Raw genomic sequence first — 57671 nt, forward strand, 5'->3', positions numbered from 1 at the left:
ATCACCGCTGGTAACGCTGTGCGTCCCCGGCAGCGGATGCGTACTTTACGGATTCGCTGCCGTCTTGGCAAGTGGTTTTTTGAGAAAGTTATCGAAAACGTTAGGTAAGCGTCACACGAGCATAACGTTTCTTACCTGCCTGGATAACGTAGGCGCTACCCGTCGCCAGCATCGTGTCTTGGGCAACAACATCCCCATCTACTTTCACACTACCGTTTTTCAACATATCTTTGGCTTGGGCACTGTTCTTGGTAAGGCCAGAGCGGTTGAGTACTGCCGCGATAGGCGCCTGCTCATTGCCTTCAAAATCCACCTCTACTTCAGGCAGGTCTTCCGGCAACTCGCCTTCCGCTAACTGATTACCCGCTGACTTGTGCGCATTAGCGGCCGCTTCCTCTCCGTGATAACGAGCGATAAGCTCACGGGCTAGCTCCATTTTCACGTCACGCGGGTTAGCCCCTTGTTCTACGCCTTGCTTGAGTGCCTCAATCTCTTCGTTGGATTTCAAAGAAAGCAGCTCAAAGTAGCGCCACATTAAACTATCGGGCATCGATACTAATTTATTGAACATAGAGCCAGGCGCTTCATCGACACCTACATAGTTACCCAACGACTTGGACATCTTCTGTACGCCGTCCAACCCTTCGAGCAACGGCATGGTAATCACAACCTGAGGCTCTTGCCCGAAGTGCTTTTGAATTTCCCGGCCCATCAGCAGGTTAAATTTCTGATCGGTGCCGCCAAGCTCAACATCTGCTTCAAGCGCGACAGAGTCGTAGCCTTGGACGAGCGGGTAGAGAAACTCGTGAATCGCGATTGATTGATTCGCCTTATAGCGTTTTTCAAAGTCATCACGTTCCAACATCCGTGCCACCGTGCTTTGCGCCGCTAGCTCAATCATTTTGGCGGCGCTTAGCTCACCAAACCATTCAGCGTTAAAGCGCACCTCAGTCTTTTCGGGATCAAGGATTTTAAATACCTGCTCTTTATAGGTCTCGGCATTAGCCTTTACATCAGCTTCGGTGAGCGGTTTGCGCGTGACGTTCTTTCCCGTGGGGTCACCTATACGTCCGGTGAAATCGCCGATCAGAAAAATAACCGTGTGGCCGAGATCCTGGAACTGACGCATTTTTGTCAGTAGTACACTGTGGCCCAGGTGCAAATCAGGGGCTGTCGGATCAAACCCTGCTTTAATACGTAGCTTACGGCCAGACGCCAGCTTTTTCTTTAGCTCATCCTCTACCAGGATTTCATGCGTACCTCGCGACAGTAGCGCTAACGCCTGATCCACCTCACTCATTGCCTCTCTCCATGTAATATATAGCCGTTATAGGCGTCAGTTATTGAGTAATAGGCGATGTTACCATGACCTATCGCGCTGGTTGAGCCTTCACTACGTTTTGGATGAACCGCTTTATGAAAATGCCCCCCACTGCACTGCCGTCGTACTATATTGGCTTAATGTCGGGCACTAGCCTGGATGGTGTCGATGCCGCACTGGTTGCGATAGGGCCTGATTCACCTCCTGTGCTTATTGCTACACATGCGGCACCAATGCCACCGCCGCTCCATCACCTATTATTAACCCTGTGCCATGCTGAGCGGGTGAGCTTTGCAGAGCTTGCACAAGCTGAAAGCGCATTTTGCAGGCTACAAGCTGACGCCGTAAAAGCACTGTTGGACCGAGAGGGCATCACCGCTGAACACATTCACGCCATCGGTAGCCACGGTCAGACTATCGAACATGCTCCAAGTGGCCATCATGGTGGCCCCGCCTATACGCTGCAGCTTGATAACCCTAGCCTGCTGGCCGAGTTAACCGGCTGCACCGTGGTGGCTGACTTTCGCCGACGAGACTTAGCCGCAGGCGGACAAGCCGCACCGTTAGCACCAGCCTTCCATCAAGCTCTGTTTGGTCGCCAAGAAGGTGAGCAGCTTGTTTTAAACCTAGGGGGCTTTGCCAATCTGACGTGGCTACCCAGCGACATCCACATTTCTGTGATTGGTTTTGATACAGGGCCTGCCAATGTGCTGCTGGATACCTGGTTTGCAAAGCATCACAACGGACGTTTTGATCACGATGGCGCATGGGCGGCTAGCGGACAGGTTGACCAAGCGCTATTAAATCGCCTGCTTAGCGAGCCATTTTTTCAACAATTGCCACCGCGCAGTACCGGGAGGGAGCTTTTCCACTTGGCGTGGCTAGAAAAACAGTTAACGGGCCATGAAATGGCTAACGACGTACAAGCAACGTTGGCAGAGCTAACCGCGATAAGCGTTACCCAGGGAATCCAGCAACTGCCGTTAAGCCACAATGACATCACATTAATGGCTTGCGGCGGCGGTGCTCACAACACGTATTTAATGGCAAGACTTGCAACTCAGCTGCCTAACGCGGTGTTTAAGTCTTCTGCCGACTTTGGATGGCCCGAAGACTGGATCGAGGCAGGTGCTTTTGCCTGGCTAGCCCATCAACGTTTACACGGCCTGCCCGGCAATTTACCTTCCGTCACCGGCGCCAACGGTCCGCGGGTTTTGGGTGGCATTTACGCCTCTTAACCTGGGTCAGCATTACCCAACATGGCACACGCATGTTAGTCATCGCTTAACGCGAGTGTGCCTTTGGCCTGCGCTTGCGCATCTTCCATACTCACCACACCCTCTTTAACAAGCTTCGCAAGCGATGCATTTAACGTTTGCATGCCAAGATTGCCTCCGGTCTGAATAGCAGAGTAAATTTGAGCCACTTTATCTTCACGGATTAAGTTTCGTACTGCAGCAGTGGCAATTAATATTTCATGCGCAGCGATACGCCCGCCACCCTGGCGTTTTAATAATGTCTGGGAGATTACCGCCTGCAGCGACTCAGACAACATTGAGCGCACCATCGATTTCTCTTCGCCGGGAAACACATCGACAATGCGGTCAATCGTTTTCGCCGCAGATGTTGTATGCAGCGTACCAAACACCAAGTGGCCGGTTTCAGCAGCCGTCAGCGCCAGACGAATAGTTTCTAGATCCCTTAGTTCGCCAACCAAAATAACATCCGGATCTTCACGCAACGCACCGCGCAATGCAGCAGTGAAGCTGCGCGTATCCCGATGCACTTCACGCTGATTGATTAAACAGCGCTTGCTGGTATGCACAAACTCGACAGGGTCTTCGATGGTTAAAATATGCTCAAACCGGTGGTCGTTAATATAATCAATCATGGCCGCCAGTGTGGTGCTTTTGCCTGAGCCCGTCGGCCCAGTCACCAACACTAACCCCCTTGGCAGCATGGCCAGTCGCTCGAACACGTCTCCCATTCCCAAAGTGCGCATTGAAAGCACGTCATTAGGAATAGTACGAAACACCGCGCCAGCCCCCCTAGCTTGATGAAATGCATTAACACGGAACCGAGCAACCCCGGATACTTCAAATGAAAAATCGGCTTCTAAATGCTCTTCATAGTCTCGACGCTGCTGCTCATTCATAATGTCAAAAATCAGGCGGCAAACGTCACTATTGTCCATCGCGGGTACATTAAGCCGACGAATATCGCCATCAACACGTATCATAGGAGGAAGACCGGCAGAAAGGTGCAGGTCAGATGCATTCTGCTTTGCCGAGAATGCTAGCAGTTCGGTAATATCCATCTCTCTTTTCCCAGCAGCGGTAAGGTGCTTGAGTATGACAGACAATGCGCTTCCCACGTCACTCGACCAGGCACGCGAACGCCTGAATAACGCATTAAAAATGGCTGAACGCCCCCTCAATAGTGCAACGCTGCTAGCCGTTAGTAAAACAAAGCCCGCCGCCATGATTCGCCAAGCCTGGCAGCATGGGCAACGTGAATTCGGCGAAAACTATTTACAAGAAGCACTTGAAAAACAAGCTGAGCTGGCTGATTTAGAGGCTATTGTGTGGCATTTTATTGGTCCACTACAGTCCAACAAAACACGCGCAGTGGCAGAGAACTTCGCCTGGGTGCATAGCGTTGACCGCTTAAAAATCGCCAAACGGCTTAGTGAACAACGCCCGAAGCATTTACCTCCGCTCAATATTTGCTTGCAAGTCAATATTAGCCGCGAGGACTCGAAATCGGGTGTAATGCCTGATGAAGTCATGTCTCTTGCAAACGAAGTAGCCACCCTGCCACATATTAAACTGCGTGGGCTCATGGCAATTCCTGCTCCAGCCAACAGCCTTGAAGAGCAGCGGGTACCACTTGCAGCATTGCGCCAACTTTTGAAAGACCTTCAGGCAGCACTACCTAACGCCCCCTTGGATACGCTATCAATGGGGATGAGCGACGACCTAGAAGCCGCTGTTTTAGAAGGCGCAACGCTGGTACGTTTGGGAACCGCGATCTTTGGCGCACGTAGCACACAGCGTATTGCTCAGTAGCGTGCTTGAAAGAGCGTTACCACGACTGACACCCCATGCTGCCCAATGCAGCTTTTTTGCGAAAAAAGGATACCCACATGGCGAGCAAGATTACCTTCATTGGCGCAGGCAACATGGCCAGCGCCATTATCGGCGGCCTCATCGATAGTGGTGTGTCTCCTAGCGACATCACGGCCACCGCCCCTAGCGAAAGTGAGTTAGCGCCCCTTAAAGCGCGTTTAGGAATTAACACTAATACCGATAACAACGCAGCCATTGCAAACGCTGACGTGGTAGTACTTGCGGTAAAACCACAGATTATGCGCGGTGTATGTGAAGCAATGCGCGATAGTGTGCAACAACAAGCGCCACTGATTATTTCCATTGCCGCAGGTTTAGATGCAGCCACCATTGATCAGTGGCTAGGCGGCCAGAACGCGCTGGTTCGCTGCATGCCCAACACCCCCTCATTAGTCGGCATCGGTGCTAGCGGCTTATATGCTAATAGCGCGGTGAGTGAGGAACAGCGCGCGCTAGCAACACAGCTTATGGAAGCCGTTGGCATTGTTGAGTGGGTCGAAGAAGAGCGCCTGCTTGACGCCGTTACGGCCGTTTCAGGCAGCGCGCCGGCTTATTTCTTTTTAATGTTTGAGGCGATGGAAGAAGCCGCTGTCAAACTTGGCCTGCCTGCTGCCACGGCGCGACGTCTAGCTATTCAAACGGCGCTAGGCGCCGCTACCATGGCCCAGCGCAGCGATAAAGACCCAGCCACACTTAAACAAAATGTTATGTCGCCCGGTGGCACAACAGAACGAGCAATTCAGCATATGGAAGATGCACAGCTACGCGCTACCATCGCCGACGCTATGCAAGCCTGTGCCCAACGCGCAGACGCCATGTCCAAGGAACTGAGCGCCAACTAAATACGCAACTTTGCAACGGAGAGGCAGCAATGGGTAGTCAAGTGGGCAGTGCCGGGTTAATGCTCGTTAACTCGTTAATTAATATTTACTTATTCTTACTGATGCTGCGCTTTTTGCTGCAGGCATCGCGGGCCGATTATTACAACCCGCTTAGCCAATCAGTGGTTAAAATCACCCAGCCTGTCGTGGGGCTGTTTCAAGGCTTCTTGGGTCCTGTGGCTGGTCGCTTTGACCTTGCCACGCTAGCCGCTGGCTTTGTGCTGAAAGTGGTTAGTATGGTGGCCATTTTTATGGTGATTGGCGTTGGTATGCCGCCTATTCCTGGCTTGCTGATCGCGGGCATTGCTGCGCTAGCCAATGCCATATTAAAGATCTATTTCTTTGCCATGATTGTGATGATCATTTTGAGCTGGGTAGCGCCGAATGCTAGTCACCCAGGTGCACTGTTGGTGATGCAGTTAGTCGAACCCATTATGGCACCTGTTCGGAAAGTTATTCCGCCATTGGGCATGATCGACTTATCACCCATCGTGGTGTTTATTGCGATTAACTTAGTGGATGGCTTAGTGGTGGGGGCATTGATACGCGCTGCCGGCATCTCTGGCGCGTTGGTTGGACTTTAACCGCGCACCCTCCCCCTTGGGTTCCTTTTAGCAGGATTTATTTTTTGCAGGACTAGCGCTTTCGATGCCTGATTCAGACACTCTCGCTTTTGCAGACCGGCCGACGGACTCCGTCGGTCTCGTCACACCCCATGTAGCGAAATTTGATACGCCGCTTCCGCTTGCCTGTGGCAAAGTGCTGCCTGAGTACGAACTTATCTACGAAACCTACGGCACACTTAACGCAGCGCGCAGTAACGCTGTATTGATTTGCCATGCGTTATCAGGGCACCACCATGCAGCGGGTTACCATGGAGCCGAAGACCGCAAGCCAGGCTGGTGGGATGCCCATATCGGCCCCGGAAAATCGATCGATACCAATCGTTTCTTTGTTGTGTCGTTAAACAACCTGGGGGGCTGCCATGGCAGCACAGGTCCCGTTAGCCACAACCCTGAAACAGGGCGCCAGTGGGGACCAGATTTCCCTATGGTCACCGTCAGTGACTGGGTAGCCAGCCAAGCTCGCTTAGCCGACCGTTTGGGTATTGAGCGCTGGGCTGCAGCAGTGGGCGGTAGCCTGGGGGGCATGCAGGTGCTTCAGTGGACAATGACTTATCCTGAGCGTGTGGCCAATGCAGTAGTGATTGCCGCCACCCCCCGGCTTTCCGCGCAAAATATTGCCTTTAATGAAGTGGCTCGTCAGGCAATTCGTTCTGACCCAGAGTTCTTCGACGGTTGGTATGCAGAGCACGACACGGTTCCCAAACGCGGCTTGAAACTAGCCCGTATGGTGGGCCACATTACCTATCTCTCTGAAGATGCCATGGGCAGTAAATTTGGCCGAGACTTACGCAGCAACGATCTAAACTTTGGGTTTGATGTCGAGTTTCAGGTGGAGTCGTACTTACGCTATCAGGGCGATACGTTCTCTACCGCCTTTGACGCAAACACCTATCTGTTGATGACGAAAGCCCTTGACTACTTTGACCCCGCAGCTACTCAGGCAGGCGACTTAGCCAACGCGCTAGCACCGGCGCAGTGTCCCTTTCTGGTGGTTAGCTTCACCACTGACTGGCGTTTCCCGCCTTCTCGCTCTCGAGAACTCGTCGATGCACTTACCCGCGCAGGCAAGCCCGTTAGCTATGCCAATATTGACTCACCTCACGGACATGATGCGTTCTTACTACCCGAACCGCGCTACCACGCCCTGTTCAGCGCTTTTATGAGTCGCGTAGCCCGAGAGCTGAATATCGTCGAAACAGCTGGGGAGGAGAGAGTGTAATGCGCGCAGATCTTGAACTGATTTACGACTGGGTGCCACAGGGCGCACACGTGCTGGATCTAGCCTGCGGCGATGGTGCCCTACTTGAACGTTTAGCTCAGGAAAAAAGTGTTACTGGCTACGGTTTAGAGATCGACCCCGACGGCATTACACAGTGTGTCGCCAGGGGCGTGAACGTTATTGAGCATAACCTCGATGATGGCCTGGGTAGTTTCTGCGACAACAGCTATGATCAAGTCATTATGACGCAAGCGCTTCAGGCGCTACGTCGTCCGGATAAAATGCTCGATGAAATGCTGCGCGTTGCAGAAGAAGGCATTATCACTTTTCCTAATTTTGCTTATTGGCGCCACCGCATTCATCTTGGCCTACGTGGCTATATGCCGGTCTCTAAATCTCTGCCTCATGCTTGGTATGACACGCCCAACATCCACCTCTCCACCTTTAACGATTTCGAGCATCTGTGCCGTGAAAAAGGATTAGTGATTGTTGACCGCGCGGTAGGGGTTGGTGATCACAAAGGGCACTGGACATCAAAGTGGTGGCCTAACCTGTTCGGTGAGATTGCCATTTTTAGGGTGCGCCGCCGCTAATTTAGCCTACGTCGTCCCGCTAACGCTATCTAACAGAGGAAGCCTGCCATGGTTTATCAAGTGTTACGCAGCACTACCTTACTTGTCACAATGCTTTTCTCGCTGCTCCTCGCCGCCCATACGGCAGCCGAGCAGCTAACACGGATAGGTGACTACGAAATCCATTACAGCGCCGTGGCCACTAGTTTTCTTACCCCAGAAGTTGCCCAAGCGCACGGCATTCAGCGCAGCGCAGGACACGGGCTGGTTAATGTGAGCGTACGCGAGCGCCAAGAGGATGGTGGCACCCGCGCCGTTAATGCCAGCGTGCAAGGGCATGTGACAGGTCTTGCCGATGCCCAAGAATCGCTAAGCTTTCGCACGGTACACGACGGCGATGCCACGTATCATTTAGCCACTTTTGCTCTTCGTCACGATGAACCCATGCGATTTAACTTGGACGTTCGCTACGACCGCAATGCCAGCCCTGAACGGGTCAGCTTTATTCAGCGTTTTTATATTGAGCGTTAAATTCGCATCGGTAGCGGCCGCGCTAGGCGCACCGCTACCGGCACTCCTGCTTTCCAATCCAGCGTAACACCGTAAGCTAGCACCTCCACCCCAGCGTCTACCGCTTCAGCTAGCGCTACCGCATAGATGGGATCAATATGGGCCGCTGGAGCTACATCGTGAATGCCTTCATGGGCAACACAAAATAGCAGAACGGCCCTTTTACCCTGCTCGGCAAGCGCAGTTAATGTATGCAAATGCTTAGTGCCCCTCACGCTGACCGAGTCAGGGAAATAACCATGACCATCGGCTTCTTTAAGGGTGACCTGCTTAACTTCAATAAAAGCCTCGCCCTTATCAGGATCGCTCAGCCGGAAATCAAGCCGTGCATCACTAACCTTCACTTCCCGTTTAAGCGTTTGATAGCCTGCCAAGGGGGTAATGTCACCGACTAAAATTGCTTCTTCCACGATGCGGTTGGCGCGACCGGTGTGAACAGAAGCCAGGGCTAGGGAGCCATCTGGCTGCGGCAACTCAATCCATTCCCAGGTCCAAACCAGCTTGCGTTTGGGGTTATCACTCGGCGACAGCCACACTCGACAACCAGGCACATTCACCGCCTTCATCGATCCGGTATTGGGGCAGTGGGCAACCACTTCCTCTCCACTCTCCAGCTGCACATCGGCTAGAAAGCGCTTGTAACGACGCAACAGCACTCCTGGCACCAACTCAGGATAAGTCGTCATAGTCGGCTCACGAAACGACCTATGCGTTCTACGGCTTCTTGCAAGCGTTCAACGCTGTTAGTAAAGGCGATGCGTACATGGTGCTCACCACCCTCTACCGCAAAATCAATGCCTGGGGTAATCGCCACGTTCTCCTCTACCAGCAGTCGTTCACAGAACGCTTGGCTGTCACGGCTATAATGGGAAATATCCAACCACAGATAAAATGCCCCTTGGGGCGGCATATCTGGCGCAAGCCCCAGCCGCGCTAGCCCATCCAACAAAACTTGGCGTCGCTGCTTGAGCGTTGCTCTGCGCGCTTCAAGAATGTCTCGACACAGGGGAGTAAAGGCAGCTAACGCCGCATGCTGGGAAGGCGTAGGCGCGGCAAGAAAGACGTTTTGCGCCAGTCTGGTAAGCGGCTCGACAGCATGTTCAGGTGCCACCAACCACCCCAAGCGCCAGCCCGTCATACCGAAATATTTTGAGAAGCTGTTAACCACAAAGGCTTGGTCAGACAGTGATGTCGCCGATAGCGGCGCATCATCATAATTTAGGCCTTGATAAATCTCATCAACAATCACCTCACCGCCTTTCGCAGCAACGGTGTTAAATACTGCGGTTAAGGCCTCAGCGCCTAACGTGTGTCCCGTCGGATTAGACGGAGAGGCCAGCATGGCTAAGCACGTTTTAGCTTGCCAGTGCTGTTCAATCAGCGGCGCCGTTAACTGCCAACCACTTTGGCGTCCCACGGGAATAGCATCAATATCTGCGCCGGCTAGGGCCATAAAGTGACGATTGCACGGATAGTTAGGGTCAGCCATCAACACGCGGTCACCTGTTTCGACCAGTAATTGACTAGCCAGCAGCAGCGCACCAGAGGCCCCTGGAGTTACCAGAATACGTGCGGGATCAACATGGGCATTAAAATGCTCGGCGTAATGGCCTGCAATGGCTTCCCGCAGCGACGCTAGCCCTGCCGCTGGTGTATAACGGGTTTTCCCAGAGGCCAACGCTTGTTGGCCCGCCTCGACAATCGGTGCTGGCGTCGAAAAATCAGGCTCACCAACCTCCAGGTGAATTACATCGTGGCCTTCAGCCTCTCGGGCCTGGGCCATTTCTAATAAATGCATCACACGAAAAGGCGCAACGTGATTCACACGTGAATTCCAACCCATAACGGTTCCTTCACTTAACAGTAGAAAAAACATGACGCAGGCCGCACAAGAGGCGAGACCATGGTCGAAAATGCACTATTATGCTTGCATCGCGCGCAGTTTTCAGCTAAACAAGCATCCCTTTGGCGTGCGATCGTGGCACACGCTCATGGTCGATCAGCAGTCACATACGTAAGGGGCACTCCCATGCCAGTAGCGGAAAAGAAACCGGAAGCGTCCAAGTCCTTCACCCCGTATGAGCCAGCACCGGGCGAAGAGTATATGAACGAGAAGCAGCTCGCGCACTTCCGCCAGCTCCTTCTAGACTGGAAACAGGATCTCATGGAAGAGGTGGATCGTACCGTACGCCACCTGCAAGAAGACGCTAACAACTACGCCGACCCCGCTGACCGCGCGACTCAAGAAGAGGGCTTCAGCCTGGAGCTGCGTACTCGGGATCGCGAACGCAAGTTGTTAAAAAAGATCAACGAAACCATCGAAAAAATCGATGAAGACGACTACGGTTTCTGTGAAGCCTGTGGCGTTGAAATCGGTATTCGCCGTCTTGAAGCCCGGCCCACAGCAACGCTATGCGTTGACTGCAAAACGTTGGCAGAGCTAAAAGAAAAACAGCTCGGTGGCTAACCATCGACGCTAATACGCTACAAGCTGCTAGTTTATTACAAGCTAGTTTGTTGCAAGCTAAAGCGTCCAACGGGCACCCTTGAGGTGTCCGTTTTTGTTTGTCATCTTGCCTTTATCTCTATACCTATCATCATTGTTAACTGCTAGCGCTAATTGAACAACCAATTCGGGCTGTCATGACCCATACCTCGTACTACCGGGGCCGCTTTGCTCCCACACCGTCAGGGCCGCTTCATCTTGGCTCGCTCGTTGCCGCTCTAGGCAGCTACTTAGATGCCCGCGCTGTAGGCGGCCAGTGGCTGGTTCGTATCGAGGATAGTGATCCTCCACGCTGCCCCCCTGGCGCTGGCGATACAATTCTACGTCAGCTTAATGCCTTTGGGCTTCATTGGGATGAAGAAATTCGCTGGCAACATAACCGTTATGAGGCTTACCAGCAGGCGCTTGATGAACTGGTGGCCAAAGGCTTAGCTTACCCATGCAGCTGTTCACGCAAACAGTGGCAGGCATTTTCCGTTTATCCTGGGTGGTGCCGTGAGGGGTTAAGCGATCCTACCAAGCCGGTTGCTTGGCGACTGCGCAGCGATCTGGCAAAGCGCCCAATTACTTGGCAGGATCGGCTTTTTGGTTTCCAACAGTTCGACCCTAACGCTTTGGGTGATGTTGTACTCAAACGAAAAGATCAGCTGTGGGCTTATCAGCTTGCTGTCGTCGTGGATGACGCAGATCAAGGCATTACCGACATAGTACGCGGCTATGACCTGCTTGATAACACACCATGGCAAGGCCAGTTACAAGAAGCGCTTGGCTTACCAATACCTCGCTACCTGCATTTACCGCTCGTGGTTACGCACGATGGCCAAAAGCTCTCTAAACAAAATCTGGCTCCTGCATTAGCCGAAGATCCTGCCGGTATTCGCCAACAGCTGTTTAAAGCACTGCAACTACTCGATCAAGCGCCACCTGACACACTGGCTCAAGAGTCGCCAGAAACGCAGCTACGCTGGGCAATGGCACATTGGTCTGTTGAACGGCTCGTTGCCAACGCCCATCGCCGTTATTAATTAGAGCCTTAATATGTACGTTTATCGGATTATGCTGTTTTTAGTTTTTGGCGGATATTTGCTTTCGCCGTTGTTGATGGACGGCTGGGGAGATCCAAGCGTTGCCTGGTATCGCCCGTTTGCTATTTGGGGCGGTCTGATTGCGCTAACGCTATGGCTTGAGCAAAAAAGGAAGTTAGATGAGCGTTGAGCTGTTGGGGGTTGTGCTACTGGGCTTAGGGTATCTGTCCTTACTATTTGCCTGCGGCATGGCCGTTGAGCGTGGCTGGGTGCCCGTACGCATTACCCGCCACCCTATTGTGTATACCCTAGCACTAGGCGTATACGCCAGCGCGTGGGCAATTTATGGCAGTGTGGAACTTGCGGCAAAAGCAGGGTTTGGTTATTTAGCGTATTACCTAGGCGCAGCCGGAGCTTTTTTGCTAGCCCCTGTTCTACTGGTACCCATACAACGCATCACCCGCACCTACCAACTCTCTTCGCTTGCGGATCTATTTGCATTTCGCTACCGGTCCCGCTGGGCGGGCACCCTGGTAACCTTGATCAGCCTGTTAGCGGTGATGCCGCTGCTGGGAATACAGGTGCAGACCTTAAGCGATGCCGTCTTCTTACTCACCGGTAGCCGCTACAGCGCGGCGGTCACTCTGTTATTCTGCGGCGTGATTGCAGGTTGCGCGGTGCTATTTGGAGCGCGACATAGCCACCGTCATCGTCACGACACACTCCTCAGCGTGATTGCGTTTGAATCAATCATCAAACTACTGGCGATGCTAGGGCTAGGTGCCATTGCTCTCTGGTGGGTGTTTGACGGGCCAAGCGGTTTACAGCAGTGGTTAGAAGGACCAGGAGCCGCTGTTCAAGCCGCAACGCCCCAACTCGAAGCCCCGCAGTGGCGCACGCTGTTACTACTATTCTTTGCCGCCGCGTTCATGATGCCGCACTTGTTTCAGATTACCTTTGCAGAAAGTCTGTCTCGCCACACCCTACTTCAAGCCAGCTGGACACTACCGCTGTTTCTCATGCTGATGGCGCTTCCAGTACCCTTAATCTGGTGGGCCGCCCAATCAGTAAACGAGACAATTCCCGTCGCGGCCTACGCTGCCTTTTTGATGTCAGAACACTGGTGGGTGGGCGCCTTAGCCTTTATCGGTGGCCTAGCCGCCGCCAGCGGCACCATGATGATGATTGCACTGGCTCTTTCGGGCATGGTGCTCAACCATGTGGTACTTGTGGCGCGCCCACCGGAAGCACGCAGCGACTTATATGGCTGGCTATTATGGCTACGTCGCGGATTAGTCGTTGCTGTGATTGCAGGCGGATGGCTATTTGCAGAAAGCGTCGGCCGGTACCACTCGCTGACAAACCTGGGGCTTGCTGCGTTTGTCGGCATGGCACAGTGCCTACCCGGCATGCTGGCATTGCTGTACTGGCCCGGCGCGAACCGTAAGGGCATGATTGCTGGGCTAATGGGAGGCATCATCATTTGGCTGTGGGGTCTATGGCTGCCGCTACTATTTGATATCCCCACGTTCTCACTATCTCTAACCCCGCTGATGTCCGTGAACGCGCCACTTTGGTACAACGTTACGCTGGTTTCTCTGGCAGTTAATATTTTACTGCTGATCATTGTGTCGCTATTTACCCGCATTTCAGAAGGCGAGCGCTCTGCGGCGGAAGCGTGCTCCGTCGATGCCGTCATTCGTTCAAAACGCCTACCACTGGAAGCAGCAACAGCGGGAGATTTTTCCACGTATCTTGCCCAAGCGCTGGGTGATGAGGCTGCCAGCCGCGAAGTTGACCGCGCACTCACAGCGCTAAACCTAACACCCCAAGAGCGCCGCCCCTATGCCCTACGCCGCCTGCGCGATCGGATTCAGGCGAACTTATCTGGTTTAATGGGGCCTTCTGTCGCAAGGGATATTGTTGATCGCTACTTGCCCTATCGCCATGACGATGCGCCCGTCACTGACGATATTCATTTTGTTGAAAGCCGCCTTGAAGCCTATCGTTCGCGGCTCACTGGACTGGCTCGGGAGTTGGATGGCTTGCGCCGTCATCACCGGCAAACGCTTGCCTATCTGCCCGTAGGTTTGTGCGTGCTAGGCGACGATGATGAACTATTAATGTGGAATCAGGCGCTATCGCTACTTTCCGGAATTAGCGGCGATAGCGTGATTGGCTCACGCCGCGACAGCCTGCCTTCACCCTGGCCTAATTTGCTGGGAAGCGTGCTTAATGCCAGTCAAACACCGCTGTATAAACAAGCGGTATCGCTGCATGGCAAGGATTACTTCCTCACCCTGCATAAAGCGGTGTTAAGCGGCCACGACAGCCGTGGCGGCAGCGTGATTCTGGTGGAAGACCATACGGAAATGAAGTGGCTAGAAGAGGAGCTTGTACACGCAGCGCGCTTGGCATCTATAGGACAACTTGCAGCGGGCGTGGCGCATGAAATCGGCAACCCCATTACCGGAATTTCATCGCTGGCGCAAAATCTACGTTATGACACGGATGATCCTGCACTGCTGGAAACGGCCGACCAAATTCAACAGTTAACCCAGCGGGTTACCAAAATCGTGAACTCACTGGTTGGATTTGCCCATGGTGGCCGACAGACCTTGCCACTGCCAACCTCTCCTGCCTCGCTTTCCACCATTAGTGCAGATGCGCTGCACTTGATCCATTTAGCGCGCTCGGGAGAGGATGTAAGCTTTACCAACGCTTGCCCGGATGACATCGTGGTACGTGGCGATGCCCAGCGTTTAACCCAGGTCATGGTCAACTTACTGAGCAACGCCAAAGACGCTTGCGACGCTCAGGGCACGGTGCATATTGAAGCAGGCAAACAGGCAAGCCATGCGTGGTGGCGGGTTACCGATAGTGGCCACGGGATTGACCCTAGCGTGAAACATCGCCTTTTTGAGCCGTTCACCACGACCAAGCCTGCAGGCCAAGGAACTGGGCTTGGGCTCTCGTTGGCTTATCAAATTATCAATGAGCACCAAGGCAAAATAGAGGTGGCGTCACCGCCTCCAGGAAAGCCTCGCGGCACTGCCATTACGCTTTGGCTACCGCTTTACCAACAGGATGATCACCTACCTCATGCCCAGGATACTGATTGTTGAAGATGAAGCGATTATTCGCAGCGCGTTAAAGCGTCTACTCGAACGTCACCGCTATATCGTCAGCGAAGCGGCCAGCGCAGAAGAGGCACGTGAGCTGGCTCCTAGCGAATTTGATCTAGTGATTAGCGATTTGCGACTGCCCGGTGATCCTGGCACCGCACTAATTGAGGCCGCTGCACCCGCGCCAGTACTCATTATGACAAGCTATGCCAGCATGCGCTCAGCAGTCGATGCGCTTAAGCAAGGGGCTGTGGACTATGTTGCTAAGCCGTTTGATCACACCGAGCTGTTAGAAACCGTCGAACGCATTCTACACAAACAGTCGATGCAACAAGGCACGCCGCCAGACATCACCGATGAAGGGGGTGGTCGCCAAACCATGATTGGCGATTGCACCGCTATGCAGCAGGTTTATACCCGCATTCGTAAGACCGCCCCCGCAGACGTTACCGTACTAATTCAAGGAGAGTCTGGCACAGGTAAAGAACTTGTTGCTCGTGCCATCCATCAGCAAAGCAAGCGCGCAAAAGCACCGCTAATTTGTGTCAACTGCGCGGCAATACCTGAGACGCTAATTGAGTCAGAACTGTTTGGGCATGAGAAGGGAGCGTTTACCGGCGCTAGCGCTGCCCGAACGGGGCTAGTCGAAGCTGCCGACGGTGGCACGCTGTTTTTAGATGAAATTGGTGAATTACCGCTAGATGCCCAGGCGCGGCTACTGCGAGTGCTGCAAGAGGGCGAAATCCGTAAAATTGGCTCCGTAGAAACACGCCATGTAGATGTGCGATTGATTGCCGCCACTCACAGGGATTTGCGCGCACTGTCAAAAAGCGGAGAATTTCGGCTTGATCTCTACTACCGTCTCAATGTTATGCAGATAGAACTGCCACCACTGCGTGACCGTGAAGAAGACGTGTTGAAGATAGCCGATATCCTACTAGATAAAGCCTGCAAGCGTCATGACCGCCAAGGTCTTCGCTTGTCACGAGCCTCCCGACAAGATCTACGCGATTACCCTTGGCCAGGTAACGTTCGCGAGCTTGAAAATGCGTTAGAAAGAGGCGTGATTCTCGCTGAAGGCCATTTAATTCACCCAGATGACCTAGGCCTTGGTCCTGTTACCAACCGACCTCACTCCTCTACAGGTAACGGCTCCACATTAGCCAATGAATCGTCAGCGCCAAACGGTGACGACGACGACCTCTCCCTTGAGGACTATTTTCAGCATTTTGTGCTAGAGCATCAGGATCAAATGAGTGAAACCGAATTAGCCCAAAAATTAGGGATCAGTCGTAAAAATTTATGGGAGAGGCGCCAGCGCCTAGGCATTCCACGTAAAAAAACCGCGCGCCGCCCCACTTAGGCGGCGGCACAGCTTGCTGATAAACCACTCTACCAACTCTCTCTACGACTAACGTCCAATAGATTGATTTGCATAAGAAATATCCAGAATTCTCACGTTAGACACTGTTACCTTCCCACACAACACGCACTCAGAATCGGTTAAAAATGGGTAACACTATCGGCTGTGATTAGTTCCTTGTCATGGGCAATAAATTTCAAGTCTATGAAAATAAAAGAATAAACAATGAGTGGCACAGCAAGTGCAATATTACTGGGTAAGAAGAACAAAATGGGCAGCGCGGACGTCACTAACAAAAACAATACGACACCGCCCCAACCTGAGCCAAAACAAAAACAACAGGGCCAGGTAGAGATAACAGCACAAACAAAAACAATAGGCTTGAGTCTCATACCTTGCTAGCGCTAAGAAGAATAAGCGCAGCGAACAATAATAACAGCCAGCAAGTGCCCAAAAAGGACGCGACGTACACAAAGAATCTGCTTTCAAACAAAAATAATAGCAGCATGTGTGTACACCCCGGAACCAATAACAATTCGCCGGGAGAAAAAGTTCGCGGTTGGATTATTGTTTTGAATACGAGGCGGTCGGAATCAGACTGGTTCTTACGCCTACCGACTGCGGTGCGTATTCAGGGCGATGTGCCATCATGAAGAAAAACAGCAGCATGGACGCTGATTGTCTGCTTTATAGGGGAGGCTCTTGTAGCCTCCCCTTTCCGCGTTTAAAGCAGTCGTCTTTTACAAACCCTATTCGAGTGCTTTGCAAGCCTCAAGGGGTCGGCTACACTCAGCAACTTACCGCGAACCATGCGGTCATTTTTTCGCTACGTTTCTCGATACCGTTTATCGATACTGTTTTCGATACCTTGCGAGTCGATATCGCCGCATGTTTAAAGGATTTACCCGTTTACTACATAGCCCGGGAGAGCACTTGAAATCCCTGCTCGATTCCCCAGAGAGCGCCGCTGATGCGCTCAGTCCCCGTATTATTCCGCGCTCCGAGCACCCAGTTTCTCGTCAGCAAATCAGTGAGGCCGCGTTAAAGGTACTCTACCGCCTCAATGGCGCTGGTTTTGATGCCTATCTGGTCGGTGGCTGTATTCGTGACGCATTGCTGGGCAAAATGCCGAAAGATTTCGATGTTGCCACAAATGCAACGCCGGAGCAGGTGCGCGATCTGTTCCGCAATTCGCGGCTGATTGGTAGGCGCTTTCGCATTGTGCATGTGCGCTTTGGCCGCGAAGTCATTGAAGTCACGACCTTTCGGGGTAAACCACAGGACGAGCACGGCGATCATATCGCCCAGCAGTCTGATGACGGTCTGCTGTTGCGAGACAATGTATGGGGCAGCATCGAAGAAGACGCTCTACGCCGCGACTTCACCGTAAATGCGCTGTACTACAATATCGCTGATTTCACGATTCATGACTTTGCTAACGGCGCGCGTGATATTGAGTCGCGTACCCTGCGTCTGATTGGCGACCCCGTTACCCGTTACCGAGAAGACCCAGTGCGCATGCTGCGCGCAGTGCGCTTTGCAGCCAAGCTTGATTTCACCATTGAGCCTTCTACCGAAGAGCCGATGTATGATTTGGCACCGTTGTTACTGCAAATTCCGCCCGCCCGTTTGTTTGATGAAGTGCTTAAGTTATTCATGTCGGGACATGGCCTAATTACCTTCCGCTTATTAAGCCATTACAACTTGTTTGGCATGCTGTTTCCCGAAGCGGAAGAAGCCATGGCGGATGCGGCCTGGGCTGAAGATCTGATAGAACAAGCGCTCACCAACACCGACAAGCGGATTGCAGAAGGACGGCCAGTCACGCCCGCCTTCCTGCTAGCCGCTTTTTTGTGGGCACCAGTGGCGCACCGCCAAGCAGAGCTTGAGCGAGAAGGCATGCCCTCGATTCCAGCGTTGCAAACCGCTGCGCAGCAGGTAGTTACACGTCAGTTACAGCATATTTCGATACCCAAGCGCTTTGGCATGCCTATGCGCGATATTTGGGAGTTACAAGCACGCCTTCCTCTTCGACGTGGCAAGCGGGCATTTCAAACTCGCGAACATCCACGCTTCCGAGCTGCCTATGACCTGCTGCTATTACGTGAACAAGCGGGCGAAATACCGCGTGGTTTAGGTGATTGGTGGAACGCCTTCCAACAAGGCGATGAACACGAACAGCTTCGGCTTCTACAAAAAGTGGGTAGTGATCCGGCAAGCCAAGGCGACCGTCGCCGTAAAAAACGCCGTAAACCGCGTAAAACAGAGCAGTGAGAACGCAATGTCGCTTGCTTATATTGGTCTAGGCAGCAATCTGGATAATCCTGTTGCTCATGTTTGCCAAGCCTTGCGAGAGCTTAACGAACTGCCGCTTTGCCAGCTTGTGACTCAATCGTCCTTGTACGCAACGCGGCCAATAGGGCCACAAGATCAGCCCGACTTTATTAATGCCGTGGCAGCCCTTGAAACCTCGCTTTCGCCACTAGCACTGCTTGACCAGCTGCAAGGACTAGAACAGCGACACCGCCGTCGGCGGCTGCGTCACTGGGGGCCGCGCACGCTGGATTTGGACCTGCTGCTTTACGGTCAAAGTACGATCTTGCACCCTAGGCTCCAAGTTCCTCATCCTCATATGCATGAACGCGCCTTTGTACTAGCGCCTCTTGAAGAACTGGTGTCAGCTACGCACTCTGAGCCAATACTGCTTTACCAACAGCCGCTTACCGAGTGGCTAAAACATCTTGAGCAATGCGATATACAACGGTTGAGCGAGGCAGATGTCACCGCTACTGCTACCGTCTGACACAAATCTCGACACCAAGCCCCCATTCAGGTAACAATTGCCAGCTACGCCACTTCACGCTTGCAAGGATGCAACGTTAATAATGGTCGGCTGCCCACGTCGCATCGGCCCACTTAGACACTACGAGAGCACGCCATGAAAACCGTCACCCTGAGCACTCTGCAGGCGTTTAAGCGCGCCGGCGAAACGTTCAGTTGCCTGACCGCTTACGATGCTTCTTTTGCTCATGCCGCCAGCGCTGCAGGAATCGATGTTCTGCTAGTCGGCGATTCCTTGGGCATGGTCTTACAAGGGCACAGCAGTACGCTTCCCGTGACCATTGAGGATATCTGCTACCACACGCGCTGTGCAGCGCGTGGTAAAGGCCATAGCCTGCTAATGGTGGATTTGCCGTTTATGAGCAACGCTACCACGGAACGCATGTTAGAAGATTCTGCTGCATTAATGCGTGCAGGCGCTGAACTGGTAAAAGTTGAAGGCGAAGCATGGATGGCCGACGGTATCCGTGAAATGACCCGCCGCGGTGTTCCAGTATGCGCCCACTTGGGGCTAACCCCACAAACGGTCTACCAGTTAGGCGGTTATAAAGTGCAAGGCCGCGAAGCGGCCCATGCGGAACAGATCATCAACGATGCCAAAGTACTCGTTGAGGCAGGCGCTTCCGTGATTCTACTGGAGTGTGTGCCAGCCAGCCTCGGTAAAGCGGTAACAGACGCGCTGGACGTACCCGTTATCGGCATTGGTGCCGGCCCGGATACCGATGGTCAGATTCTAGTGATGCACGACGTATTAGGCGTCACTCATGGCCGTACACCGCGCTTCGTCAAAAACTTTATGGTCGACGCCGACAGCATTCAAGAGGCGTTCAAACACTACCATGAAGCGGTTAAGACACGTGCTTTTCCAGCAGCTGAGCACTGTTTTTAAGTGCCACCCGGAACAACAGCGATCCCTTTATGCGCACGTTAAGAGATATCAATGAATTACGCAGCACGCTCCGCGAGCATCGTCAGCAGGGGCGACGTATTGCTTTAGTGCCCACGATGGGCAATCTCCACCAAGGCCATCTGGCACTTGTGACCACGGCCCGCCAACACGCGGATATCGTTGTTTCAAGCCTGTTCGTGAACCCGATGCAATTTGGCCCAGGTGAAGACTTAGATGCCTACCCACGTACGTTTGAAGCAGATCAGGCACAGTTAACAGAAACAGGCTGCGATATTCTTTTCGCTCCTACGGTCAGTGCGCTTTACCCTAATGGCTTAGCCGCTCAGACCCGTGTACATGTGCCTGAGGTAGGTGAAGGACTCTGCGGTGGCTCACGCCCAGGACACTTTGATGGCGTTTCTACCGTAGTCAGCATGCTGTTTAACTTGGTGCAGCCAGATGTCGCCTGTTTCGGCGAAAAAGATTATCAGCAACTAGCGGTCATTCGAAAGTTAGTGAGTGACCTACACATGCCGATCGACATTATCGGTGTACCGATTGTGCGCGCCGATGACGGTCTAGCACTCTCCTCTCGTAATGGTTATTTAAGCGAGTATGAGCGTGTGAAGGCCCCCCTGCTATATCGCACCTTATGCGAGCTACGCGATGCATTAGAGCATGGAACCCCTGTCGAACAAGTACTACAACAGGGTAGAACAGCCCTGTATGATGCTGGCTTTACGCCTGATTACCTTGAGCTGCGTGATGCAACACTTGCTGCAGTCAGCAGTTCAACTCGCAGTGCCATGCTGCTAGCGGCAGCGAAACTCGGCTCTGCCCGACTTATTGACAATCTCAGCGTGCAGCTGCCAAGCGCTGCCACTGATGCTAGCCAGTAGGCTAGTTACGTTATTTAGGAGTTTCTATGCACACGATTATGCTTAAAGCCAAGCTGCATATGGCTCGCGTTACCCACGCGGTACTCAATTACGAAGGTTCCTGTGCCATCGACGGCGACCTATTGGATATGGCCGGTATTCGCGAAAACGAGCAGATCCAAATCTATAATGTAGAAAACGGCGAACGCTTCACCACCTACGCGATTCGTGGCGAGGAAGGCTCTCGACTAATTTCTATTAATGGCGCAGCCGCACATTTAGCTGCGCCAGGACATCGAATCATTATTTGCAGTTACGCCCACTACTCCGAAGCAGAGCTTGAAAACCATCAGCCGGCGCTTGTTTATCTGCAAGAAGGCAACCACGTTAGCCACACCAGCAACGCGATTCCTGTTCAGTTAGCGTAACTTAAACAGTTGAGTAAGCACCTATTTATAAGCACCTATTTAACGGGCCGTTGATCGGCCCGTTTTTTTTGCCTAAAAAGCGTATTGCCGCAACGCACAACCTTCCCCTATGCTGATAGATAAGTTTGACACAACATGCTAATAACAATGGGTAGGCAGCGCCTCATTGGCCTTTCTATCCTCACTCAGAACGTTGCGTTACTTACCCAAGGAGTCATCATATGCAAGACGTGGTTATTGTCGCCGCTCGCCGCACCGCCGTAGGAAGCTTTGGTGGATCACTCGCCGGTATTCCAGCAAGCGATTTAGGTGCACTGGTTATTAAAGACATTCTCGCCTCTACCGGTGTTGCCCCAGAGCAAATTGATGAAGTACTGCTAGGCCAAGTGCTAACCGCTGGCGTCGGCCAAAACCCGGCCCGCCAAGCAGCTATCAAAGCTGGCCTGCCTGATGCCGTTCCAGCCATGACGATCAACAAAGTATGTGGTTCAGGCCTCAAGGCCCTACACTTGGCTACCCAGGCAATCCGTTGCGGTGACGCCAGCGTTATTCTCGCAGGTGGACAGGAAAACATGTCTGCGTCCCCCCACATCCTGCCCAACTCGCGTAACGGCCAACGTATGGGCGACTGGAAAGCGATTGATTCCATGGTTCACGATGGCCTGTGGGATGCGTTCAACAACTATCACATGGGGATTACCGCGGAAAACCTAGCGGAAAAATACAGCATCACTCGCGAAGCGATGGACGAGTTCGCAGCGGCCTCTCAGCAAAAAGCCGCTCAAGCTATTCGCGACGGTAAATTCAAAGGCCAGATCGTTCCTGTGGAAATTCCGCAGCGCAAAGGCGATCCAGTGGTGTTTGATACTGACGAAAACCCACGGGAAGTAACCGCAGAAAAACTCGGCGGTATGCGCCCCGCGTTCAAGAAAGACGGTACCGTTACCGCCGGTAACGCCTCATCTTTAAACGATGGCGCCGCTGTCGTTATGCTCTGCTCAGCAGAAAAGGCCAAAGAACTTGGCTTAGAGCCACTGGCGCGTATTGCTGCTTACTCTAACGCTGGAGTTGATCCCGCGATCATGGGCATTGGCCCGGCACCGGCCACTCGCCGCTGCCTCGAAAAAGCGGGCTGGAGCTTAGATGACCTAGACCTAGTAGAAGCTAACGAAGCTTTTGCCGCCCAGGCACTTTCCGTTAATAAAGAGCTAGGCTGGGATGTCAGCAAGGTGAATGTTAACGGCGGTGCGATTGCCCTCGGTCACCCGATTGGGGCCTCTGGCTGCCGCATCTTGGTCAGCCTGCTGCATGAAATGATTGCGCGTGATGCCAAAAAAGGTCTTGCCACCCTGTGTATTGGCGGTGGCCAAGGTGTTGCACTAGCGATTGAACGTCCCTAAGCCCCACGTTTAGTGCGCTTAAACGTCATGCCCCCGCTACTTAGCGGGGGCATTTTTAATAGCTTATTTTTTACGGCTTTTTTTAAGGGCTAGCGACGTTTCTCTCCTACAATGCTCGAAGGCGTTCGCCATACCAGTATAGCCCCAAGCAAAAACAGTACCGATGCCGCCCACATAGCAATTGGCAAGCTGGTGCCATCGACGATACGCCCACCAAACATTGCCCCTAAACCAATCGACATATTAAAGGTAAATGCCATCAGCGCGGTAGCAGCCTCGGTATTAGGTGCCGTACGTATAATCCAGGTTTGAATACTGACTGACACGCTGCCAAAAACAGCCCCCCATATCATTAGCAGCAGTACGCCGCTGGTAGGTTGAACACCCAGTAGCGGGAAAATAGCCACAACTAACAATAAAAGGCTAGGAATGGCCAATACCGCCCGATAAGGGTGACGCCCAGCAAAGATACCTGCCGCGACATTACCCAGGATGCCGGCCGCCCCGTATAGCAACAGTAAACTGCCAACATGACGCTGAGCTACGCCGCTAATCTCCTGAAGAATGGGGCTGATAAAGGTATAAGCAGCAAAGTGCCCCACCACCACAAACCCCGTGGTTAACACCGCGACTCGCACACCTCGGTTGCTAAACTGCTGCGCTAACATACGCAATCGTACTGGCTCTCTTGGCGGCAGTGGTGGTAGCCAACACCATAGTGCAATGGCGGTTAACAGGCTTAGCCCACCCAACGCCCCAAAGGCTACTCGCCAGTTGCTCAGGTCCCCTAGCAATGTGCCTAACGGCACCCCCAATACTGACGCGGCGGCTACACCACCGAAAATAATCGTCATGGCCTTGGCAACCTGATCGCTGGGCACTAGCCTTGGGGCAATGCTTCCCGCTATGGCCCAAAAACCACCGATACTAATACCCACCAACACACGAGCTGCCAGTAGTAACCCAAAATTGCTGGCCACAGCTGAAAGTGCGCTGCCAATCACCATCACAATCATCATCAAGGTGAGCATGATGCGTCTATCTAACCGGCCCACCGCTACCGGCAACAGCGGTGCTGAGAAAGCAGCCACCACACCAGGAACGGTCACCATCAGGCCCGCCATACCTGGCGTGACGCCCATCGAGGAAGCTACCTGTGACAATAGCCCGATAGGCAATTGCTCAGCCGTCACCAATAAAAAAATGCCGATCATTACGGCCACCACCGCCCACCAGCGCGGCGCTTGCTCCTGCTCCATGGCTCTCTTCTCTTTTCCTATACTGCCTATAAAACGACACCGCCCCCGCAACTGGAAGCTGCGGGGGCGGTCGTTACGTCTATATCGCTTTAGTTAGCGACGTCCGCCTCGGCAGCGGCGAACGCTGCTTTCTCTTCCTCAGTGATCTCTTTAATTGAGAGCTTCACTCGGTTGCGGTTGTCGATATCCAACACTTTCACAATCACATCATCGCCTTCATTTAAGAAATCGCGCACGTTGTTAACGCGCTCAGCAACAATTTGCGAGATGTGAACCAGGCCGTCAGTGCCCGGCATGATGTTGACGAAAGCGCCAAAGTCCGCAATACGAACTACTTTGCCATTGTAAAGCTTGCCAATTTCCGCTTCTGCGGTAATTGCCAGCACAGTATCAATGGCTTTTTTGGCTGCCGCTTTGTCTTCTGCGTAGATGCGTACAGTGCCGTCATCATCCAGATCAATAGAGGCACCGGTATCTTCGCAAATTTTGCGGATTGTTGCGCCGCCTTTACCGATCACGTCACGAATCTTGTCCGGAGCGATTTTGATCGTCGCCATGGACGGCGCGTTTTCTGACACATCGGTACGGCTTTGGCTAATAACGTCATTCATCTGAGCAAGGATACTAATGCGGGCGTCATAGGCCTGCTGTAGCGCCTTTTCCATGATCTCTTCATTGATGCCTTCAATCTTAATGTCCATCTGCAGAGCAGTAACGCCCTCTTCAGAACCAGCAACTTTGAAGTCCATATCGCCCAGGTGATCTTCGTCACCCAAGATGTCGGTCAATACCGCATAGCCGTCTTCATCTTTCACTAAGCCCATGGCAATACCTGCCACCGGTGCTTTTAACGGCACACCAGCATCCATCAGCGCGAGTGAGGAACCGCACACTGACGCCATGGAGCTAGAACCGTTAGATTCAGTGATTTCCGATACCACACGGATGGTATAGGGGAAGACGTCTTCTGATGGCAGCATCGCCTGAACGCCGCGGCGTGCTAAGCGACCATGGCCAATTTCACGACGCTTTGGCCCGCCAAAGAAGCCAGCTTCACCAACGCAGTAGGGAGGGAAGTTGTAGTGCAGCATAAAGCGGTCTTTACGCTCGCCTTCCAGAGACTCGATTAGCTGTGAGTCACGCAGGGTGCCCAAGGTAGCAATCGCGATTGCCTGGGTCTCGCCACGGGTAAATACTGCTGAACCATGGGTCTTAGGTAGTACGCCGACTTCGATTGCCAGCGGGCGTACTGTGGTGTTGTCGCGGCCATCAATACGTGGCTCGCCTTTTACGACGCGAGAACGCACAACGCGCTTCTCAAGGGCAGAAAACGCACCTTTCACGTCATCTTTACTGAACTTGCCTTCTGTCTCTTCTTCACCTTCAGCAGCTACTAGCTGCGCGACAGCGTCATCTTTCAGCGCTGACAGCGCATCTTGACGCGCCATTTTGTCAGTAATGCGATAAGCATCACCCACTTTGGCTTCAAAAGCGTCGGCAATGGCCGTTTTCAGCGCGACATTTTCTGCAGCTGGCTGCCAGTCCCAGCGCGGCTTGCCCGCTTCCGCGACCAGCTCTTTAATCGCGCTAACGGCAACCTGCATTTCCTGGTGACCAAACAGCACGGCACCGAGCATTTCGTCTTCAAGCAGTTCTTGGGCTTCCGATTCCACCATCAATACGGCGTTTTCGGTACCGGCAACCACCATATCCAGCTCAGAGGTGGTCAGCTCTTCAACGGTGGGGTTGAGGAAGTAACCCTGCTCTTCATTAAAGCCAACGCGCGCTGCGCCAATTGGGCCGTTAAACGGCACACCTGCAATCCCCAACGCTGCCGAGGTGCCCAGTAGTGCCGCAATATCTGGGTCATGATTACGATCCGTCGATAGCACAGTACAGATTATCTGTACTTCATTCATAAACCCTTTAGGAAACAGCGGACGAATCGGGCGATCAATCAGACGCGAGGTAAGGGTCTCTTTCTCAGTAGGACGCCCTTCACGCTTAAAGAAGCCGCCGGGAATTTTACCCACTGCATAGGTTTTCTCTTGGTAGTGTACCGAGAGCGGGAAGAAGGGCTGATTAGGATTCGCTTCTTTCTTGGCCACAACCGTACACAGTACGACAGTTTCATCCATGGTCACCATAACGGCGCCAGTGGCTTGGCGAGCGATACGCCCAGTTTCTAGGGTGACGGTGCTACGACCGTATTGAAACGTTTTTTTTACCGGATTCACGGCGACTTCCTTTAACATTAATATCTACTTGTCTTTTCGCTTGGGTCGTTTTGACTCGTCACCATTCTAGGCGCTGTAGCGCCATACGGCTACCAGAAACAAAAAAACGGGCAGCCCACAAGGGGCTGCCCGTTTTGATCGCTGTCGTTAATGATTAACGACGTAGACCTAAACGCTGAATCAGAGACTGATAGCGTTCAAAATCTTTACGCTTTAGGTAATCCAACAGCTTACGACGCTGGTTTACCATGCGGATCAGACCACGACGAGAGTGGTGATCCTGTTTGTTGGTTTTGAAGTGGTCCTGCAGGCCATTAATGTTGGCGCTCAGCAGTGCAACCTGAACTTCAGGGGAACCGGTATCGTTATCGCCGCGGCCGTATTCGTTGACGATCTCGGCCTTCTTCTCAGCGGTTAATGCCATCTGTCTCTCCAGTAAGCAATATGCCTAAAAAATGAATGGTTGAGACCACGCATATTTGCAGTCTCAGGCGACTATCTTCACGTACAATTTTCGCGCAAATTGCTACATCCTTGCAACGCTTTACGAGATAGCGACGGTACTTAACAGCCGCTTGGGAGCTACTTCCTGAGCCCCTTTTACAACGCCAAGGCCGATAAACGTCTCAGCGTAATAAAGTCTTGCTAGCGCATCAGGCTCGAGCGCATCAATCGCTAAACTAGCCGACTGACCGTGTGCAAGACGCCCAAAAGCCGTTTCATCTACCGTCAGCGACGGCAAATGATCAACCAGCACATCCGCAGGCATTAGTTCAGCCTCGCGGGTGGCCTGGTCTGCCAAGGCCTCAAGGCCTTCCAGCGTCCACATCGCATCGCCGGTAAAAGGCCCTGTTTTGAGCCTTCTCAACTGACTAATGTGGGCACCACAGCCCAAGGCATAGCCAATATCTTCAGCCAAGGTGCGAATATAAGTGCCTTTGCTACAGCTAACTTCCAGTTCAAAGGCAGTGCCCTCGAAAGCAAGCAGCCGCGCATCATACACGCTTACTCGCCGCGCTGCACGCTCAACGTGCTTACCCTCACGGGCAAGCTCATAAAGCTTTTTGCCTTGATGCTTCAATGCCGAATACATCGGCGGCACTTGGTCAATCTCGCCGTGAAAGCGAGCTAAGACTGACTCGACATCCTCAGCCGTTAAGCTGGGAATCTCTCGCTGCTCAATGACCGTGCCTTCGGCATCGCCGGTGTCGGTGATCACCCCCAGTTCTACGCGGGTGCGGTACATCTTGTCGGCTTCTAGCAGGTGCGCGGAAAACTTAGTGGCTTCCCCAAGACAAATAGGCAATAAACCTGTTGCCATGGGGTCCAGCGTGCCAGTATGGCCGGCTTTTTGCGCCTCAAACAGACGACGCACACGCTGCAGCGCATGATTACTAGAAATGCCCTTAGGCTTATCCAGCAGCAGTACGCCGTTAACCGGCAATCCACGACGGCGACGTGCCATTAGCGCGTCTCCTCACCACTGACGTTATCGCTACCGTCCTCATCATCATGCTGGCGAGCACGGTCAGTTGACACCGCTTCGTCAATCAATGAGGAGAGGTGCTGGCCACGCACCACGCTTTCATCGTAATGAAAGCGCAGTTCAGGTACATGACGCAGCTTGATACGTTTAGCAATTTGGCTTCTCAGAAAACCCGCAGCGCGTTTCAGCACTTGTAGGTTTTCCTTAATACGCGCGGGATCTTGCTCACCCAATAGGGTGACATAGATATCGGCATAGCCAAGATCACGACTAACGGTGGCACCGCTTACCGTAATCATCCCTAAACGCGGATCTTTTACTTCGCGTTGGATCAGTACCGCCAGCTCCTTTTGGAGCTGGTCGGCGACTCGGTCGGTACGCTTAAATTCGCGCATGATTGCTCCTCGCGGCCTTACAGGCTACGCTCGACCTTCACTTGGTCAAAGACTTCGATCTTGTCGTTGACCTGAACATCGTTGTAGTTCTTCACGCCGATGCCACACTCCATACCGTTACGCACTTCTTGAACGTCGTCTTTGAAGCGGCGCAGCGATTCGAGTTCACCTTCGTAAATGACGACGTTGTCACGCAGTACACGGATACGCTTGCTGCGCGATACGGTGCCTTCGACAACCATACAGCCAGCCACTGCACCAATTTTCGGCGCACGGAACACGTCGCGCACTTCAGCCACACCGACGATCTCTTCTTTCCACTCGGGAGCAAGCATACCGCTCATTGCCTGCTTAACTTCATCGATTAGCTGGTAGATAACGCTGTAGTAGCGTAGATCCAGACCTTCACGTTCGATGATTTCACGAGCAGCAGCGTCAGCACGGACGTTAAAGCCGACCACAATCGCTTCAGAAGCAAGCGCAAGGTTGGCATCGGTACCGGTGATACCACCAACACCCGACGACACAACAGCAACTTCAACTTCACCCGTGGAGAGTTCTTCCAAGGCGCCTTTGATCGCTTCCAACGAACCTTGAACGTCAGCTTTCAGAACGATGTTGACCTTGGCCACTTCGTCTTGGCCCATCTGGCTGAACATGTTCTCCAGCTTGGCTTTCTGCTGACGCGCCAGGCGCACTTCACGGTATTTGCCTTGGCGGAAGTTAGCCACTTCACGGGCTTTCTTCTCGTCGGCAACGACCATGAAGTCATCACCCGCATCCGGAGTACCATCCAGACCCTGAATTTCGACCGGCATCGCAGGGCCTGCAGTATCAACTTGCTTGCCCAGCTCGTTGGTCAGCGCACGAACGCGACCATAGTGCAGACCCGCAAGAACGATATCGCCTTTCTTCAGCGTACCGTTTTGCACCAGCACCGTGGCAACCGGGCCGCGGCCTTTATCAAGACGCGATTCAACAACAACGCCTTTACCAGGAGCTGACGGCACAGCGGTGAGTTCAAGTACTTCAGAAACGAGCTGAATGGCTTCCAGCAGTTCTTCAATACCGTCGCCAGTTTTGGCGGACACATGTACGAACTGAGTGTCGCCGCCCCACTCTTCTGAAATCACGCCATGCTGGGAGAGTTCATTACGAATACGGTCGAAATCAGCACCCGGCTTATCGATCTTATTCACCGCCACAACCATCGGTACTTCGGCAGCTTTGGAGTGCTCGATCGCCTCGATTGTCTGTGGCATCACGCCGTCGTCAGCAGCAACAACCAGAATAACCACGTCCGTTGCCTTGGCACCACGAGCACGCATCGCGGTAAACGCTGCGTGGCCAGGGGTATCCAGGAAGGTAACGCCGCCGTGGTTGTCTTCCACGTGGTAAGCACCGATATGCTGGGTAATACCACCCGCTTCGCCAGTGGCGACTTTAGCGCGACGGATATAATCCAACAGCGAAGTTTTACCATGGTCAACGTGACCCATGACGGTAACCACAGGAGAACGAGTGATCTCTTCGCCTTCATAGGAGATGCCTTCGAGCATTTCCGTTTCCAGCGCGTCGTCCTTCACTAGCTTGACCTTGTGGCCCATCTCTTCCGCTACGATGGCCGCTGTATCCTGGTCAATCGTTTGGTTGATGGTCACTGCCGCGCCCATGTTGAACATGGCTTTGATGACTTCATTGGCCTTGATCGACATTTTGTCGGCTAGATCAGCAACGCTGATCGACTCAGGGATCGAAACTTCACGCACGATCGGCTGGGTTGGCTTTTGAAACGCATGCTTGCCGTTACCGCTTTGGTTAGCACCACCACGGCGGCCGCCACGGCGCTCGGCGCGTTTTACTTTCTTACCGCCGCCACCGCGCTTACGCTCTTCGCGATCACCACGATCATCCTCGTCATCACGACCTTTCTTCTTCGCTGCTGCCTTTTTAGGCGGCGCAGTACGGCGATCAGTACGGCCTTCTTTCGGCGGTGCGGGCGGAAGATCATCAGGCGTCGGCGTGTCGTCGATTTGCAGCTCAGGCACAGGGATACTGGGCACTTCAGCCGCTTTCGCCTTGGCTTTTTCTTCCTCGGCTTTGCGTGCAGCGTCTTCTGCCGCTTTCGCTTTCGCCGCGACTACTTTCTCTTCTGCTTCGCGAACATCACGTGCTTTTCGCTCGGCTTCCGCTTCTGCCATATCACCCACTAACTGGCGCGGGCCAGAGTGCTTAGGCTCAGCAGCTTTCGGCTTATCTTCTTCGGCGCTTTTAACGTACGTTTTTTTCTTACGTACTTGCACTTCAATCGTTTTTCCGCGCTCACCGGTTTTAATCCGGCTACGGGTTTTACGCGTCAGCGTAATGCGGTTTTTACTAGGATCGCTGTCGCCGCCGCCATGGCTTTTTTTCAAAAAGCTTAGCAGCGTTTGCTTATCGTCTTCAGATACCGCGTCGCTTTCTGACGCATGCTTTAAACCTGCTTCTTTCATCTGTTCCAATAGGCGGGGCACATCACGGCCCACCTTCACTGCAAAATCTTTAACTGTCATATCTGACATAGTGACCCTCCTCAGCCCGTGACCTTTTACTGTGTGTTTGAATCCGATACGCCATCGTCTTCAAACCAGGGCGCACGGGCAGTCATGATCAGTGCCGCTGCGCGCGCTTCGTCCAACTCCTCGATATCGACCAGATCGTCGACAGACTGCTCGGCGAGATCTTCCATGGTGACAATGCCACGGCTAGCCAGAATGAAGGCCAGATGGCGCTCCATGCCGTCCATGTCCAGCAGATCGTCTGCTGGCTGGGCACCGTCTAGCGCTTCCTCCGAGGCAATCGCCATCGTCAGCAGCTCGTCTTTCGCTCGTGCCCGCAGCTCTTCCACCAAATCTTCATCGAACTCTTCGATTTCGAGCATCTCTTCAAGCGGCACGTAGGCAACTTCTTCCAGGGTGGTAAACCCTTCTTCTACTAATAGGCGGGCAACATCTTCGTCCACTTCGAGGTGCTGAACGAAGGAGTCCACCAGGCTATCAATTTCCTGCTCACGCTTTGACTCAGCTTCATCTTCAGTCATCACGTTAATACGCCAGCCAGTTAGCTCAGAGGCCAAACGTACGTTCTGACCGCTGCGGCCAATAGCCTGAGCTAGGTTGTCTTGCGCAACAGCCACGTCCATCGCATGGGCATCTTCGTCAACCAGGATAGACGCCACATCGGCAGGTGCCATTGCGTTGATCACCAGCTGGGCCGGATTATCGTCCCACAGCACAATATCGACACGTTCGTTTTGCAGCTCTGACGACACTGCCTGTACGCGCGAACCACGCATACCAACGCACGCCCCAACAGGATCGATACGCCGATCATTAGTTTTAACGGCGATTTTGGCTCGTGAGCCTGGGTCACGCGCGGCGCCTTTAATTTCAATTAGCTGTTCAGCAATTTCAGGCACTTCAATTTTGAATAGTTCAATGATGAACTCAGGACAGGTACGTGACAGCTGTAGCTGCGCACCACGTGCATCTGGATCAACCTTCACTAACAATGCACGAACCCGCTCATTCATGCGGTAGCGCTCACCGTGAATCATTTCGTTACGCGGTAAGAACGCCTCGGCATTTTCACCCAGGTCAATAATCAAGCCATCGCGGGTGGTTTTCTTAACAATACCCGCCACCAACTCGCCTTCACGGTCAGCGTACTGACGAACAACTTCTGCACGTTCAGCTTCTCGTACTTTCTGGACGATAACTTGCTTAGCTGTTTGCGCAGCAATACGTCCAAACACGGCATTTTCAATTTTTTTCTCGACCACATCGCCTAGTTTAAGCGGCGGATCACGCTGCTCGGCAATGGTTTCTTTAATTTCATAATCCGGTGTTTCAAATTCGTCATCTTCGACCACGGTCCAGTAACGGAACGTGTCGTAGTCGCCCGTGCGACGGTCGATATGGACGCGCACATTGGCTTCTTCTTGATCAAAACGCTTGCGTGACGCGCTGGCTAGCGCGGCTTCAACCGCTTCAAAAATAACATCGCGGGGGACGCCTTTTTCGTTAGAGATCGCGTCCACGACCATTAAAATTTCTTTACTCATGCGTTTGCCTCGCCAGAAAACCTGTCCTTTTGTGCATCATCCCGGCAGCCTGCCGGAAGCCGCCACCCGTTTATTCGTCGAATTGCGGGACGACATGCGCAGAATCAATGCTTTCGATTGGAAAACAGTACTCTTCGCCATCCAGCTGTAGCAGTACCTCATCGCCTTCGACACCGGCGAGAAGACCTTGATATTTACGCCGCCCATCAAAAGCAACGCGTAGCTTGAGTGCAACGTGATGGCCTTGATAGCGAATAAATTGATCCAGGGTATATAAGGGACGTGCCATACCGGGCGACGAGACTTCCAAACGGTATTCGCCGGGAATAGGGTCTTCCACATCCATAACGGCACTAACTTGGCGACTAATATCAGCGCAGTCTTCCACGCTGACGCCGCTTTCGCGTTCGATATAAATTACCAGCCGCGAATGCTTGCCCTGGGAAAGATGGTCGATACCCCATAGCTCAAAACCCATAGCGGCTACGACAGGTTCGATCAGCGCATGAAGCGCAGCGTGTTTTGTGGCCACAGACAAAGCTCCTATAGCCGTTGCATCAGGCACCTGGCCAGGAGTTGAATGAAAAGCTAGGTGGCTGATTGGCGTTACCCGGAAATGTGTCTCTGGCAATTCGGAAGACATCCGCTCTGGAGACACTCTTGGCTCTCGAAAAGCTACTAACAAAAAAGCTACTAACAAAAAGCCCCTTCACAGGAAGGGGCTTTTCGAAAGAAACCTGTAGTACCACTTTAGCAACATGATCAGCGGCTTTCATGCACCAGGTGCTTAAATAGACGCTTTATTCATAAATCTTTCATGTTACTAGAAGATGGTAGCGGGGACCGGATTTGAACCGATGACCTTCGGGTTATGAGCCCGACGAGCTACCAGACTGCTCCACCCCGCATCAATCTAGAAGAGCGATAATAGACACTTGATCCGCTTTCGTCAAGAACTCTTTTTCGCCTCAGGTGCCAACCCTGATTTACTCTATATGGCAGAACGCTTTTTTCTGAAAAACTCTGGGAAGCTGGCTAGCCAGCAAAACAGATGGTGCCGAAGGCGGGACTTGAACCCGCACGACCATACGGTCACTACCCCCTCAAGATAGCGTGTCTACCAATTCCACCACTTCGGCAACAGGGGAGGCTAAAGAAGCAGTATCAATATGTTACTCACTGCTTTCCTCTAGCACTGGCGCGGTATTATCCATACTTGCAGGGCCATCGTCAAGCGTTGGAATATTGCGCTGTTGTTCAATCAGGCGAGAGTCGGGAATACCCGCTTCAGGAGCCTGTCCGGCCTGCGTTGCAAAATAAGCCAGCGCCATGGAGGTAACAAAAAAGCCAGCGGCTAAAAGGCCTGTTGCACGAGACAGAAAGTTACCACTCCCCCGCGAACCAAAGACCGTTTGCGATGCACCTCCACCAAAAGAGGCACCTGCGTCGGCACCTTTTCCCTGCTGAAGCAGGATGAGCACAACCAAGGCGATCGCAATCACCACATGAACCATAAGAATTGCAACTTGCATGGGATTATCCTGCTGACTGACAAATAGCGTAGAAATCATCGGTTTTGAGCGAAGCGCCGCCCACTAAACCGCCGTCGATATCCGGCTGAGCAAGTAACTCAGCCGCATTACTTGCATTCATACTGCCGCCGTAAAGCAACTTAAGCTGCTCGGCGAGCGTTTTATCAAACCCTGCTTGGTAGGCACGAATACCCGCCATTACTTCTTGGGCCTGTTCAGGCGTTGCTGTACGCCCTGTGCCAATTGCCCATACCGGTTCATAGGCAATGACAATCTTAAGCCGCTGTGCTGGCTCTAAACGCGCCATTGCATAGCCAACTTGCCGCAACACAACATCCATTGTGCTTCCTGCATCGCGCTCTTCCAGGGTTTCACCAACACAAAGAATTGGCGTTAGGCCAACATCGAGTGCGGCTACTAAGCGGTCAAACACTTGCTCGTCGCCTTCTTTATAAAGCTGCCGACGTTCAGAGTGGCCGACCAGCACATAAGCTACGTCAAACTCTTTAAGCATACGCCCACTGATTTCACCCGTATGCGCGCCTGAGTGCTGAGGATTAAGCGTTTGGGCCCCTAACTGCAGCGGCGTATTTTGGAACGCAATGCGGGCTGCTTCCAAATAGGGAAACGGCGGAATAACCACAACATCAATGCTATTAGGCAGCTTAGCCGCGGTGAAAGCGTCTCCAAACGCTTGAATCAACGCCGTAGAACCGTTCATTTTCCAGTTACCGGCAATTAATGGCGTACGCATCGATTATCCTCACTCAAGGTGGAGCGAAATGGTATAGGAGCGGCCTTGTCAAGACAACCGCTGTTATACAGCTTAATTAGTTGAGAACGCTAATTGAGCATGACTGCCTATTAAGCTAGCTTAGCAAGCTAACTAAGCAACGCCTGAACCTGATCAGCAAGTTTATGTGCCAAACGGTCAACATCTAGGTGAGCCCGGCCTTCTACCATGACACGAATAAGCGGTTCAGTGCCCGATGGTCGAAGTAAAACACGGCCCTGGTCGCCTAGTTCACTTTCAAGCGCAGTAACTGCTTCCAGTAACGGCTGTGCTGTCATGACATCTTTTGCATTGGTGCCCGCAGGCAGCCTAACGTTGACCAAGGACTGCGGAACCTTTTCTAACCCCTTAAGCAGTGATAGCAGTGGCTTTTGCTCTCGCATCATCAACGCCAACACCTGCAACGCCGACACAACCCCATCACCGGTCGTTTGAACATGTCCACATACGATATGGCCCGATGATTCGCCGCCTAGCTCCCAGCCATTAGCCGCCATCATTTCCATGACAAAACGATCGCCTACTTTCGCGCGTTGAAAAGGAATTCCCAGCCGCTCCAGCGCCATAGCAAGCCCGAAATTACTCATCAGGGTACCCACTACGCCACCTTCAAGCAGCCCCCGCTCGTGACGGTCTCGGGCAATCAGATAAAGAATATCGTCACCGTCTACCTCACGGCCATCAGCATCTACCAGTAGCACCCGATCACCATCCCCATCAAAGGCAACGCCTAAATCAGCGCCTTGCTGTATGACTGCTGCTCGCAGTGCAGCAGGATGGGTAGAGCCCACCTGATGATTAATATTCAACCCATCAGGGGCAGCGCCAATCACGCTAACATCGGCACCTAGCTCACGAAATACGTTTGGCGCAATGTGATAGGTAGCACCATGCGCACAATCCAATACAACTTTTAGACCATGCAGGCTAAGGCGATCAGGTAACGTCGATTTGCAGAACTCGATATAGCGCCCAGCAGCATCATCAATACGCGTTGCTTTACCCAGTTGAGCTGCCCCAGCGGTTGTTAGTGGCGCTTCAAGCATTTCCTCGATGCGATCCTCGATTGCATCGGGTAGCTTTTTACCTTCCGCTGAGAAGAACTTAATGCCGTTATCGTCAAACGCATTATGGGAAGCGGAAATCACAATTCCAGCATCGGCACGAAAGGTGCGTGTTAAATAAGCGATACCTGGCGTAGGCATTGGCCCTAACAGTGAAACATCTACACCCGCAGCGGATAGCCCAGCTTCGAGCGCCGACTCAAACATATAGCCGGAAATGCGTGTATCTTTACCAATCAATACGCGGGTACGGCCTTTTTCACGACGCAGCACCTGACCCGCTGCCCAGCCTAGCTTTAGCATAAAATCGGCAGTAATGGGCGCTTGCCCCACCGTACCGCGAATACCATCGGTACCAAAATAACGTCGCGTCATGACGTAACCTCTCTATTTAGGAGCAGCTCACAGCCTTCTTGAAGCACCGCCCAGGCCATATTCACAGCATCTACTGTCGGGCCAACGTCATGCACACGCAAAATGTTAGCACCACGTTCAACTGCCATGGCGGCTAGCGCGAGGCCTCCGGCCAGACGCTCTTCCACCGGGCGACCTAACACTTTACCAATCATGCTTTTCCGCGACATACCTACTAACATTGGCAACCCGAGCGCCTGAAGCTCATTCATGTATTTCAAGAGCCGCAAGTTATGCTCAATGGTTTTGCCAAAACCAAAGCCAGGATCCACCAGCAAACGGCTACGGCGAATTCCGGCCTGCTCGCACAACGCTATGCGCTCAGCCAGATAGTCAACCACCACTCGCTCAATAGGCTGATCGTAATGCGGCGATTGCTGCATGTCCTGAGGCTCACCTTGGCGATGCATTACACAAATTGGCAGGCTACTGCTTGCCGCAGCACTTAACGCACCTTCTCGCTCTAATGCACGCACATCGTTAATCATACCTGCGCCAAGCGCACTTACTTCACGCATAACAGCGGGGCTGCTCGTATCAACGGAAACTAGTGCATCTAGCTCGCGCACCAACGCTTCAACCACAGGGAGTACACGATCTAACTCCTCTTGTTCTGAAACGAAGCTGGCTCCAGGGCGGGTTGACTCCCCTCCCACATCGATTATCGCCGCGCCTTCCGCCAGCATTTGCTCAGCATGACGCAGGGCGCTATCTAAGCCAACATGCTGCCCTCCATCCGAGAAAGAGTCGGGGGTAACATTCAAAATACCCATTACTCTTGGAAATGAGAGATCTAGCAAGTGGCGTCCACAACGCAAATGATATGCGCTATCCGCTGCCTGTAAAGGCGATGAAGAGTCAACTATCGGTTTCATGCTGCGGCCTGATAAGAGAAAAACGTTACGGTAACTATTTCACAGCATAACAAAAAGGCGCCCCGCTATGGGACGCCTTGTCTAACATTACTACAGCCCTCGTTAATTACGATCCAGCAGAGCCACCTAACGGATCCGAGGGCCGACGACGAGGCTCGTCATCATCTTCTTCGCCATCCTCACCAGAAGCGCCTGGCGGGGTGTCATCCACCGATTCTCCAGCCTTCACTTCTGGCTTATCATCGCTAACACGTGTGCCACCGCCAGATGAATCACCGTCGTTCCAACCTTCAGGCGGACGCGGATCACGGCCTTCCATAATATCTTTCAGCTGATCGGCGTCGATAGTCTCGTATTTCATTAACGCTTCGGCCATCGCGTCCAGCTTGTCGCGATTATCTTCCAAAATCTGACGTGCCTGCTCGTAACACTCGTCGATAATTTTGCGCACTTCTTTATCGAGACGAGAAGTCGTTTCGCCAGACTTCAGCTTACCGCCACCTTGACCAGGGCCACCAAGGAATTGATGAGATTCATCTTCGTCGTACATGATCGGACCCATTTCACTCGACAGGCCCCACTTAGCAACCATGTTATGAGCAAGCTCTGTAGCGCGCTTGATGTCATTAGAGGCACCGGTAGTCACACCGTTAGCGCCCAACGTCATCTCTTCAGCAATACGACCACCGAACAGCGAGCAAATTTGGCTAAGAATTTGCTGACGCGACAGACTATAGCGATCCTCTTCCGGCAAGAACATCGTGACACCCAACGCCCGGCCACGTGGGATGATCGTCACTTTGTAAACAGGATCATGATCAGGGGCAACCAAGCCAATAATGGCATGACCTGATTCGTGATACGCGGTGTTGAGCTTCTCTTTATCGGTCATGACCATCGATTTGCGCTCAGCGCCCATCATGATCTTATCTTTAGCAAGCTCCAGCTCTTCCATGGCAACCAAGCGCTTATTACGACGGGCCGCAAACAGTGCTGCCTCATTCACCAAGTTTGCAAGGTCCGCGCCAGAGAAGCCCGGAGTACCGCGTGCAATCAGCTGCGGCTTAACATCATCAGCCAGCGGCACTTTGCGTAGATGAACACCCAAAATGTGCTCACGACCACGAATATCCGGCAAACCAACGGTCACCTGACGGTCAAAACGACCTGGGCGCAACAGCGCAGGGTCAAGCACGTCAGGACGGTTAGTCGCGGCAATCACAATAACGCCTTCGTTAGCCTCAAAACCGTCCATCTCAACTAGCAGCTGGTTAAGCGTTTGCTCACGCTCATCATTACCGCCGCCCATACCTGCACCGCGCGAACGACCAACCGCATCAATTTCGTCAATAAAGATAATACAAGGTGCTTGTTTCTTGGCCTGCTCGAACATATCACGAACGCGTGAAGCACCGACGCCCACAAACATCTCAACAAAATCTGAACCGGAGATCGAGAAAAACGGCACCTTGGCTTCACCGGCAATCGACTTGGCCAGCAGCGTTTTACCCGTTCCTGGGGGACCTACCATCAATACACCACGAGGGATTGTTCCACCCAGGCGCTGAAACTTGGTCGGATCGCGCAAGAAATCTACCAGCTCTTCAACTTCTTCTTTTGCTTCGTCACAACCTGCAACATCAGCAAACGTCGTTTTAATCTGATCCTGCGACAGCAGTTTAGCTTTAGATTTGCCGAAGCTCATCGGGCCGCCTTTACCGCCACCAGCACCACCCTGCATTTGGCGCATAAAGAACATAAAGATGGCCAAGATGAGCAGGATCGGGAAGCTAGCAATCAGCAAACGTGTCCAGATGCTTTGCTGCTCAGGCTCTTTACCAACCACTGTCACGTTATTACTTAACAAATCATCCATCAGCTTGGGGTCTTCCGCCGCTGGACGAATGGTCTGGAACTGGGAGCCGTCCGTTCGCTCACCAATGATGGTATAGCCATCAATCGTGACACTACGCACCTGCTGATTTTGCACCTGCTGCACAAACTGAGAATAGTTAGTGGTTTGCGGTGCACTTTCTGTACTGAAATTGTTGAACACTGTCAGTAGAACGGCCGCAATGACCAACCACAGAATCAGGTTCTTCGCCATATCGTTCAAGGGGCTACCCTCATTACAAGAATCCGTCAGTTAACCGTCAATACTCAGACCTTACACTAGAGCTTAACGTTCAACCATTGCCAAAGCACATTTTGCTTTGGGCCATCTGTGTCACGCACGTCCAACCTGCATAATGTGACACAATTTGCGCCTGCCTGTCTGGCAATCGCACTGATAAATCTTTGCTATTACTCGCCAGCTTGCCTGACCGCCAGCGCATATTTACGTTACGTTAACCGCGAAATCCTTCCGCTAAGAAATAAACCTCCCGCGAACGCGCCCTTGAGGCATCCGGCTTGCGAGTAACCACTCGATCAAAGCTATTTCGAAGCTCTTTCAAATAGGTATCAAACCCTTCACCTTGAAAAACTTTTGCCAAGAAGCGCCCACCCGTTGGCAACGTTTCTCGCGCAAGCTCTAAAGCCAGTTCAACAAGATACATCGCCTGAGGCTGATCAATTGCTGCCATACCACTCATATTGGGGGCCATGTCAGACATCACAAGGTCTACTTGGCGATTTCCTAAACGCTCTAGAATCGCATTAAGCACGCTTTCCTCAGTAAAATCACCCTGAACAAAGTCAACACCGGCCAGCGCATCCATCTCCAGGATATCTGACGCTATCACGATACCATCAGGCCCCACCTTTTCTGCGGCAATTTGACTCCACCCACCAGGGGCAGCGCCTAGGTCAATGACGGTCATACCTGGGCGAAACAACTTATCTTTTTCATCAAGTTCAAGCAGCTTATAGCTTGCCCGAGAGCGATAGCCATCTTGCCAGCGTTGCTTAACGTACTGGTCGTCAAAGTGTTCTTTCTTCCAGTTATTGCTGGTTTTGCTCACTGAATGTTTACGGCTTGGGGGCTTTTGCTGCATGTGGGAATCTAACACTGGAATAAGAGATGGGCACATTAAAGCGATTGCTTTCACTTAACGGCTTTTCACCGTAAGATGGAGCGTTAAGCGCTAACCGGGATACCGCAAGATACCATGAGCTTGTCACAGGCACAAAAGAAAGCATTTCGTAGCATTGGCCACCACCTTAATCCGGTGGTCACCGTTTCTGAAAACGGCGTCTCCGAAAATCTGCTCGCAGAACTCAGCCGCGCACTCAATGATCACGAGCTCATTAAAGTGAAGCTCGCTATTGCAGAGCGGGATGACCGCGTCGCAATGCTCAACGAGCTCGTCGCCGACAGTCACGCTGAGCTAGTACAAACCATTGGCAAAATGGCGCTGCTTTATCGCCGTAACCCAAAGGTAAACCCCAAGCTTTCCAACATCACGCGTTTTGAAAACCACCACGGACGGCATTAACCTGCACGTGACTCGTTAAAGAATGCATGACACTAAAAGGCCCGTGACATCATCGTCACGGGCCTTTTAGTGTGTCTGGATCGCAGGCGCCATAAAGACGCCTGCCCCTGCGTCACAGCGGTAAATCAGAGGTGTTCAACACTCTCAATTTCGTACTCAACATCGCCACCTGGGGTTTTCACCACCACCACATCGCCTTCTTCTTTGCCAATCATCGCTCGGGCGATAGGCGAGGTCACAGAAATGCGCCCCTCTTTTATATTGGCCTCATCTTCACCAACAATGCGGTAGGTAACACTAGCGTCGCTATCCAGGTTCAGCAAAGAGACGGTAACGCCAAAGATCACCTTGCCGGTTTTCGGCAGCTTGGTAACGTCAATTACCTGGGCACCTGAAAGCTTGCTCTCAATTTCCTGGATACGGCCTTCAATAAACCCTTGCTGCTCACGAGCGGCGTGGTATTCGGCATTCTCTTTGAGATCACCGTGTTCACGCGCTTCAGCAATAGCAGCTATCACTTGGGGGCGTGCTTCGCTCTTCAAGTGATTAAGCTCTTCGCGAAGACTTTTTTCTCCCGCTACCGTCATCGGGACCTTGTTCATTGACTTGCTCCTGCATGCAGATCCTGAAGGCGCCGCACCGTAATCTCCCTACCGTACTCAAGCGCCATGCAAACAGCATTAGCGCCCGCCAAGGTGGTCGCATAGGGCACCTTGCGCGCGAGAGCAGTACGGCGAATAATTGAAGAGTCGTTAATAGCCTGACGACCTTCAGTCGTGTTCACGATGTAGGCGATTTCGTCGTTCTTAAGCAGATCGACGATATGGGGACGGCCTTCGTAGACTTTATTGACGTGCTCCACTTCCAGTCCAGCAGCTTCAAGTGCTGCCGCTGTACCGCGCGTTGCACATAGTGTGAAGCCCAATGTTAGCAGAGAACGCGCCACTTCGATAATCCCTTGCTTGTCGGGCTCGCGTACCGAAAGGAACGCTTTGCGGTCACCATCCAAAGCCGGAATAGCTTCGCCAGCACCCAATTGCGCCTTGAAGAAGGCTTCTGCAAAGGTATCGCCAGAGCCCATTACTTCACCCGTCGACTTCATCTCGGGCGACAGAATCGGATCAACACCTTGGAACTTATTAAACGGGAAGACTGCCTCTTTCACGCTGTAGAAATGTGGGATGATTTCGCGCTCAAAGCCCTGCTCGGCAAGTGTTTTACCCGCCATGCAGCGCGCCGCAATTTGCGCAAGCGACGTGCCAATGCACTTAGACACAAACGGCACGGTACGCGAAGCTCGGGGGTTGACCTCAATGACATAAATCTCGCCATCCTGCCACGCCAGCTGGACGTTCATCAGGCCTTTCACGCCCAGCTCAACGGCCATTTTCTTGACCTGCTCGCGCATTTCATCCTGCACTTCGGCAGGCAGCGAGTAAGGCGGCAGCGCACAGGCGGAGTCACCAGAGTGAACACCCGCTTGCTCAACGTGTTGCATAATGCCGCCAATCACCACCTGCTGACCGTCAGATACAGCGTCGATATCAATCTCAATCGCTGCACTCAAGAAGTGATCAAGCAGGACGGGGGAGTCGTTAGACACCTTCACCGCATTGGTCATGTAGTTTTCAAGTTCAGAGGCATCATAAACGATCTCCATCGCCCGTCCACCCAGCACGTAGCTAGGACGAACCACCAACGGATAGCCAATCGCCTCTGCCTTGGAAAACGCCTCTTCAAAGCTACGGGCGGTCGCATTGGGCGGTTGTTTCAAACCTAGCTTGTCGATCATCACCTGGAAGCGCTCGCGATCTTCGGCGCGGTCGATGGCATCCGGTGTGGTACCGATAATCGGCACGCCCGCCGCCTCAAGCTCGCGGGCCAGCTTCAGCGGGGTTTGACCGCCGAACTGCACAATCACACCTACCGGCTTCTCCTTGTCGGCAATTTCCAACACATCTTCCAGCGTCACCGGCTCAAAGTAGAGACGATCAGAGGTGTCGTAGTCGGTAGAAACGGTTTCCGGGTTGCAATTGACCATGATGGTTTCATAGCCATCATCGCGCATGGCGAAAGCGGCATGCACACAGCAGTAATCAAACTCGATGCCTTGACCGATACGGTTCGGACCACCACCCAGGACCATAATTTTCTGGCGATCCGACACATCCGCTTCGCACTCCTCTTCATAGGTGGAGTACATGTAAGCAGTGTCGGAGGCAAATTCCGCCGCACAAGTGTCGACACGTTTATAAACTGGACGAATGCCCGCTGCCTGACGCGTTTTGCGGAACTCCTTTTCAGCTACACCAAGCAGCTTGGCCAAACGCGCATCACCAAAGCCTTTACGCTTTAGTTGGTACAGCTCGCGGGTAGAGAAATCGGCCAGGGCGCGCTTGGCGACGGCATTTTCAGTCAACACCAGGTCTTCCAACTGCACCAGGAACCAAGGGTCGATATTGGTTAGCGCAAATACCTCATCGACACTCATTCCCGAGCGCATAGCGTCAGCGATGTAGAAAATACGCTCAGCACCGGCGGCCTGCAACTCGCCCTGAATGATCGCCATGTTGTCTGGCGTGAAATCTGTGATGATCGGATCAAGGCCATCGTTACCGGTCTCAAGCCCGCGCAGCGCTTTCTGCAGCGACTCTTGGAAGGTACGACCAATTGCCATCACTTCACCCACTGACTTCATCTGGGTGGTCAGACGGTCGTTTGCCTGGGGGAATTTCTCGAAAGTAAAGCGCGGAATCTTAGTGACGACATAATCGATTGATGGTTCAAACGATGCAGGCGTGCGACCACCGGTAATATCGTTTTGCAGCTCGTCCAAGGTGTAACCCACCGCCAGTTTCGCGGCAATTTTGGCAATCGGGAAACCCGTGGCCTTAGAGGCCAGCGCCGACGAGCGCGATACCCGCGGGTTCATCTCGATAACCACCAGACGGCCGGTTTTCGGATCCATACCAAACTGTACGTTGGAGCCACCGGTTTCCACACCAATCTCGCGCAGTACCGCAAGGCTGGCGTCACGCATGATTTGGTACTCTTTGTCAGTCAGCGTTTGCGCTGGCGCGACGGTAATCGAGTCACCGGTGTGAACGCCCATCGGGTCGAAGTTTTCAATCGCACAGACAATGATGCAGTTGTCATTCTTATCCCGCACCACTTCCATCTCGTACTCTTTCCAACCCAGCAGCGACTCATCAATCAATAGCTCGTGGTTGTTGGAAAGCTCGAAACCGCGAGTACAGATCTCTTCGAACTCTTCTTTGTTATACGCCACACCGCCGCCGGAGCCGCCCATGGTGTAAGAAGGACGAATAATGGTTGGGAAGCCGAGCTCCGCCTGAATTTCCCAGGCCTCGTCCATGGTGTGCGCCACTTTCGCTTTCGGACACTCCAAACCAATACGCTTCATGGCTTGATCGAACAGATCGCGGTCTTCAGCCATGTTAATCGCATCGGCGTTGGCACCGATCATCTCGACGCTGTACTTTTCCAGTACGCCATGCTTTTCCAGGTCAAGCGCACAGTTGAGCGCTGTCTGGCCACCCATGGTGGGTAAAATCGCATCAGGGCGCTCGACCTCAATGATCTTTTCCACCGCTTGCCAGGTAATTGGCTCGATGTAGGTTGCATCGGCCATAGCCGGGTCGGTCATGATGGTGGCTGGGTTGGAGTTAACCAAAATAACTCGGAACCCCTCTTCACGCAGCGCTTTACACGCTTGGGCGCCGGAGTAGTCAAACTCGCAGGCCTGGCCGATGACAATCGGGCCAGCGCCAATGATAAGAATGCTGTTGATATCGGTACGCTTAGGCATAACGGTTCCCGCAAAATAGGTGACGATGAGCGACAAAAAAACGGCGTTACATGGCTGCTATCAAAGGCAGCGTTAGCGGCGCGCCTGCATCATGGCAATAAAGCGATCAAATAGCGGCGCCACATCGCGCGGGCCGGGGCTGGCTTCCGGGTGACCCTGGAAGCTAAACGCCGGGCGGTCAGTGCGCTCAATCCCTTGCAGCGTGCCATCAAACAGCGAACGGTGCGTAGCGCGCACGTTGGCTGGCAGAGTCGCTTCATCGGCGGCAAAGCCGTGGTTTTGGCTGGTAATCATAACCGTGCCGGTGTCTAGGTCTTGCACCGGATGGTTGGCGCCGTGGTGGCCGTGGCCCATCTTCACGGTTTTGGCACCCGAGGCCAGCGCCAGCAACTGGTGACCAAGGCAGATACCAAATACCGGCGTGTTGGTTTCCAATACTTCCTGAATCGCTTTGATAGCGTAGTCACAAGGCTCGGGGTCACCCGGGCCGTTAGCCAGAAAGACACCATCCGGATTCATTGCCAATACGTCAGCAGCAGGCGTTTGTGCTGGCACAACCGTCAACCGGCAGCCACGCGCGGCCAGCATGCGTAGAATGTTAAATTTCACGCCGTAATCAAACGCCACCACGTGATAAGGGCGCTCGCCTTGCGTCGTATCTGCGTAACCCTCGCCCAGGGTCCACTCGCCTTGTGTCCATTCGTAAGCCTCTTTGCACGAGACTTCTTTGGCCAGATCCATGCCCTTCAACCCAGGAAATGCCTTCGCTGCCGCTAGCGCCCGCTCTACCGCATCATCGCCCTCTGCTTCTGCACCCGCCAGAATCGCGCCGTTTTGCGCGCCTTTATCGCGCAGAATACGCGTTAAGCGGCGGGTATCGATATCCGCAATGCCCAGCACATTTTGGCTTTTCAGATAATCGGAAAGGCTTTGCTCTGAACGGAAGCTGCTGGCTAGCAGAGGTAAATCACGAATCACCAGGCCCGCTGCGGCAATCGATGCCGATTCCACATCTTCAGAATTAATGCCGGTATTGCCGATATGGGGATAGGTCAACGTGACGATTTGGCGGGTATAAGAGGGGTCAGTGAGGATTTCCTGGTAGCCGGTCATGGCTGTATTGAACACCACCTCACCGCTTGTGACGCCCTCCGCGCCAATGGCTATGCCATGAAACACACTGCCATCTTCCAGGGCCAATATCGCGGGTTTGCTCAATGCGGGGTTATTCAAGACAAGTTCTCCCATGCTGGTGGGAGCCTGTGGGCGCAGGCTCGGCGATCCGGTTTGTCGGCGTTTGCGTGCAAACGTCGGGTCGTAAAAAAGCGGGACGAAGCCGATAGTAAAAAATCGGTTTCATCCCGCTTGTTGTTCTCTTCCGTGGCGTTTAGCCATGGCGCAGCATTTAGCTGACTATTTTTTCTAACCGAAGGCCAGTGCAACAAGCGCGGTGCTTTCTCTACATGTACATCTTCAACGCCTATTGGCGTGTGTTCAATGCAGATTTGTTGCTGCTTTTTGCAGCCACTGGGCCAAAATTTTTGGAATGTTACAGGATTTACCGACTTTAGGCTAGCCCTTTATTGTCACGCTAGCACCTGGGGTCGCTCTGACAATACCTTAGCTTAGCTCCAATACATCCTGCATATCGTAACGGCCATGCGCTTTGTCGGCGACCCAACGGGCGGCACGTACCGCGCCTTTGGCAAAGGTCATACGACTAGAGGCTTTATGGGTAATCTCGATACGCTCACCTTCTGTCGCAAACATCACCGTATGCTCACCAACGATGTCGCCAGCACGTACAGTGGCAAAGCCAATCTCTTTGTCGGTGCGCGGGCCACACTGCCCTACCCGTTCAAAAACACCATGCTCTTTTAGCGTGCGGCCAATGCTCTCTGCGACCACTTCACCCATCTTAATCGCGGTGCCGGAAGGCGCATCCACTTTATGACGGTGGTGAGCTTCGATCACTTCAATATCGTAGCCTTCATCACCAAGAGCTTTAGCCGCTGTTTCGAGCAGCTTAAGGGTTAGATTAACGCCTACGCTCATGTTGGGTGCAAATACCATGGCAACTTTATCACGGTAGCTATCCAGCTCGGCTAGCTCGTCATCGCTCATCCCGGTAGTGCCAATCACAATGCGCTTGCCGTGTTCAGCGCAGAACGCCAAATTTGCCAAGGTGACCTGCGGCGCAGTGAAATCGATCAGCACGTCGAAGTCATCTACGATTGCGGCGAGAGAATCTACCGCCACTACGCCGCGTTTGCCAACGCCCGCCAGCTCACCGATGTCCGCACCTGCCAAGGAACTACCTGGCTCAACGATGCCACCTGCTAGCGAGGTATCCGCCTGCTGTTCTACCGCATTTACTAAGGTACGGCCCATACGGCCTGCTACGCCTACAATGGCAATTCGGGTCATGGAAACTCCTGCGCGTGCGTCGTTCAGCACCCAGCTTGATATAAGAAAGCCACGGGTTAAAAGGGGTCAAGATTATAACAGACCCCTCTTAATGATGCGGCGCTTAAGGGAACGCACCGCTACTTTGAACGAATTAGTTCTCCCAAACGATTTCCAGCGGTTCATCATTGGCCATACGAACAAGATGACTCTCCACCACGCCCTCTAACTGGTCTAAGTGGTTCTCTTCCAGCGTCTCAAGAGAAACAATCAGGCGATCCGGCTCGGCATGCATTAAGCAAGTACCATTGGCAAAGGTGATTTTGGCTTCCTGTTCTCCATGCTCAACCTCAAGCTTATGCGCCCAATGTTTGCACAAACGGTTAATCAAGCGCTCGCCAGAAGAGGTGATGATTTCGGCACGGGATAACGGCATCGTATGCTCTCCATAAAGTTTACGAATAAGTTCTCACTAGCGTAATCCTCTCAATAGAAACCGCAAAGCACAGAAAAAGAATTATTTGCGCTACCCTTCCCCAACCAACCGGCAATAAAAACGCCCCAGCACACGAAGGTGATGGGGCGTTGAGCTGCCGTGAAGTGAATTGCCGTTACGGCTTCATATCTTCAAAAAACTTCTTCACGCTGTCGAAGAAGCCGGTCTTCTTCGGCGAATGGCTGTGACTATTGCTACCATCAAAGCTCTCTTGCAGCTGACGAAGCAAATCTTTCTGCTCGTCGTTGAGATTAACCGGCGTTTCCAATACCACCTTGCACAGCAAGTCACCCGCTGCGCCGCCGCGTACCGGCTTCACGCCTTTACCACGTAACCTGAAGAGTTTACCGGTTTGGGTTTCCGGCGGAATCTTCAGCTTCACACGGCCATCTAGCGTAGGTACTTCAAGCTCACCACCTAATGCAGCATCAACAAAGTTGATCGGCACGTCACACTGTAAGTGTTTGCCATCGCGCTGGAAGATGTGGTGCGGCTTAATAGCGACCTGAACGTACAGATCACCAGGCGGGCCACCGTTAATGCCACTCTCACCTTCGCCGTTCAGGCGAATGCGATCACCGGTATCGACACCCGGCGGAATCTTCACCGATAGCGTGCGCGTTTCCCGTACACGGCCTTCGCCGTTACATTTGTGGCATGGCACTTTAATGTGCTGGCCACTACCGTGACAGGTCGGGCAGGTTTGCTGAACCGCAAAAAAGCCTTGCTGCATACGCACTTGGCCATGGCCATGGCACGTGGGGCAAGTTTCTTTGCTAGAACCTGGCTCGGCACCTTCACCATCGCAGCGATCACACTCAATATGACGTGGCACACGGATATCAACAGTTGTGCCAGAAACTGCGTTTTCCAGATCAAGCTCTAGGTTGTAGCGAAGGTCGCTACCACGAGCGGGGGCGTTAGGGCCACGACGACGGCCACCACCGCCACCAAAGATATCGCCAAACACATCGCCAAAGATGTCGCTGAAATCGCCAGCGCCACCACCACCGAACCCGCCACCGCCAAAGCCACCGCCTTGGCCGTCTACACCGGCGTGACCAAACTGGTCATATGCCGCGCGCTTTTCGCCATCGCTTAAGACTTCGTATGCTTCTGACACTTCGCGGAATTTTTCCGCTGACGTGTTATCGTCCGGGTTTCGATCAGGGTGGAATTTTTGCGCCAAGCGGCGGTAGGCCTTTTTGATCTCTTTCTGATCGGCCCCTTTTTCGACACCCAGGACTTCGTAATAATCGCGTTTGGACATGGGTCCTACGCCTCCTGGTTAGCTACGCACTTAATTAGGCGTCTGCTGCGGAAACAGCAACGCGGGAGTTGTCTCCCGCGTCACCGCATTCCTTAGCAGATAGAGGTGATTTACTGCTTCTTCTTGTCGTCGTTGACTTCTTCATACTCAGCGTCAACCACGTCATCCTCTGGCTTAGTGCTAGTATTTTCAGCACTTTCGCCGTCCGCCTGTTGAGCAGCTTCAGCCTGCTCGGCGTACATTTTCTGCGCTAACTTACCAGACACTTCGGTCAGTGCATCCAGTTTCTGCTGGATGTTGTCCTGATCGTCAGTCTTCACTGCTTCTTCCAGCTCGCTAATTGCGCTCTCGATGGCTTGTTTCTCGTCATCAGTCGCTTTATCGCCCGCTTCTTGCACGGTTTTGCGAGTGGCGTGAATCATGCCATCTGCTTGGTTACGCAGCTGCACTAGCGCTTCGAACTTCTTATCTTCGTCCGCGTGTGCTTCCGCATCGCGTACCATTTGCTCGATCTCTTCATCCGTGAGACCGCTGGACGCTTTAATGACAATCGACTGCTCTTTATTAGTCGCCTTGTCTTTGGCTGATACGTTCAGAATGCCGTTGGCATCCAGATCAAAAGCCACTTCAATCTGCGGCACACCACGCGGTGCTGGCGGAATGTCTGCAAGGTCAAAACGACCCAGCGACTTATTCTGCGCAACTTGCTTACGCTCACCCTGCACGACGTGAATCGTTACTGCCGTTTGGTTATCATCCGCCGTAGAGAAGGTTTGTGTCTTCTTCGTGGGGATGGTGGTGTTTTTGTCGATCAACGGTGTCATTACGCCGCCTAGGGTTTCAATACCTAGGGTTAGCGGCGTCACATCTAGCAGCAGTACGTCTTTTACGTCGCCGCCAAGTACACCGCCCTGAATCGCCGCACCAACAGCAACCGCTTCATCAGGGTTAACGTCTTTACGCGCTTCTTTGCCGAAGAAATCAGCGGCTTTCTTCTGCACCATCGGCATGCGCGTCTGGCCACCGACCAGAATCACTTCGTCGATTTCAGATGCAGACAAACCAGCATCTTTCAGCGCCATTTTGCACGGGTCGAGCGAGCGCTGTACCAGATCTTCAACCAATGACTCCAACTTGGCACGTGTCACCTTCACGTTAAGGTGTTTCGGACCAGTATTGTCAGCGGTGATATACGGCAGATTAACATCTGTCTGCTGTGCACTAGAAAGCTCAATTTTGGCTTTCTCGGCCGCTTCTTTCAGACGCTGCATAGCCAAGTTGTCGCCAGACAGGTCCATACCGCTATCCGCTTTGAACTGGTCAACTAAATAGTTGATCAGCGCCAAGTCGAAATCTTCACCGCCCAGGAAGGTGTCGCCGTTGGTGGCCAACACTTCAAACTGGGTTTCGCCGTCAACGTCTGCCACTTCGATAATAGAAATATCGAAAGTACCGCCACCCAGGTCGTATACCGCGATGGTTTTATCACCACGGGATTTGTCCATACCGTAGGCTAATGCGGCAGCAGTCGGCTCGTTAATGATGCGCTTAACATCAAGACCGGCAATACGGCCCGCATCTTTAGTTGCCTGACGCTGGCTGTCGTTAAAGTACGCAGGTACGGTAATAACCGCTTCAGTTACTGCTTCACCGAGATAGTCTTCGGCGGTTTTCTTCATTTTCTTCAGCACTTCCGCGCTTACCTGCGGCGGTGCCATTTTTTTACCTTTTACTTCAACCCAAGCATCACCGTTATCAGCTTCGGTGATTTTGTAAGGCACCATTTTGATGTCTTTTTGTACGACATCATCTTTAAAGCGACGGCCAATCAGGCGCTTAATCGCGTAAAGAGTGTTTTCAGGATTGGTGACGGCCTGACGTTTTGCTGCCTGGCCTACCAGCGTCTCACCATCGTCGGTGTAGGCAATAATGGAAGGCGTAGTGCGGCCACCTTCGGCATTTTCAATTACTTTAGCGCTGTCACCATCGAGCACTGCCACACAAGAGTTGGTGGTGCCCAGATCGATACCAATAATGCGTCCCATAGCAAAAACCTCGAATTCGGTTGTTACAAAACTGATGTTTGAAAGCTGATGTCAAAAAATCTGCTTTTTGAAACTTAAAGCGTCTGCGGGTTTTCCCGCGGGTTGCCCTTTATTTGGGGGCCGCTTGCAGCATTTCAAGGGGCTTTTTTTTGCTTTGTGTCAACCAATGATTAATTGGCTTTTTGGCTGACTACCACCATCGCTGGGCGAACTAGGCGACCGTTAAGCAAATAACCCTTCTGCATCACTTCCATGACGGTATTGGGTTCAAGCTCGGGATTCGGCACCATCGCCATCGCTTCGTGAACCTGCGGGTCAAAGGGCTCACCCTGAGGCTCAACGCTTTCCACGCCAAATTTATTCAATACGCCTAACTGCATTTTAAGGGTCATGGAAACGCCCTCACGATGAACGTCAGAGGCTCCGTCTTCCATGCTTTCTAGGGCTTTTTCCAGACTATCAACAACGGGCAATAGCTCTTTAACAAATTTTTCTAAAGCAAATTTGCGCGCTTTTTCAGCTTCTTGCTCAGCCCGGCGACGCACGTTTTGAGCTTCAGCAGCGGCACGTAGCGCTTGGTCTTTAGCTTCCGCCAAGCTCTGCTCAAGCTCTTCCACCTGAGCGGCTAGCATATCGGCTTCTGGGTTTCCTACGTCGCCCTCTAGCGCCGCGTCTTCATCGATTAACCCTTCCAGCTCACCTTCAATCAGGCGCTCTTCAGCCGCTTGCTCGGTGACTTCTGCCTCTTGCTCTTGGCGGGCCAGCTCATCTTCTAATGGGGTTTGCGGTTCTTTTGCCATGCCTAGCTCCTGAAAAATATGCAGCGGTGGCATTAACGGCCACCTCGGTTAAGTAACGAGTATTAACCACGTATGAACGCTATATGGGGGCCATAAAAGCCATCTCAAGAGGGGCATTGAAGTGAGTTATAGACTACTGTATAAAACAACAATTATTGGATAAGTATCCAGCTTCTGTGCCGCACGCCTCAGGAGGCCTTATGCTTACGCAGCTAGCAATCCAAGATTACGCTATTGTCGACCGCCTTGAACTCGACCTAACCCGCGGCATGACGGCGATCACCGGGGAAACCGGGGCAGGCAAATCAATTTTACTCGGCGCCCTTGGCCTATGTTTAGGTGAGCGTGCCGACGCCGGCAGCGTGCGCCACGGACGTGAACGCACCGACCTTTCCGCTCGTTTTGATATTCAGCACCTGCCCGCTGCCACCGAGTGGTTGACTGCTCGTGAGCTGCCTGCTGACGAGTGCTTATTGCGCCGCGTAGTGACGGCCAGTGGTCGCTCCAAAGCGTGGATCAATGGCCACCCCGCCACCATCGCTGATCTAAAATCGCTGGGCGAGCAGCTGATCCAAATCCACGGGCAGCATGCCCATCAGGCACTTATGCGTGAAGAAACCCACCTTGCTCTGCTAGATGATTATGCAGGGCTGCGTGAGCAAAGCCAGCTGCTGGCTGAAACGTTCCGCGAATGGCGCAGCGCCCGTCGTCGATTAAAAAAACTCAGCGAAGAAGGCAGCGAAGTTGAAGCAAAACGCCAGTTGTTACGCTACCAAGTAGAAGAGCTCGATCAACTTGGATTGGCAGAAGGTGAGCTACAAACACTCGAAGAAGAACAGCATACCCTTGCCCATGCGGAAGAGACACTACGTGAAACCCAGTTTGCCGCCGACTGCTGCGCGAGCGACGAAGGCGGTGCTCTGTCGCTGTTAAACCAAGCTTATGCCCATTTAAGCGCGCTACCCGGCAGTGATAAAGGCACGCTGGCCAACACCTTGGCGATGCTTAGCGATGCGCGCATTCAAGTAGAAGAAGCTTCCAGCGAACTTAATCGTCTTGCCAGCACTACCGAGCTAGACCCAGAGCGCTTAGCTTGGGTAGAAGAGCGACTGGGCGACGTTCATCGCATTGCGCGCAAGCACCACGTGGCCCCAGAAGAGATTTGCGCACTGCACACCAGGCTCAGCCAAGAAGTTGCTCAGTTGGAAGCCAGTGACGACGACTTAGAATCACTAAGTAACCACGTCGCCGAGTGCCGCGAGCGCTACCGTAAAGATGCTAAGCAGATGAGCGAAGTGCGTCAAAAAGCCGCTGCGTGCTTAAGCAAAGAAGTGCAGCAGCAGCTGGCTTTCCTGGCCATGGGTAAAGCACGTTTTGAGGTAGCAGTCACTCCGCGTGAAACACCAACGCCAGAAGGCCTCGATCACGTTCAGTTCCTGATCAGCGCTAACCCCGGCCAGCCTGCTAGACCGCTCACTAAAGTTGCTTCGGGCGGTGAGCTATCGCGTATCAGCCTTGCCATACAAGTTGTTGCCGCCTCGCACTCCACCATTCCCAGTCTAGTATTCGATGAAGTAGACGTGGGTATCTCAGGAGCAACGGCCGAAATTGTGGGGCAACTGCTACGCAAGCTCGGCGAAAACGGTCAAGTAATGACAGTCACACACCTGCCTCAGGTAGCCGCACAGGCGCATCAACACCTACATATCGAAAAACGCGCCAAGCGGGATAGTACGCTGACCCAGATGGCCCTACTGGACGAGCGTGGACGGGTTAGTGAACTCGCCCGCATGTTGGGTGGCGTAACTCTCTCGGACCAAACACTCGCTCACGCTAGAGAAATGCTACACGCTAGCCAGCGACCACCGCATTAAGCTTTTTTTAAACGCTAGGTTTTAAACGCTAGGCGTAAAAATAAAGCGACCAAGCATAAAAACGCCCCCAGGGCGCGAATGAAATATCACTCGCACCCTGAGGGCGCTTTATTTAACACGACTATTTCCTATTTGTAGGGCCACTGTCCTGTCGCGTTACGTCCGACCCACGGGGGCGTACATAAAGCACCAGTGCATGGTCCACAAGTTCGTAGCCGTGCTCTTCAGCAATCTCTTGCTGACGACGCTCGATGATTTCATCGACAAACTCAATGATTTCACCGCTCTCTAAACACACCATATGGTCGTGGTGGTCTTCTTGAGTCATCTCGAACACCGCATGGCCACCATCAAAATTATGACGGATCACCAAGCCCGCTGATTCAAACTGAGTCAGCACGCGGTACACGGTAGCCAAGCCAACATCCTCGCCCGCATCAATCAGTGTTTTATACACTTCTTCTGCGCTAAGGTGGTGTTGACCCGAAGCATTTTCGAGAATCTGCAGGATCTTGACGCGCGGCAGGGTCACTTTCAGCCCGGCTTTGCGCAGTTCATGGTTCTGATCGGCCATGGTTGCTCTTCGCAGTAACAGGTTAGGTCGGGTATGATCGACCGAAACCACGATAGTGAAGAACAGGCTCAAATGCAAAAATTGACTCGTATCATTACTCTTTCCGTTGCCCTAACCGTTGTTAGTGGCTGCAGTTACGTTGGCGTATACAAGCGTGACATCCCCCAAGGCAACTTGGTGACCCAAGAGATGGTCGGCCAGTTACAACCAGGGATGACGCAAGAACAAGTCACTTATGTGATGGGGCGTCCGCTGCTGGAAGCGCCGTTTGATACCCGCGAATGGGATTACGTTTACCGCCTTGATAAAGCGTACGCAGGCGTCGAGCAGAGACGTGTGACTCTCACGTTCGATGATATGGGGCGTTTAGTAAACGTTGAACAACAGGGTGATTTCTCGGGTGATCTACCGATCAGCACGGATACCAGTGTAGGCCCCGCAACAGAAACAGCTGACCCAATCTCAGGCATCAACACGCCTAGCCAGCGAGCACCGACGCCAGAAAGTGCCCCAGAGCCTCAGCCGGTGATGTCTTCAGACTAAATCACTTGCCTCCGGCTTGACGCTTTGCCCGCTCCAGGCGGGCAGCTTTGGGGTCTATTTCTAACGAGCGATATACTTCAACCCGGTCGCCTGGACGCAGCGTCTGTTTTTCAGGCTGACGCAGCGCCTTGCCAAAAATTCCTAGCGGTGCTTGTTCAAAGGTGTCGCTGGGAATATCGGGGAACAAGCTTGGTAGGTCTGCCATTACTACCGCTTGGCGCGCAGTCGTTCCTCGACGCACCTGTAAGGCCACCAGGCGCTGTTTGTGCGGCAAGGCAAAGGCTACCTCTACCGCGAACGTATCAACGGCCATAGCGCTCGTCAGCCCGCTTAGTGAAGGCATCTACAAGCTGCCCCGCTATTTGTTGGAATAACTTGCCAAACGCCATGCTAAGCAAACGGTTGGCAAACACAAATTCCATTTCCAAGCTGACTTTACAGGCATCCTCTCCCATCGGGATAAACAGCCAACGCCCTTTAAGCTGCTTGAACGGCCCTTTTACTAATGACAGCTCAATCCGTTCAGGGGCATATAAATCATTTCGAGTCGTGATAGTTTGTTCCACACCCGCACGACCAAGGGTCATTTCACCGATTAGGTGCGTCTCGTCATGCTCTAGCAGGCGCGCACGGCGGCACCCCGGCAGGAACTCGGGATAGCGTTCGAAGTCATTAACCAGATCGAACATTTGTTGGGGGGTGTGCCGCACCAAGGCGGTACGATTAACGGTTGGCATTGACCTCTCCGCTGACTTCACAGTGCCCAAAGCGTATCATGGGAAACATTTTTGTAGACCTTAAATGGTATCACGCCTCCCCGCATAACGAAGGGGGTGCTACTGACAGATCAACGATGAGGTTCCATGGCCACTAAGAAAGGTAACAGTAAGGGCCCTAGCAGCAGCGTTATTGCCCAAAACAAGAAGGCTCGGTTTGAGTACCATATCAACGAAACCTTAGAAGCAGGTTTGGTACTCGCAGGCTGGGAAGTTAAAAGCCTTCGTGCTGGTAAAGCACAGCTTACCGACACTTATATTTTGGTACGCAACGGCGAGGCTTTTTTACTAGGCAGCCATATCATGCCGCTAAACACAGCAAGCACCCATGAGATTGCTGACCCGACACGCACACGTAAGTTGCTTTTGCACCGCAAGGAAATCGCCAAAATTTTCTCGGTGACTCAAGACAAAGGACACACCTGCGTGCCGCTCAAGCTCTATTGGAAACGCAATAAAGTGAAATGTGAGCTGGCGTTGGTGACCGGCAAACAGCTGCATGACAAGCGCGCCACCGAAAAAGATCGCGACTGGAGCCGTCAAAAAGGTCGAATAATGCGGGAACATAACAAGGCATAACTGGTCAATTAGCTGTGAGCACGTTAGAATGCTCACCTGTAATTAGGGGGCGACATGGTTTCGACGCCGGTGACAACCCTTGCGGTGCATGCCGAGAGCGTGATGTATCTCGTAAATCCCACATCACGAAAAATAGTCGCAAATGACGAAAACTACGCTCAAGGCGCGCTAGCAGCTTAAACACTGTTAGCTTCTTGTCTGGCCCAAAGGTGATGTGCCTATTCATCACCGATGGGATATGAGCTAAAGCTGATAGGACCGCGGTTGATGGTGTCTTCTCATCAATCGTTAAACTTTAGAAGGCTCGCGTGGCTGAATCCTGATCGTCGGAGTCAGTCGCGTTAAAGCAAATGACGAAATCTAAGCATGTAGAGCCAATAGGCGAGTGCTGGCGGACGCGGGTTCAATTCCCGCCGCCTCCACCAGACACCCCTACAAATCAAGCACCTACGGGTGCTTTTTTTGTTTCCCCCTCCAAAATACCAACCAAAGCAACCATTTTAGGCAGTAGATGTTAGACGTTTTCAATTACCCACGCGGCAATGCCTCCCCGACCATTACGGCGGCGCAAGCGCTTACCGTTGGCCACGCGGTCAGCCCGGAACTTGAGCACGTTACCCACGGCACGGGGAGTTAGCTGACTTACTGTCTTGAACTCGCTTATAGTTTCCGCCAATGCTTGCTCAGCAACCGGCAAGGCGAAGTCTTTTAGCTGGGGGTCGTGGTAGTTGTCGTGGATCTTCTTCACCTCCTTAGCTTTGGACGAGTCGCTACCAAACACATCAGCCAGCGAGCACAGCAGCGCGTCTAACTGTTCCTGTTAAGGGTCAGCCGCTTGGGCAGCGTCTACCGCTTCCATCGGGTCTGCATAAATAGGATTCCAGGCTTGGTTGAACGGCGTGAAGGCTAAAGACCGAATGGCTGCCATGCGGGTGCTGACACGCCTTAACAGGCTAGCCACAGGTAATGCAGGCGACGCCAAGACAGTGGGTGACGGCGTAATGGAGCTGCGAATTGATTACGGGCCGGGCTACCGCGTCTATTACGCTAAGGTAGGCCGCCGTATGGTGATGTTATTAGTCGGTGGTACCAAGAAACGCCAGCAAGCCGATATAGATCAAGCCAAAGCGTTTTTAAATGACCACCGAAGGAGAGCACAGACATGAAAAGCCACGATGCTGCTGTTGTCGAGATGCTGCGCGATGCCCCCATATGGCGCTGGACTATTTGCGCAACGCCTTCGATGAACTGGACGAAGAAGGCGGCGAGTCTGCCTTTCTCATGGCGCTACGCCATGTAGTTGAAGCACAAGGTGGTGTGGCTGCTATTGCAGAACGTGCCAAGGTGTCACGCGAAAGCTTGTACCGGGCACTATCCCCAAAAGGCAACCCAACGTTACGAACGATGACCGCCGTTATTAAAGCGACAGGTATTCACTTTCACGACCTGACGCACCATAGCCATGAGCCAATAGCGGGATAAAGAGCATCCAAGCATAGAGAAACGTTTTCCTCAGTGCTGTGCCTGGGTTCAAAGCATGGGCTAGTAAGCTAACACCCTAGAAAAGGGGGCATAATTGGGGGCATCTTTCAAAACAACCCAGCAAAAAAGCGCTTCCGGGCGCTTTTTTGTTGTCAGGAGTTTTCACCCAATACCTTGACACGCCCCCACCAGCGCGGCAGCAATGCGCGCACCCTGGCCTGGGCGAAGCGGTCGTCCATTAATATCACAGTCCCTTCATCCTCAGGGCCGCGAATCACCCTTCCGGCGGCTTGCACCACTTTGATCATACCGGGTATGCGGTAGGTGTAATCATCACCCTGGCCAAAGCGGGCATTCAGACGCGCTTTCAGCGCTTCGTTGAAGTCGTTAAACGGCGGTAGGCCTAAGGTGGCAATAAACGCCCCAATCAAGCGCTCGCCTGGAAGATCAATGCCTTCAGCAAAAGCCCCACCTAGCACAGCAAAGCCGATTCCCTTACCTTCAGGAGTAAAACGCGCCAGAAAGGCATCACGCTCGGCTTCCTGCATTCCACGGGTTTGAGCGAATACCGACACGGTGGGATGCGCGAGCTGAAACTGCGCCATCACCTTTTCTAGGTAAGCAAAGCTAC

55 protein-coding genes, 2 tRNA genes and 1 other RNA gene (1 of these 58 running past the window's edge) are annotated in these 57671 nt (G+C 52.9%); 25 read left to right on the forward strand and 33 right to left on the reverse strand.

Annotation, left to right across the window (positions count from 1 at the left end):
* Positions 1-100: 100 nt before the first annotated feature.
* A complete protein-coding gene (gene tyrS / locus CR46_RS0114440) occupies positions 101-1300 on the reverse strand; it encodes a tyrosine--tRNA ligase (protein ID WP_030074089.1) in 1200 nt (399 codons plus the stop codon).
* A 116-nt stretch (positions 1301-1416) separates the two neighbouring features.
* Here tyrS and CR46_RS0114445 point away from each other — a divergent pair, with 116 nt between their 5' ends.
* Positions 1417-2559, forward strand: coding sequence for an anhydro-N-acetylmuramic acid kinase (locus CR46_RS0114445; protein WP_030074091.1), 1143 nt, complete (start codon positions 1417-1419; stop codon positions 2557-2559).
* A gap of 35 nt (positions 2560-2594) precedes the next feature.
* On the opposite strand, the gene CR46_RS0114450 is transcribed toward CR46_RS0114445, so the two are convergent.
* Positions 2595-3638, reverse strand: a complete 1044-nt coding sequence (locus CR46_RS0114450; RefSeq protein ID WP_030074092.1) for a type IV pilus twitching motility protein PilT — start codon at positions 3636-3638, stop codon at positions 2595-2597.
* A gap of 34 nt (positions 3639-3672) precedes the next feature.
* Here CR46_RS0114450 and CR46_RS0114455 point away from each other — a divergent pair, with 34 nt between their 5' ends.
* From CR46_RS0114455 to CR46_RS0114480, 6 genes are all read left to right on the forward strand, one after another.
* Positions 3673-4389, forward strand: a complete 717-nt coding sequence (locus CR46_RS0114455) for a YggS family pyridoxal phosphate-dependent enzyme (protein WP_030074093.1) — start codon at positions 3673-3675, stop codon at positions 4387-4389.
* 77 nt (positions 4390-4466) lie between these two features.
* Positions 4467-5291 (forward strand): pyrroline-5-carboxylate reductase, encoded by an 825-nt coding sequence (proC, locus tag CR46_RS0114460; protein WP_030074094.1) that lies wholly within the window; start codon positions 4467-4469, stop codon positions 5289-5291.
* A gap of 29 nt (positions 5292-5320) precedes the next feature.
* A complete protein-coding gene (locus CR46_RS0114465; protein ID WP_009723714.1) occupies positions 5321-5914 on the forward strand; it encodes a YggT family protein in 594 nt (197 codons plus the stop codon).
* Positions 5915-5978: 64 nt separating this feature from the next.
* On the forward strand, positions 5979-7175 hold the full coding sequence (metX, locus tag CR46_RS0114470) for a homoserine O-succinyltransferase MetX (RefSeq protein WP_030074095.1): 1197 nt from the start codon (positions 5979-5981) through the stop codon (positions 7173-7175).
* Complete coding sequence (metW, locus tag CR46_RS0114475) at positions 7175-7768, forward strand: methionine biosynthesis protein MetW (RefSeq protein ID WP_030074096.1); 594 nt, start codon at positions 7175-7177, stop codon at positions 7766-7768. Before metX ends, metW begins: the two co-directional genes overlap by 1 nt.
* A gap of 48 nt (positions 7769-7816) precedes the next feature.
* A complete protein-coding gene (locus CR46_RS0114480; protein ID WP_030074097.1) occupies positions 7817-8278 on the forward strand; it encodes a DUF4426 domain-containing protein in 462 nt (153 codons plus the stop codon).
* On the opposite strand, the gene sfsA is transcribed toward CR46_RS0114480, so the two are convergent.
* Positions 8275-9003, reverse strand: coding sequence for a DNA/RNA nuclease SfsA (sfsA, locus tag CR46_RS0114485; RefSeq protein ID WP_030074098.1), 729 nt, complete (start codon positions 9001-9003; stop codon positions 8275-8277). The two genes, CR46_RS0114480 and sfsA, sit on opposite strands and share 4 nt — an antisense overlap.
* Positions 9000-10160: an aminotransferase class I/II-fold pyridoxal phosphate-dependent enzyme gene (locus CR46_RS0114490; RefSeq protein WP_030074099.1), complete on the reverse strand. Its 1161-nt coding sequence runs from the start codon at positions 10158-10160 to the stop codon at positions 9000-9002. Before CR46_RS0114490 ends, sfsA begins: the two co-directional genes overlap by 4 nt.
* 186 nt (positions 10161-10346) lie before the next feature.
* On the opposite strand from CR46_RS0114490, the gene dksA reads away from it, so the two are divergent.
* The 11 genes from dksA to CR46_RS0114550 all read left to right on the forward strand — a co-directional run bounded on the left by dksA (position 10347) and on the right by CR46_RS0114550 (position 22772).
* Positions 10347-10784, forward strand: coding sequence for an RNA polymerase-binding protein DksA (gene dksA, locus CR46_RS0114495; RefSeq protein ID WP_009723720.1), 438 nt, complete (start codon positions 10347-10349; stop codon positions 10782-10784).
* A 176-nt stretch (positions 10785-10960) separates the two neighbouring features.
* Positions 10961-11848, forward strand: coding sequence for a tRNA glutamyl-Q(34) synthetase GluQRS (gene gluQRS, locus CR46_RS0114500; protein ID WP_030074100.1), 888 nt, complete (start codon positions 10961-10963; stop codon positions 11846-11848).
* 13 nt (positions 11849-11861) lie between these two features.
* A complete protein-coding gene (locus tag CR46_RS18470; RefSeq protein ID WP_030074101.1) occupies positions 11862-12038 on the forward strand; it encodes a hypothetical protein in 177 nt (58 codons plus the stop codon).
* Positions 12028-14973, forward strand: coding sequence for an ATP-binding protein (locus CR46_RS0114510; RefSeq protein ID WP_030074102.1), 2946 nt, complete (start codon positions 12028-12030; stop codon positions 14971-14973). The genes CR46_RS18470 and CR46_RS0114510 overlap by 11 nt, the downstream gene beginning before the upstream one ends.
* Positions 14951-16336 carry a sigma-54-dependent transcriptional regulator gene (locus CR46_RS0114515; protein WP_030074103.1) on the forward strand — a complete coding sequence of 462 codons (1386 nt, stop codon included), beginning with the start codon at positions 14951-14953 and terminating at the stop codon, positions 16334-16336. Before CR46_RS0114510 ends, CR46_RS0114515 begins: the two co-directional genes overlap by 23 nt.
* An 888-nt stretch (positions 16337-17224) precedes the next feature.
* Positions 17225-18610, forward strand: coding sequence for a polynucleotide adenylyltransferase PcnB (gene pcnB / locus CR46_RS0114525; RefSeq protein ID WP_030074104.1), 1386 nt, complete (start codon positions 17225-17227; stop codon positions 18608-18610).
* Positions 18611-18617: 7 nt separating this feature from the next.
* A complete protein-coding gene (folK, locus tag CR46_RS0114530; protein WP_030074105.1) occupies positions 18618-19139 on the forward strand; it encodes a 2-amino-4-hydroxy-6-hydroxymethyldihydropteridine diphosphokinase in 522 nt (173 codons plus the stop codon).
* A gap of 135 nt (positions 19140-19274) precedes the next feature.
* Positions 19275-20066, forward strand: a complete 792-nt coding sequence (gene panB, locus CR46_RS0114535) for a 3-methyl-2-oxobutanoate hydroxymethyltransferase (RefSeq protein ID WP_030074106.1) — start codon at positions 19275-19277, stop codon at positions 20064-20066.
* Between the two features lie 29 nt (positions 20067-20095).
* Positions 20096-20965, forward strand: a complete 870-nt coding sequence (panC, locus tag CR46_RS0114540) for a pantoate--beta-alanine ligase (RefSeq protein ID WP_030074107.1) — start codon at positions 20096-20098, stop codon at positions 20963-20965.
* A gap of 26 nt (positions 20966-20991) precedes the next feature.
* On the forward strand, positions 20992-21372 hold the full coding sequence (gene panD / locus CR46_RS0114545) for an aspartate 1-decarboxylase (RefSeq protein WP_030074108.1): 381 nt from the start codon (positions 20992-20994) through the stop codon (positions 21370-21372).
* 221 nt (positions 21373-21593) lie between these two features.
* Positions 21594-22772: an acetyl-CoA C-acetyltransferase gene (locus CR46_RS0114550; protein ID WP_030074109.1), complete on the forward strand. Its 1179-nt coding sequence runs from the start codon at positions 21594-21596 to the stop codon at positions 22770-22772.
* A gap of 89 nt (positions 22773-22861) precedes the next feature.
* Here CR46_RS0114550 and CR46_RS0114555 read toward each other — a convergent pair whose 3' ends face one another.
* The 16 genes from CR46_RS0114555 to rlmE form a co-directional block, all read right to left on the reverse strand.
* Positions 22862-24031, reverse strand: coding sequence for an MFS transporter (locus tag CR46_RS0114555; protein WP_030074110.1), 1170 nt, complete (start codon positions 24029-24031; stop codon positions 22862-22864).
* 89 nt (positions 24032-24120) lie between these two features.
* A complete protein-coding gene (gene pnp, locus CR46_RS0114560; protein WP_030074111.1) occupies positions 24121-26286 on the reverse strand; it encodes a polyribonucleotide nucleotidyltransferase in 2166 nt (721 codons plus the stop codon).
* Between the two features lie 136 nt (positions 26287-26422).
* Positions 26423-26692 carry a 30S ribosomal protein S15 gene (gene rpsO, locus CR46_RS0114565; RefSeq protein ID WP_009723734.1) on the reverse strand — a complete coding sequence of 90 codons (270 nt, stop codon included), beginning with the start codon at positions 26690-26692 and terminating at the stop codon, positions 26423-26425.
* Positions 26693-26812: 120 nt separating this feature from the next.
* On the reverse strand, positions 26813-27733 hold the full coding sequence (gene truB / locus CR46_RS0114570) for a tRNA pseudouridine(55) synthase TruB (protein ID WP_030074112.1): 921 nt from the start codon (positions 27731-27733) through the stop codon (positions 26813-26815).
* Positions 27733-28149 (reverse strand): 30S ribosome-binding factor RbfA, encoded by a 417-nt coding sequence (gene rbfA / locus CR46_RS0114575; RefSeq protein WP_030074113.1) that lies wholly within the window; start codon positions 28147-28149, stop codon positions 27733-27735. The genes truB and rbfA overlap by 1 nt, the downstream gene beginning before the upstream one ends.
* 17 nt (positions 28150-28166) lie before the next feature.
* On the reverse strand, positions 28167-30710 hold the full coding sequence (gene infB, locus CR46_RS0114580) for a translation initiation factor IF-2 (RefSeq protein WP_030074114.1): 2544 nt from the start codon (positions 30708-30710) through the stop codon (positions 28167-28169).
* Between the two features lie 26 nt (positions 30711-30736).
* The gene (gene nusA / locus CR46_RS0114585; RefSeq protein ID WP_030074115.1) at positions 30737-32251 is read right to left on the reverse strand and encodes a transcription termination factor NusA; all 1515 of its coding nucleotides are present in this window, start codon (positions 32249-32251) and stop codon (positions 30737-30739) included.
* A 70-nt stretch (positions 32252-32321) separates the two neighbouring features.
* On the reverse strand, positions 32322-32783 hold the full coding sequence (gene rimP / locus CR46_RS0114590) for a ribosome maturation factor RimP (RefSeq protein WP_030074116.1): 462 nt from the start codon (positions 32781-32783) through the stop codon (positions 32322-32324).
* 299 nt (positions 32784-33082) lie between these two features.
* Positions 33083-33159, reverse strand: a tRNA-Met gene (locus CR46_RS0114595).
* Between the two features lie 144 nt (positions 33160-33303).
* A tRNA-Leu gene (locus CR46_RS0114600) sits at positions 33304-33390 on the reverse strand.
* Between the two features lie 33 nt (positions 33391-33423).
* The gene (gene secG / locus CR46_RS0114605; RefSeq protein WP_030074117.1) at positions 33424-33783 is read right to left on the reverse strand and encodes a preprotein translocase subunit SecG; all 360 of its coding nucleotides are present in this window, start codon (positions 33781-33783) and stop codon (positions 33424-33426) included.
* 4 nt (positions 33784-33787) lie between these two features.
* Positions 33788-34537 carry a triose-phosphate isomerase gene (gene tpiA / locus CR46_RS0114610; protein ID WP_030074118.1) on the reverse strand — a complete coding sequence of 250 codons (750 nt, stop codon included), beginning with the start codon at positions 34535-34537 and terminating at the stop codon, positions 33788-33790.
* 128 nt (positions 34538-34665) lie between these two features.
* On the reverse strand, positions 34666-36015 hold the full coding sequence (gene glmM, locus CR46_RS0114615; protein ID WP_030074119.1) for a phosphoglucosamine mutase: 1350 nt from the start codon (positions 36013-36015) through the stop codon (positions 34666-34668).
* Positions 36012-36929 carry a dihydropteroate synthase gene (gene folP, locus CR46_RS0114620; RefSeq protein ID WP_030074120.1) on the reverse strand — a complete coding sequence of 306 codons (918 nt, stop codon included), beginning with the start codon at positions 36927-36929 and terminating at the stop codon, positions 36012-36014. Before folP ends, glmM begins: the two co-directional genes overlap by 4 nt.
* 106 nt (positions 36930-37035) lie before the next feature.
* Positions 37036-39045 carry an ATP-dependent zinc metalloprotease FtsH gene (ftsH, locus tag CR46_RS0114625; protein WP_030074121.1) on the reverse strand — a complete coding sequence of 670 codons (2010 nt, stop codon included), beginning with the start codon at positions 39043-39045 and terminating at the stop codon, positions 37036-37038.
* Between the two features lie 232 nt (positions 39046-39277).
* Positions 39278-39925: a 23S rRNA (uridine(2552)-2'-O)-methyltransferase RlmE gene (gene rlmE / locus CR46_RS0114630; protein WP_030074122.1), complete on the reverse strand. Its 648-nt coding sequence runs from the start codon at positions 39923-39925 to the stop codon at positions 39278-39280.
* Between the two features lie 114 nt (positions 39926-40039).
* On the opposite strand from rlmE, the gene yhbY reads away from it, so the two are divergent.
* On the forward strand, positions 40040-40366 hold the full coding sequence (yhbY, locus tag CR46_RS0114635) for a ribosome assembly RNA-binding protein YhbY (protein ID WP_030074123.1): 327 nt from the start codon (positions 40040-40042) through the stop codon (positions 40364-40366).
* Between the two features lie 125 nt (positions 40367-40491).
* On the opposite strand, the gene greA is transcribed toward yhbY, so the two are convergent.
* From greA to grpE, 8 genes are all read right to left on the reverse strand, one after another.
* Entirely contained in the window at positions 40492-40968 is a 477-nt protein-coding gene (greA, locus tag CR46_RS0114640; RefSeq protein ID WP_030074124.1) for a transcription elongation factor GreA, read from the reverse strand.
* Complete coding sequence (gene carB, locus CR46_RS0114645) at positions 40965-44195, reverse strand: carbamoyl-phosphate synthase large subunit (protein WP_030074125.1); 3231 nt, start codon at positions 44193-44195, stop codon at positions 40965-40967. Before carB ends, greA begins: the two co-directional genes overlap by 4 nt.
* Positions 44196-44267: 72 nt before the next feature.
* On the reverse strand, positions 44268-45413 hold the full coding sequence (gene carA, locus CR46_RS0114650) for a glutamine-hydrolyzing carbamoyl-phosphate synthase small subunit (RefSeq protein ID WP_030074126.1): 1146 nt from the start codon (positions 45411-45413) through the stop codon (positions 44268-44270).
* Positions 45414-45815: 402 nt separating this feature from the next.
* Complete coding sequence (gene dapB, locus CR46_RS0114655; protein ID WP_030074127.1) at positions 45816-46622, reverse strand: 4-hydroxy-tetrahydrodipicolinate reductase; 807 nt, start codon at positions 46620-46622, stop codon at positions 45816-45818.
* 133 nt (positions 46623-46755) lie between these two features.
* Positions 46756-47037: a DUF2218 domain-containing protein gene (locus tag CR46_RS0114660; protein ID WP_030074128.1), complete on the reverse strand. Its 282-nt coding sequence runs from the start codon at positions 47035-47037 to the stop codon at positions 46756-46758.
* A gap of 175 nt (positions 47038-47212) precedes the next feature.
* Positions 47213-48367, reverse strand: coding sequence for a molecular chaperone DnaJ (gene dnaJ / locus CR46_RS0114665; protein ID WP_030074129.1), 1155 nt, complete (start codon positions 48365-48367; stop codon positions 47213-47215).
* Positions 48368-48477: 110 nt separating this feature from the next.
* Entirely contained in the window at positions 48478-50412 is a 1935-nt protein-coding gene (gene dnaK / locus CR46_RS0114670; protein WP_030074130.1) for a molecular chaperone DnaK, read from the reverse strand.
* A gap of 170 nt (positions 50413-50582) precedes the next feature.
* Entirely contained in the window at positions 50583-51212 is a 630-nt protein-coding gene (gene grpE / locus CR46_RS0114675) for a nucleotide exchange factor GrpE (protein WP_030074131.1), read from the reverse strand.
* A gap of 200 nt (positions 51213-51412) precedes the next feature.
* Between grpE and recN the strand changes: the two genes are divergently transcribed.
* Positions 51413-53086 carry a DNA repair protein RecN gene (gene recN / locus CR46_RS0114680; RefSeq protein ID WP_030074132.1) on the forward strand — a complete coding sequence of 558 codons (1674 nt, stop codon included), beginning with the start codon at positions 51413-51415 and terminating at the stop codon, positions 53084-53086.
* 121 nt (positions 53087-53207) lie between these two features.
* On the opposite strand, the gene fur is transcribed toward recN, so the two are convergent.
* On the reverse strand, positions 53208-53660 hold the full coding sequence (fur, locus tag CR46_RS0114685) for a ferric iron uptake transcriptional regulator (RefSeq protein WP_030074133.1): 453 nt from the start codon (positions 53658-53660) through the stop codon (positions 53208-53210).
* A gap of 72 nt (positions 53661-53732) precedes the next feature.
* On the opposite strand from fur, the gene CR46_RS0114690 reads away from it, so the two are divergent.
* Positions 53733-54203 carry an outer membrane protein assembly factor BamE gene (locus tag CR46_RS0114690; RefSeq protein ID WP_035536878.1) on the forward strand — a complete coding sequence of 157 codons (471 nt, stop codon included), beginning with the start codon at positions 53733-53735 and terminating at the stop codon, positions 54201-54203.
* Position 54204: 1 nt separating this feature from the next.
* On the opposite strand, the gene CR46_RS0114695 is transcribed toward CR46_RS0114690, so the two are convergent.
* Together CR46_RS0114695 and CR46_RS0114700 are read right to left on the reverse strand one after the other, a co-directional pair.
* Entirely contained in the window at positions 54205-54516 is a 312-nt protein-coding gene (locus tag CR46_RS0114695) for an RnfH family protein (RefSeq protein WP_030074135.1), read from the reverse strand.
* Positions 54506-54940, reverse strand: a complete 435-nt coding sequence (locus tag CR46_RS0114700) for a type II toxin-antitoxin system RatA family toxin (RefSeq protein WP_030074136.1) — start codon at positions 54938-54940, stop codon at positions 54506-54508. Before CR46_RS0114700 ends, CR46_RS0114695 begins: the two co-directional genes overlap by 11 nt.
* A gap of 126 nt (positions 54941-55066) precedes the next feature.
* Between CR46_RS0114700 and smpB the strand changes: the two genes are divergently transcribed.
* The gene (gene smpB, locus CR46_RS0114705; RefSeq protein WP_009723766.1) at positions 55067-55558 is read left to right on the forward strand and encodes an SsrA-binding protein SmpB; all 492 of its coding nucleotides are present in this window, start codon (positions 55067-55069) and stop codon (positions 55556-55558) included.
* A 45-nt stretch (positions 55559-55603) separates the two neighbouring features.
* Positions 55604-55983, forward strand: a transfer-messenger RNA (tmRNA) gene (ssrA, locus tag CR46_RS18255).
* 89 nt (positions 55984-56072) lie between these two features.
* Here the strand turns inward: ssrA and CR46_RS0114710 are convergent.
* Entirely contained in the window at positions 56073-56306 is a 234-nt protein-coding gene (locus tag CR46_RS0114710; protein ID WP_156963080.1) for a hypothetical protein, read from the reverse strand.
* 169 nt (positions 56307-56475) lie between these two features.
* On the opposite strand from CR46_RS0114710, the gene CR46_RS0114715 reads away from it, so the two are divergent.
* Together CR46_RS0114715 and CR46_RS17860 are read left to right on the forward strand one after the other, a co-directional pair.
* A complete protein-coding gene (locus CR46_RS0114715) occupies positions 56476-56724 on the forward strand; it encodes a type II toxin-antitoxin system RelE/ParE family toxin (RefSeq protein ID WP_084180504.1) in 249 nt (82 codons plus the stop codon).
* Between the two features lie 46 nt (positions 56725-56770).
* A complete protein-coding gene (locus tag CR46_RS17860; protein WP_232222402.1) occupies positions 56771-57040 on the forward strand; it encodes a helix-turn-helix domain-containing transcriptional regulator in 270 nt (89 codons plus the stop codon).
* A 152-nt stretch (positions 57041-57192) separates the two neighbouring features.
* Here CR46_RS17860 and CR46_RS0114725 read toward each other — a convergent pair whose 3' ends face one another.
* Positions 57193-57671, reverse strand: the final stretch of a protein-coding gene (locus tag CR46_RS0114725; protein WP_030074139.1) for an ATP-dependent DNA helicase. The gene runs 1876 nt beyond the window's last position; 479 of the gene's 2355 nt are visible here — the last part of the coding sequence; its start codon lies off the right edge, out of view — the gene reads right to left on this strand; its stop codon occupies positions 57193-57195.

Origin of the sequence: Vreelandella neptunia (assembly GCF_000712975.1) — a bacterium.
Taxonomy (GTDB): Bacteria; Pseudomonadota; Gammaproteobacteria; order Pseudomonadales; family Halomonadaceae; genus Vreelandella; species Vreelandella qaidamensis.

Bases quoted from the DNA above. Each gene is read 5' to 3' on its own strand.
- nusA (WP_030074115.1), bottom strand. From the start codon at position 32,251: ATGAGTAAAGAAATTTTAATGGTCGTGGACGCGATCTCTAACGAAAAA.
- CR46_RS0114700 (WP_030074136.1), bottom strand. From the start codon at position 54,940: ATGCCAACCGTTAATCGTACCGCCTTGGTGCGGCACACCCCCCAACAA.
- CR46_RS0114515 (WP_030074103.1), top strand. From the start codon at position 14,951: ATGCCCAGGATACTGATTGTTGAAGATGAAGCGATTATTCGCAGCGCG.
- CR46_RS0114690 (WP_035536878.1), top strand. From the start codon at position 53,733: ATGCAAAAATTGACTCGTATCATTACTCTTTCCGTTGCCCTAACCGTT.
- fur (WP_030074133.1), bottom strand. From the start codon at position 53,660: ATGGCCGATCAGAACCATGAACTGCGCAAAGCCGGGCTGAAAGTGACC.
- dnaK (WP_030074130.1), bottom strand. From the start codon at position 50,412: ATGGGACGCATTATTGGTATCGATCTGGGCACCACCAACTCTTGTGTG.
- CR46_RS17860 (WP_232222402.1), top strand. From the start codon at position 56,771: ATGGCGCTGGACTATTTGCGCAACGCCTTCGATGAACTGGACGAAGAA.
- infB (WP_030074114.1), bottom strand. From the start codon at position 30,710: ATGTCAGATATGACAGTTAAAGATTTTGCAGTGAAGGTGGGCCGTGAT.
- metX (WP_030074095.1), top strand. From the start codon at position 5,979: ATGCCTGATTCAGACACTCTCGCTTTTGCAGACCGGCCGACGGACTCC.
- recN (WP_030074132.1), top strand. From the start codon at position 51,413: ATGCTTACGCAGCTAGCAATCCAAGATTACGCTATTGTCGACCGCCTT.
- folK (WP_030074105.1), top strand. From the start codon at position 18,618: ATGTCGCTTGCTTATATTGGTCTAGGCAGCAATCTGGATAATCCTGTT.
- smpB (WP_009723766.1), top strand. From the start codon at position 55,067: ATGGCCACTAAGAAAGGTAACAGTAAGGGCCCTAGCAGCAGCGTTATT.
- CR46_RS0114465 (WP_009723714.1), top strand. From the start codon at position 5,321: ATGGGTAGTCAAGTGGGCAGTGCCGGGTTAATGCTCGTTAACTCGTTA.
- glmM (WP_030074119.1), bottom strand. From the start codon at position 36,015: ATGACGCGACGTTATTTTGGTACCGATGGTATTCGCGGTACGGTGGGG.
- grpE (WP_030074131.1), bottom strand. From the start codon at position 51,212: ATGGCAAAAGAACCGCAAACCCCATTAGAAGATGAGCTGGCCCGCCAA.
- rlmE (WP_030074122.1), bottom strand. From the start codon at position 39,925: ATGCAGCAAAAGCCCCCAAGCCGTAAACATTCAGTGAGCAAAACCAGC.
- CR46_RS0114450 (WP_030074092.1), bottom strand. From the start codon at position 3,638: ATGGATATTACCGAACTGCTAGCATTCTCGGCAAAGCAGAATGCATCT.
- sfsA (WP_030074098.1), bottom strand. From the start codon at position 9,003: ATGACGACTTATCCTGAGTTGGTGCCAGGAGTGCTGTTGCGTCGTTAC.
- CR46_RS0114480 (WP_030074097.1), top strand. From the start codon at position 7,817: ATGGTTTATCAAGTGTTACGCAGCACTACCTTACTTGTCACAATGCTT.
- tyrS (WP_030074089.1), bottom strand. From the start codon at position 1,300: ATGAGTGAGGTGGATCAGGCGTTAGCGCTACTGTCGCGAGGTACGCAT.
- CR46_RS18470 (WP_030074101.1), top strand. From the start codon at position 11,862: ATGTACGTTTATCGGATTATGCTGTTTTTAGTTTTTGGCGGATATTTG.
- CR46_RS0114555 (WP_030074110.1), bottom strand. From the start codon at position 24,031: ATGGAGCAGGAGCAAGCGCCGCGCTGGTGGGCGGTGGTGGCCGTAATG.
- CR46_RS0114715 (WP_084180504.1), top strand. From the start codon at position 56,476: ATGGCTGCCATGCGGGTGCTGACACGCCTTAACAGGCTAGCCACAGGT.
- carB (WP_030074125.1), bottom strand. From the start codon at position 44,195: ATGCCTAAGCGTACCGATATCAACAGCATTCTTATCATTGGCGCTGGC.
- rpsO (WP_009723734.1), bottom strand. From the start codon at position 26,692: ATGGCATTAACCGCTGAGAAGAAGGCCGAGATCGTCAACGAATACGGC.
- CR46_RS0114490 (WP_030074099.1), bottom strand. From the start codon at position 10,160: ATGGGTTGGAATTCACGTGTGAATCACGTTGCGCCTTTTCGTGTGATG.
- yhbY (WP_030074123.1), top strand. From the start codon at position 40,040: ATGAGCTTGTCACAGGCACAAAAGAAAGCATTTCGTAGCATTGGCCAC.
- CR46_RS0114445 (WP_030074091.1), top strand. From the start codon at position 1,417: ATGAAAATGCCCCCCACTGCACTGCCGTCGTACTATATTGGCTTAATG.
- dapB (WP_030074127.1), bottom strand. From the start codon at position 46,622: ATGACCCGAATTGCCATTGTAGGCGTAGCAGGCCGTATGGGCCGTACC.
- dnaJ (WP_030074129.1), bottom strand. From the start codon at position 48,367: ATGTCCAAACGCGATTATTACGAAGTCCTGGGTGTCGAAAAAGGGGCC.
- panD (WP_030074108.1), top strand. From the start codon at position 20,992: ATGCACACGATTATGCTTAAAGCCAAGCTGCATATGGCTCGCGTTACC.
- proC (WP_030074094.1), top strand. From the start codon at position 4,467: ATGGCGAGCAAGATTACCTTCATTGGCGCAGGCAACATGGCCAGCGCC.
- CR46_RS0114550 (WP_030074109.1), top strand. From the start codon at position 21,594: ATGCAAGACGTGGTTATTGTCGCCGCTCGCCGCACCGCCGTAGGAAGC.
- pcnB (WP_030074104.1), top strand. From the start codon at position 17,225: ATGTTTAAAGGATTTACCCGTTTACTACATAGCCCGGGAGAGCACTTG.
- dksA (WP_009723720.1), top strand. From the start codon at position 10,347: ATGCCAGTAGCGGAAAAGAAACCGGAAGCGTCCAAGTCCTTCACCCCG.
- panC (WP_030074107.1), top strand. From the start codon at position 20,096: ATGCGCACGTTAAGAGATATCAATGAATTACGCAGCACGCTCCGCGAG.
- CR46_RS0114695 (WP_030074135.1), bottom strand. From the start codon at position 54,516: ATGGCCGTTGATACGTTCGCGGTAGAGGTAGCCTTTGCCTTGCCGCAC.
- CR46_RS0114660 (WP_030074128.1), bottom strand. From the start codon at position 47,037: ATGCCGTTATCCCGTGCCGAAATCATCACCTCTTCTGGCGAGCGCTTG.
- truB (WP_030074112.1), bottom strand. From the start codon at position 27,733: ATGGCACGTCGCCGTCGTGGATTGCCGGTTAACGGCGTACTGCTGCTG.
- CR46_RS0114510 (WP_030074102.1), top strand. From the start codon at position 12,028: ATGAGCGTTGAGCTGTTGGGGGTTGTGCTACTGGGCTTAGGGTATCTG.
- tpiA (WP_030074118.1), bottom strand. From the start codon at position 34,537: ATGCGTACGCCATTAATTGCCGGTAACTGGAAAATGAACGGTTCTACG.
- CR46_RS0114455 (WP_030074093.1), top strand. From the start codon at position 3,673: ATGACAGACAATGCGCTTCCCACGTCACTCGACCAGGCACGCGAACGC.
- gluQRS (WP_030074100.1), top strand. From the start codon at position 10,961: ATGACCCATACCTCGTACTACCGGGGCCGCTTTGCTCCCACACCGTCA.
- secG (WP_030074117.1), bottom strand. From the start codon at position 33,783: ATGCAAGTTGCAATTCTTATGGTTCATGTGGTGATTGCGATCGCCTTG.
- rbfA (WP_030074113.1), bottom strand. From the start codon at position 28,149: ATGCGCGAATTTAAGCGTACCGACCGAGTCGCCGACCAGCTCCAAAAG.
- pnp (WP_030074111.1), bottom strand. From the start codon at position 26,286: ATGTTAAAGGAAGTCGCCGTGAATCCGGTAAAAAAAACGTTTCAATAC.
- greA (WP_030074124.1), bottom strand. From the start codon at position 40,968: ATGAACAAGGTCCCGATGACGGTAGCGGGAGAAAAAAGTCTTCGCGAA.
- metW (WP_030074096.1), top strand. From the start codon at position 7,175: ATGCGCGCAGATCTTGAACTGATTTACGACTGGGTGCCACAGGGCGCA.
- panB (WP_030074106.1), top strand. From the start codon at position 19,275: ATGAAAACCGTCACCCTGAGCACTCTGCAGGCGTTTAAGCGCGCCGGC.
- folP (WP_030074120.1), bottom strand. From the start codon at position 36,929: ATGAAACCGATAGTTGACTCTTCATCGCCTTTACAGGCAGCGGATAGC.